Annotated in this window: 7 protein-coding genes and 2 pseudogenes (1 of these 9 running past the window's edge); 1 reads left to right on the top strand and 8 read right to left on the bottom strand. The window is 62.3% G+C overall.

Annotated elements, in window-relative coordinates; translation table 11 throughout:
* The 3 genes in view from KBY08_RS22205 to KBY08_RS22195 are tightly spaced (each overlapping or abutting the next) and all read right to left on the bottom strand, a layout consistent with a single transcriptional unit that may run on beyond the window.
* On the bottom strand, nt 1-1,798 hold the 5' portion of the coding sequence (locus KBY08_RS22205; RefSeq protein WP_032655790.1) for an efflux RND transporter permease subunit. 1,232 nt of this gene lie to the left of the window's left edge; only the first 1,798 of its 3,030 coding nucleotides appear in the window; its start codon is at nt 1,796-1,798; its stop codon lies beyond the left edge, outside the window.
* Nucleotides 1,795-2,898: an efflux RND transporter periplasmic adaptor subunit gene (locus tag KBY08_RS22200; RefSeq protein WP_011267830.1), complete on the bottom strand. Its 1,104-nt coding sequence runs from the start codon at nt 2,896-2,898 to the stop codon at nt 1,795-1,797. Before KBY08_RS22200 ends, KBY08_RS22205 begins: the two co-directional genes overlap by 4 nt.
* Entirely contained in the window at nt 2,895-4,325 is a 1,431-nt protein-coding gene (locus KBY08_RS22195; protein ID WP_110393047.1) for an efflux transporter outer membrane subunit, read from the bottom strand. The genes KBY08_RS22200 and KBY08_RS22195 overlap by 4 nt, the downstream gene beginning before the upstream one ends.
* A gap of 276 nt (nt 4,326-4,601) precedes the next feature.
* Here KBY08_RS22195 and KBY08_RS22190 point away from each other — a divergent pair, with 276 nt between their 5' ends.
* Nucleotides 4,602-5,936: a diaminobutyrate--2-oxoglutarate transaminase family protein gene (locus KBY08_RS22190; RefSeq protein WP_011267828.1), complete on the top strand. Its 1,335-nt coding sequence runs from the start codon at nt 4,602-4,604 to the stop codon at nt 5,934-5,936.
* Between the two features lie 214 nt (nt 5,937-6,150).
* Here KBY08_RS22190 and KBY08_RS22185 read toward each other — a convergent pair whose 3' ends face one another.
* The 5 genes and pseudogenes from KBY08_RS22185 to sypB form a co-directional block, all read right to left on the bottom strand.
* Complete coding sequence (locus KBY08_RS22185) at nt 6,151-8,112, bottom strand: MacB family efflux pump subunit (RefSeq protein ID WP_225651260.1); 1,962 nt, start codon at nt 8,110-8,112, stop codon at nt 6,151-6,153.
* Nucleotides 8,113-8,114: 2 nt separating this feature from the next.
* A complete protein-coding gene (gene macA / locus KBY08_RS22180) occupies nt 8,115-9,272 on the bottom strand; it encodes a macrolide transporter subunit MacA (RefSeq protein WP_011267826.1) in 1,158 nt (385 codons plus the stop codon).
* A 63-nt stretch (nt 9,273-9,335) separates the two neighbouring features.
* Nucleotides 9,336-21,847, bottom strand: a pseudogene (gene sypC / locus KBY08_RS22175) (syringopeptin non-ribosomal peptide synthetase SypC); the annotation flags it as partial.
* 1 nt (nt 21,848) lies between these two features.
* Nucleotides 21,849-49,847: syringopeptin non-ribosomal peptide synthetase SypC (sypC, locus tag KBY08_RS22170; protein ID WP_225651259.1), on the bottom strand; the 27,999-nt coding region annotated here is incomplete at its 3' end.
* Between the two features lie 425 nt (nt 49,848-50,272).
* A pseudogene (gene sypB / locus KBY08_RS22165) lies at nt 50,273-57,671 on the bottom strand (syringopeptin non-ribosomal peptide synthetase SypB); the annotation flags it as partial.

The raw sequence follows: 57,671 nt of genomic DNA, 5'->3' as shown, positions 1-57,671 counted from the left end.
CGCGATCACCTGCACCGCCCGTTTCGCCGCTGCCGGCCGCGATGAACACGTGGGCCACTTCAGGAATCGCGCGTAAACGCTTTTCAGCCTGCAAGGCAACCTCACCGGTCTGAGCCAGACTGCTGCCGGGCGGCAGTTCCAGGCTGACGGTGCTGCTGGCAATGTCCTGGGCAGGCAGAAAGCTGGTCGGCAGCAACGGGATCAGCGCCAGCGAGCCGATAAACAAAGCACCAACAATGGCCATGGTGGTCTTGCGGCGGCTCAGGCTGGTGTGAATCCAGCCCAGGTAACGTCTCATCAAACCGCTGTCATGCTCGCCATGCGGACGTGGCTTGAGTAAATACGCCGCCATCATCGGCGTCAGAAGACGGGCGACCAGCAACGAAAACATCAACGCAGCGCTGGCCGTCACACCGAACTGGCGAAACAGTTTGCCGGAAATCCCGCCCATGAAAGCGGTCGGCAGGAATACCGCGACCAGGGTCACGGTGGTTGCCAATACCGCAAGGCCGATCTCGTCGGACGCCTCAATCGCGGCCTGTCGCGGGGTTTTGCCCATGCGCAGGTGGCGCGCAATGTTTTCGACCTCAACAATGGCATCGTCGACCAGAATGCCGATTACCAGCGCCAGCGCCAGCAGCGAAACGGTATTGAGGCTAAAGCCGGCAAAATACATCACGCCGAAGGTCGGGATGATCGACAAAGGCAGTGCCGTGGCCACGATAATCGTCGCCCGCCAGTCACGCAGGAACCACCAGACCACCAAAACCGCCAGTAACATCCCTTCGTAGAGCAGCGCCATGGAGCCGCGATAGTTTTCCATCACCGGCTCGACGGCATTACTCGCCTCTTCGATACGCACATCAGGGTGTTGTATGGCGAACTCATTGACTGCCTGACGCAAATCCCTGGTCACGCCGACGTCGGAAAAACCCAGGGAGCGGATGACCTGAAAGCCAATCACCGGTTTGCCGTCGCGATACGCCAGGGTGTTGCGCTCGGCATGGGTGTCACGCACGGTTGCCAGTTGCTGCACTGCGAGCATTCGTCCATCGCTGACGGGAATGCGGATGGCGCCCAGCGCCGCCGGGTCGTCAATGCCGCCCAGGACACGCAGCGCCTGTTGACCGCTGCCCAGATCGCCCTGGCCGCCGGAATTGTCTTTCTGCATCGCCCGCAAACGATCCGCGATGTCGGTCACACTCAGCCCCAGGCCGGCCATTAACGCCGGATCAAGGTCAACCTGGACTTCGCGGTCCACACCGCCCACGCGGCTGATCTTTGCGACACCACGTACGGTCAGCAACTGCTTGCTCAACTCATTGTCGACAAACCATGACAACGCTTCTTCGTCCATCCGTGGCGCATCGACCACATAGGTCAGCAACGCCGTGGTATTGGTGGTCAGGCGGGTTACCGATGGCGTGTCGAGGCTGGCGGGCAATTCAGCCGCAGCGCTGTCCACCGCATTGCGTACTTCGTTGAGGGCTTCGTTGCCATCCTTGTCGATGTCGAAGATGACATTGATGAGGACGCTACCTTCGGTAACTTGCGTGGTGACATGCTTGAGCAGGCGCAACGAGGTCAGCTTGTCTTCGAGCTTGCGCGCGACTTCGGTTTCCAGTTGTTCGGGGGCGGCCCCTTCCAGCGAGGCACTGATGACCACTGCAGGCAGATCGGTATCGGGAAAGTCCTGAATACCGAGGCGCTCGAACCCGAGGAAACCAAACAGGGTCAGCAGTAAAAACAGCATGACCGCCGGGACCGGGTAACGAATCGACAGCGCGGAGATATTCATTGCACACGGGCCTCGGCGTTGACCAGTGTCACGCTGGCCCCGTCATTGAGGAAGGCCCCACCGCTGCGGACGATCTGTGCCTGCTCTGGCAGGCCGCCGAGGATTTCCAGCGCCGATCCACGACGCCTTCCGACCTCGACCACCTGTTGGCTGACGCGCATGTCCTTGCCCAGCACAAACACATAAGAGCGCCCATCGCGCAGGATCACGCTGGTGTCTGGAACCGTCAGCGCCGGGCTGGACGGCAGTTCGATGCGACCGCTGGCGTACATGCCGGCGCGCGCCACAGACCCCACCGGCAGGGAGACATAGACCAGCGCCCTGCTGGTCTTGCTGTCGAGCATTGGCGAGACCAGCCGCACGCGCCCTTGCACCGCAATACCACCGGGCAGCGTCACACGGGCGAGCTGACCGGCCTTGACGCCTGGCAGTTGCTGGGCATCCAGTTCCGCCTGCCACTCGATGCGGCCATCGCGGATCATCCTGAACATTTCACTGCCCGCCGATACCACATCGCCAAGCAAGGCCTTGCGCCCGGAGATAATCCCGTCATCCACCGCGACGATGCGCGTCTGCGCAAGCTTGATCCGGATGCTGCGCAGATCGGCATTCGCCGAGGCCAGGTCAGCTTCGGCGGTCTGCACCTTGACCCGGTACTCTTCCAGTTTCTGCTCGGACAGGGCGCCGCTCTGACCTACCGAGGCCGCCCGCCTGGCATTGGAGCGGGCTTCCTGCAGTTGCGCAGTGGCCTGGGCGGCCGCCGACTTCTGCTTGTTTTCCTCAGCCAGCACGCTGTCATCGGCCAGGGTCGCCAAAACCTGGCCCTTCTTCACCTGATCGCCGATATCAGCCTTCAGGCTGGCGATACGCAAGCTTCCGGTCTCTGCACTGATCACGGCTTCCTGCCACGGCGCAAGCGCACCACTGGCCACCCGTTCCTGCGGCCAGTCTTCGCGGCGCGGTTGCACTGCCTCTACCGTCAGGCTGGTGGCCGGCGGCGCCGCAGCGGCCGGGGGCGGCTCTGCGCGGCCAGACAATAGCCAGCCCGAAACGCCCAACACCGCCAGCGTCAGCAGCCCATAAACGTGTATCTTCCTCATACGCCGCCCCGCTTCGGTGTTTCACCGGCCAAACCTTCGCGACTGTCCTGCCATCCACCGCCCAGGGCCTTGTACAGGGCAATCCAGTAGCGAACCTGATTTTGTTGCACGGTGATCAATTCGATTTCTGCCGACAGCGCCGAGCGTCGAGCCTCTTCGCGGTCCAGCAGGCTGGCATTGCCGGCCTGCCAGTTGCGGTCTGTGGCCTGGAACGACGCTTCATAACCCTCACTGGCCCGTTGCGTACTGGCTTGCGAACGCCGCGCCGCGTCCAGGCGCACCAGCGCCTGCTCGACCTCCATTACCGCTGTGCGCAGGGTTTGCCGGTAGGTCGCCAGCGCCGAGTCATAATCTGCCCGCGCCGAGTCCACTGCCGCCCGGCGCTTGCCTGCGTCGAACAGCGGAACAGTCAGTTGCGGGCCGAGGCTCCATTCGCGGCTGAATACTCCGGTGGTGGTCCCCACCTCGAACGAGCCAACCAGGCTCAGGCTGGGCAGACGATCAGCCTGGGCAGCGCCGATCTTCGCATTCGCGGCGGCCAGTTCGCGTTCGCTGGACGCCAGGTCCGGGCGCTGGCGCAACAGGTTGGCAGGTATTTCCCGAACATCCAGCAACGCAGGCTGCGGCAGTCTCGCCGGATTATGGCTGAGCACTTCTCGTACCTGATCCTCGTTGCTGCCGGTCAGCTCCACTAGGCTCTTGAGCAGCACATCGCACTCGCCTTGCTGTTTGATGAGGGTCGCATTACTGGATGCCGCACTGGCGTCGCTCAACGATGAATCAGCGGCGGCGGTAAACCCGGCCTGAAACGACACGCGAGTCAGGCGTGCGGTCTGTTCCTGGGATTGCGCCTGATCACGGTAAGCGTTCACCAGCATCTGGCAGCCGCGGTACTGCACAAAGTCATCACCGACCTCGGCGGCCAGCGATACACGAGCGTCATGCCAGTCATTGACACGTGCTTCGAGCAGATTGCGCGACGCCTCGTCGGTGCGTCGCAGTTTGCCGAACAGGTCCAGTTCCCAGGATGCATCGAGGGTTGCCCCGGAGGTCTTACCGCTCTGGCGCACCCCGCTCTGCCTGATGCCGGCGCGTGACTTGCTCACGCCGCCGCTCACTTGCGGCAGCCGGTCGGCAACGCTGCCGTCCAGCGTCGCGCGTGCCTGGGCAATGCGTGCCAGAGCCTTATCGAGAGACGGGCTGTCTGCCTGTGCCATACGCAGCAGGGTTGCCAGTGCCGGGTCATTGAACTGTTGCCACCAATCCTGCAGTCCGACCATCGACGCGCCATGGGGCAGCGGCGCATGCCACTGGCTGGCAACCTTCACCGCAGGCAATTGGTAGTCCGGGCCTAACGTACAGCCACTCAGCAATGAGACCAGAAGCGTCGACAACAGGAAGTGGCCAGCAGGTTTGCCAATAGACATAAAGCTCTCGAAGATTCCGGAACAGTGGCGTCTTGAGAAAGGAAGCAACGGGGCAAGAATCCGGACGATCAGGAGCGTTGTCGCAAGGTTTCTTACAGCGCCATAAATCCCTTTCGTAGCATGCATTTAACGCCTGAGACCGCAGGAAGTCTGTCGTGGAATACGGGGACAGTCCCACGGCGATAAGTTGGCGATCACCCTGAGGTTCTTACAGAATCGGGCTCCGCTCGAAGCGAGTATCAATGAATCCGTACCTGTGCCACCAAGGGATCGACTATGGAAGAGTTAAGCAATCTCAAGAAACTGGAGTCGAATGCGCGCACCTACGCAGCGACCTTCCAGCAGCTGTTTGTCAGCGGCAGAGGCATGCGAGTCAAGGACGCCAACGGCCAGGAATACCTTGACTGCCTGTCCAACGCTGGCACGCTTGCATTGGGTCATAACCCACCGGTGGTCCGTGAAGCGGTGATCGAATTTCTGAACAGTGATCATCTGCAGCAGGCCCTTGACCTGGCCACACCGGCCAAGCACGCCTTCGTCGAAGAACTGTTCGCAACGTTGCCTGCCAGCATGCGTGACAACAGCAAAATCCTGTTCTGCGGCCCCAGCGGCTCAGACGCGGTCGAAGCCGCAATCAAACTGGCCCGTCATTACACCCAGCGCTCGCCGCTGATGTCTTTCCACGGGGGTTATCACGGCATGACCGCTGGTGCGTTGTCGGCCATGGGCAACCTCAACCCCAAGGCCGGCCTGCTGGCCCAGGGCACCCACTTCCTGCCCTTCCCCTATCGCTTCCGCTGCCCGTTCGGCACCGATGGTGAACATACTGACCGCCTCTCCATCGAGTACATCCGCACTGTACTCAGTGACCCGGAAAGCGGTGTGCCCAAACCGGCTGCGGTGGTGGTCGAAGTGATCCAGGGCGAAGGCGGCTGCATCGCAGCATCGGCAGAGTGGCTGCGCGCCGTGCGGGAGATCACCCATGAGCTCGGGATCTTGCTGATTATCGACGAAGTGCAAACCGGCCTCGGACGTACCGGCAACCTGTTTGCCATCGAACACTCCGGGATAACGCCGGATATTCTGGTGCTGTCCAAGGCCATCGGTGGCGGTTACCCGATATCAGTGATCGTCTATGCCGAGCACCTGGATACATGGGGCCCTGGCATGCACGCAGGTACCTTCCGTGGCAACCAGGTGGCAATGGTGGCCGGGGCTGCGACCATGCGTCATATCAAGGAGCACGATCTGGTCGGCAATGCCACGCGCCGGGGTGAGCAGTTGCACAGCGGGCTGGAGGACATCGCCCGGCAGTTTCCGTTTATCGGCGATGTTCGTGGTCGTGGCCTGATGCTCGGTGTGGAAATCGTCAAGCCGACCAACGGGTCACGTCCGGGGGCTGGCGATGGCGCGCGGGCGCGGGCGATCAAGCTGGAGTGCTTCAACAACGGCATGATCATCGAGACCGGTGGACGCAACAGTGCAGTCCTGCGCTTCCTGCCACCGTTGAACATTACCGAGTCGGAAGTGGGCATGATCCTCGACCGCTTCGAACAGTCCCTCAAGAGCAGTAGCGCGGCTCGGGTTTCCAGTGTCAGCGCGGTAGGCTGAGTCCTCGCAACAGCTTGCCAGAGAGGCTGGCGCAGACGACAGCTACCCGTCGACTGCGCCAGTCTCGCGAGCAGCATTCCCCCCTTTGGCTTCCTGCCTGGATGTAATAAGCCGATCTTTGTGACTCCACCGGCAGCAAGCGCTTGTCAGTGCGCGGTCGCACGCACGCGCCCTTCTCCACTGGGCAGGACATCCTTGTCCTGCAATCCCCCTGTCAATCCCGTGCCAGTGCCTCGATCGGATCGAGCTGTGCCGCGTTACGTGCCGGTACGAAGCCGAACACGATGCCGATCAATGTCGAGCAGATGAACGCAGTGACAATCGAGCCCAGGGAGAACACCATCTGCCACTCCTTGACCAGCAGTGAAAACACATAGCCGATCACGAACGACAGGCTGATGCCGATGACCCCGCCAATCAGGCAGACCATCACCGCCTCCACCAGAAACTGCTGACGGATATCCGACTGGCGTGCCCCGACGGCCATGCGAATGCCGATCTCGCGCGTCCGTTCCGTGACCGACACCAGCATGATGTTCATCACCCCGATGCCGCCGACCGCCAGCGAGATCACCGCGATCAACGACAGCAACAGGGCCAGCGACTGACTGGTCTTCTGCACCGTTTGCATCACGCTGTCGAGGTTGTAGGTGAAGAAGTCCTTGGTCCCGTGCCGCTTTTGCAACAGCTTGTTTACGTTGTCCTCGACCACCTTGCTTGGCTGTCCGTCCTTGACCCGCACGGTGATGCCGTCCAGGTAGGTCTGACCCAGCAGGCGTCCGGAGGCGGTTTCGTAGGGCATCCAGATATTCAGGTTCTTGCTGGTGTCGAAGATGTTTTTCTTGTTCTCGGTCACGCCGATCACCGTACACGGCAGGTTACCCACCAGGATCACCTGGCCCAGCGGGTCGACCTTGGGACCGAACAGGCGAATCCGCGTGTTGTGATCGATCACCACCACCTGTGCCTGCCGCCGGGCGTCATACTTGTTGAAACCCACCCCCAGGCCCATCTTCGTGCCACGCACCTGGAAGTAGCTCGGGCTGACCCCGCTCACCGTCGCCGATACGTCGATATTGCGGTAGCGCACCAGCAGGTTGCGGCCGATATTCGGTGTGGCGCTGTCGATGTAGTACTCACTGCTCAACGCCGCCACATCGGACAGCGCCAGGGTCTGGATATCCATGGACTTGGTGTCGCCAAAGTCACTGCCTGGGAACACCTCGATGGTATTGCTGCCGATGGCCTGGATGTCCTTGAGCACATAGCGCTTGGCCCCTTCGCCGATCGCTACGATCGACACCACCGAGGTGATGCCGATGATGATCCCGAGCATGGTCAGCAGCGTGCGCATGCGATGCGAGATCAGCGCCACCCACGCCATGACGAAAGCTTCCTGGAACAGGCCGATGTTAGCCATCAGCCGGTTGCCCTGCCTGGGTTTGGTCGGCAGGCGCTCGGTGGTTTTTTCGTTGATGATCGGGCGATCGGTGTTGACCCGGTCGGCGATGATCTCGCCGTCACGCATCTCGATGATGCGCTCGGCGTGCGCTGCCACCTTCTCGTCGTGAGTCACCAAAATCACGGTGTGTCCGGCGCTGTTGAGCTCCAGGAGGATATTCATCACCTCCTTGCCGCTCACGCTGTCGAGGGCGCCAGTGGGTTCGTCGGCCAGAATGATCTCGCCGCCGTTCATCAAGGCCCGGGCGATACTCACCCGCTGCTGCTGGCCGCCTGACAACTGGCTTGGCCGATGCTCCAGATGCCCGGACAGGCCCAGACGCTCGAGCAGCTTCTGCGCGCGCTCCACGCGCATGCCCTTGCCGGTGCCTGCGTAGATAGCTGGCATTTCGACATTCTGGATCGCCGCCAGGTGCGGCAACAGGTGATAACGTTGGAAAATGAAACCGAAGTGATCGCGACGCAGCTCTGCCAGCTCATCATCGGTAAGCGTACCGGTTTCACGCCCGTCGACCTTGTAACTGCCGCTGTTGGGGTGGTCCAGACAGCCCAGCACGTTCATCAGCGTTGACTTGCCGGAACCCGAGGCCCCGGTAATGGCAACCAGTTCGCCGGCATTGATCGTGAGGTTGATGTCATTAAGCGCGATGAAGTCCTTTTCGCCGGCGACGAAACGACGGGTGACACCGTTGAGTTCCAGAAGAGCTCGACTCATGGTCAGGCCCCCGCTGCTGCTGGTGTAGCCGACGGTTCACCGATCACCACCTGGTCACCCTCGGCAAGGCCACTCTTGATCTCGACCCGCACGTTGTTGTTGATGCCGGTCTGCACATTGCGGCTCTGGGCCTGGCCCTGCGCGTCCACCACACGCACCGGGAAGCTGCCGTCGCCATTCTTGTCGCCCAGGGCCGCAACAGGGACAGTCAACACGTCCTTGGCCTTTTCACGCACGATATGCACTTGGGCGGTCATCGAAATACGCAGGCGGTGATCAGGGTTGGGGACGTCGAACAATGCGTTGTAGAACACCGCACTGTTCGGTTTGCTGGCGGTGCTGGATTGCGCATCAAGGAAGTTTTGCGGCGCTGGCTCCGTGCCTTTCAGCTTGGCGTAATAGCGTTTTTCGGCATCGCCGAGGATGGTGAAATACACCTCTTGCCCGGGGGTGATATGAATCACGTCGGCCTCGGAGACCTGAGCCTTGACGGTCATGGTGTCCAGATCCGCCAATTTGAGAATCACCGGTGTCAGTTGGCTGGCGATCACAGTCTGACCTTCCTGCGTCACGATACCCACCACATCACCACTGATCGGCGCGACGATACGGGTGTAGCCCAGGTTGATCCTGGCGGTCTCGATCTGGATTCTTGCGTCGCGCACCTGGGCTTCCAGCGACCGCAGGTTGGCACTCCGGACCTCGAAGTCCGATTGCGCCGTATCGAAGTCCTTTTGCGAGATCGCATCATCCGCACGCAGTTGCTTGTAGCGCTGGTAAATGGCTTTGGCGTCCTTGAGCTGTGCGACAGCCGCATCCTTCTGGGCGATCAGGTTCTGTTCGTTGACCTGCGACTGGCGCAGAGTGTTCTGCAGCACCACGGGATCGATTTCCGCCAGCCACTGACCCTGTTTGACCTTGTCGCCCAGATTGACCTTCAAAGACTTGAGCTGGCCCGAGACCTGCGCGCCGACGTCAACCTGCTTGATGCCCTGCAGCACCCCGCTGGCCAGCACCGAGTTTTCGATATCGGTGCGTTCGACCTTGGCAGTCAGGTACTCCGGAGCTTTTTCCGGGGACTGGACGCTGTAGGCAATACCCGCTGCCAGAACCAACAGCACGACAACGATGAGCACTTTGCGAAACTTCAACTTTTTCATAGAAAGCCACGAATGTGTTGAGGATTGACCCGGCGATCAGCCGCCGGGCTTGAAGAAACGACGTTATTCATGGGGTAGCCACCAGTTCGCCAGATGCCGTACATGCTGCGCCTTGAGAATGGTGAAATGGTTGCCCGGTCCACGCCAGACAGTGAGATCCGGGGCACACTGGCGCCAGCCGCTGACCATCGCCTGTTGTTCGCGCTGATTGCCCGCCGCATCCAGCACCGGGTCATCGGCCAGCACCAGACGCACCGGCCCGGTGTAGATCTGCGCAGGCTGATAACGTGTGCGTAACGCCGTACCGAAGGCTCGCGCAGGCCCGCGCATCGCATCCGGCGATGAACGCTGCGGCAACATCCCTGCGCGCACCATCCCGGCATGCAACAAGCGCATCTGGCCGACATCGTCCTGGGCCCGGAAGGCCGCACGATCAATGCCCAGCGACTTGCCCGCAGCCAGTTCCATGGTCTCGATCAAACGTTCCAGTACGCCTATCGCGGTGTAAGGTTTGCCCACCACCCCGTTGCCGCCCGGCGACTCGCTGTCGATCAGTGTCAGCGAAGCCACTTCGCGGCCGCGTGCCGTCAGGCGCTGGGCCATTTCAAAGGCTACCCAGCCGCCGAACGAATGACCGAGCAGATGCACCGGCCCTTCGGGGTGAGTGCTGTCGAGTGCTTGCAGATACGCCTCGGCGGCGGTTTCCACCAGGCTGTAAGGCACCGTGCGGCCATCCAGCCCGCGCGGTTGCAGCCCGTGAATCGGCCAGTGCGGGCCTAATGCCTCGGCCAGACCGATGAAGCCGGTCACACTGTCCCCTGCCCCCGGTACGCAGAACACTGGCGCGTGGTCGCGACGTCCGCCCTGAATCGTCAGCAACGGCCGGTGGGCGCGGTCAGCCTCCCGTGGCCGATCGGGCAGATCAGCCAGCGCCTGGCTGATCGCCTGACCCAGGCCCTCGATATGCGGCGGCTTCATCATGCTCATGTGATCGCCCGCGACCTTGATACTGCGCAACTGACTGACGGGCAGGACGCTGTCCCAACCCAGGTAACCGCTGTGTTTCTGCGAGTTGGGTTGCCACTCGCTGGCAGTGAACAGGTGCAGCGGCACGCTGTTGGGGTAAACCGTGTAATTAGCCTGCGCATGACCGTGAGCCACCTCTCGGTCGAGGTACTGGCAAAGACCCTCGTTCGTGTAGATGTCCAGCTCCGGCGGCAGTGCACCCTGCTCACGGCAGTGCTGCAGGAGCCCGGCGAAATCAAAGTCCTGGCGGTTTGCACGCACTCGCTCCAGGGCCTCCAGAGCCTGCGCGCATTCGCCGCGGGCTTTCCAGAACTGCTCGCAGTGTTCCAGCAGGTGCTGACGGTGGGCGGTCTTCAGGTCCCAGCGCTCGCGACCCTGATCCACCAGGCGCGGCATGTAGGTGTCGAGCATGCCGATAAACTCTACCTGCTCGTCCATGCCCTCCAGCTGAATGGCGATTTCGTAGGCCAGAAGCCCACCGAACGACCAGCCCGCCAGGCGATAAGGTCCGTGCGGCTGAACACTGCGCATCGCCCCCAGCAAGCGCGTTGCCAAGCACTCCATGGTCAGCAACTGTTCCTGACCGAGCGGGATGCCGCTCAGCCCATAGACCGGAATATCGCTGTCGATGTGTACCGCCAGCGCCGCGAAGTGCACATCCTGACCGGTAAACTCGTGAACCAGGAACAATGGACGCTGGTTGCCGGTGGTGCGCACCGGCACCAGTTGCTCATGAAGCTGCGCTGCAACCTCTTCGCTGCGGCTGCCCAGCAGGCTGGCCAGGGCGGCCACGCTGGCGTGCTGGAAAACGTCGGCCAGGGACACCGCCAAGCCACTCTGCACCAGTTGGTTGACCAGTCGCACGGCCATCAGCGAGTGACCGCCGAGATCGAAGAAGCTGTCATGACGTCCCACCTGCTGTAATTCGAGTACCTCCGCCCAGGCTTTCGCCAGACGAATCTCCAACTCCCCTGCCGGGGCTTCAAACGCATGGCTCGCGAACTGATCCGCTGTCGGCGCTGGCAATGCCTGGACGTCCACCTTGCCATTGAGCGTCAGCGGCAAGTCTGGCAGGCAGATGAAGACGCTCGGGACCATGTATTCCGGCAAGCTGGCGCTCAGTTGCGCACGCAGGGCCTCCGGCTCGGGTGCTTCAACGTCAGCGTGCACGGTGTAATACGCCACCAGACGCGTGTCGCCCGGGCTGTCTTCGCGCGCCACCACCACGGAGTTACGCACGCCATCGCACCCATGCAGGCTGCTTTCGACTTCCCCAAGCTCGACGCGGAAGCCGCGGACCTTCACCTGGCCATCGTTACGCGCCAGGTATTCGAGGTTGCCGTCCGGCAGCCAGCGCGCCAGGTCGCCGGTGCGATAGAGCCGCGCGCCTGCCTGCTGACTGAACGGGTCGTCGCTGAAGCGTTCGGCGCTCAGTTCCGGGCGATTCAGGTAGCCAAGCGCGACCCCGACACCGCCGATGTAGATCTCGCCGACGCTGCCCATCGGCACCGGCTCGCCGCAAGCGTCGAGCAGATAGACGCGCACGTTGGCGTTGGGTTTGCCGATCGGCAGGCTCAGGGTACCCGGCTGCACATCAAACACTTCGTAACGAGTGGCGCACGTAGTGGCCTCGGTTGGGCCATAGCCGTTGAACAGGCGCACTTGGGACGAGTGCTCACGCACCCGGCGGAACGACGCCGGATCCGCCCGTTCGCCACCGCACTCCAGCATGCGCAAGCCGGCCAGGGCTTCGGGAATCAACCCGGCATACAGGTTGAACAAGGCGGTCGAGCTGAACATCACCGTGACTGCGTGGCGTTTGAGCAGGGCGGCAAAGGCAGCCGGCTCAAGCAACACGGAAGGCTCGACGATTATCGACTGGCCGCCATTGAGCAACGCACCCCAGATCTCCGGGCTGCTGGCGTCGAACGCCGGGTTGGAAGAAAACGCCACGCGGTCATCGGCACGGAAGTCGTAGTTATCCCGCACCAGTCGCACGATGCCGTTGTGGGTCACGATCACGCCTTTGGGTATGCCGGTGGAGCCGGAGGTGTAGATGATGCACGCCGGGGTCTCGCCTGCGACTTCATCTGCAAGCGCGACTGGCCCTTGGCCGGCCACTGATAGATCCAGGGTGTCCAGATCGAGTCGCGGCGTCGTTTCAGGTGCTGTCAGCTCGCTGCGGGTCAGCAACATGAGTGCTTCGCTGTCCTCGAGCATGAAGCGCACACGTTCTTCGGGGGCCAGGCGATCCAGCGCCAGGTACGCCGCGCCGCACTTGAGCGTGGCCAGCATACTGGTCAGCAGCTCCACCGAACGATCCAGCAGGATCGCCACTCGGGCTCCCGCTTTCACGCCGTGCTGGCGCAAGTGCTGAGCCAGGGCGTTGGCGCGGCTGTCGAGTTCGGCGTAGGTCAGCGTCTGCTCGCCCTGGCGGGCCGCAATCGCTTGAGGTCGAGACGCTGCATGCGCCTCGAAAAGGCGATGCATCAACGGACCCTGAGGGTAAGCGCGGTCGGTTGCATTGAGACCGCTCAACAGGTGCTCGCGCTCGACCGCATCCACCAATGGCACGTGTTCCAGTATGCGGTGCTCATTGGCGACCATGGCTTCCAGCAGTCGCTGGAAATAGCCCAGGTAACGGTCCATGGTGCTTTCGTCGAACAGCGCCGTGGCGTATTCCAGCGTGCCGATCAATTGATCGCCAACCTCGGTCATGTCCAGCACCAGATCGAACTTGGCCGTGTGGTCGTTTACCGCCACGCCTTGCAGGTTCATGGCGCCGAGCGACAGGTCGGACGTTTCGTTGTTCTGCCAGGACAACATCGCCTGGAAGATCGGGCTGTGGGACATGCTGCGTTGCGGACGAACCACCTCGACCACCTGTTCGAACGGCAGGTCCTGATGGCTCTGCGCTGCCAGCGTCTGACGCTTGACCTGCTGCATCAACGCTTCGACGCTCGGTGCGCCGGAGAGATCGACGCGTATCGCCAGGGTGTTGACGAAGAACCCGATCAGGTCCTCCACTTCGGCCCGCAGGCGGTTGGCCACCGGTGTACCGATCACCACATCATCCTGACCGGCCAGACGCCCCAGCAGCGAGGCCCATGCGACCATCACGGTCATGAACAGCGTGCTGCCATGCCGCTGGCTCAGGGCCTTGAGGCCGCTGGTCAGCTCGGCATCGAGCACCAGGCCGCGAATATTGCCGCTGTAGTCCTGTTGTGCCGGGCGCGGCCGGTCGGTCGGCAAGGTCAGCAAGGCTGGTGCACCGCCCAGGGTCTGCTGCCAGTATTGACGCTGTTGCTGCAGCACGTCGCCGCTCAGCCAGTTGCGCTGCCACACGGCATAGTCGGCGTATTGCACCGGCAAGGTGGGCAACGGATCCTCGGCACCGGCACTGAACGCGGCATAGAGCGCACTCAGCTCACGAGTCAATACATCCGCGGACCAGCCATCGGAGACGATATGGTGCATGGTCACCAGCAACACGTGATCGTCCTCGGCCATGCGCACCAGACGTCCGCGTACCAGCGGACCGTTGAGCAGATCGAAGCCTTCGTTGGCTTCTTCAGCGGTGATGGCGAGCAGTTGCTGTTCAGCATCCGCCTGCCCGGTCAGCACCTGCAGTTGCAGGCTGAAACCGATATCGGCCGAGGCTATGTGTTGTGCAACGTCCTCGCCATGCACTTGCACGAAGGTCGTACGCAGCACTTCGTGGCGGGCGACGATACGGTCCAGCGCGCGTTTCAGCGCAGGGTTATCCAGAGTGCCACGTAGACGCAGCCCTGCCGGAATATGGTAAGCCGCGCTGCCGCCCTCCAGCTGTGCGAGGAACCACAGACGCTGCTGGGCAAACGACAGCGGCAAGGTCTGGTCGCGGGACACCGGCACGATAGGCGGCTGGCTGCTGCCTTTGGCGTCGGCGAGTATGCGTGCCATGGCGGCCAGTTCAGGCTGGGCGAAGATATCCGCCAGGCCCAGCTCGACACCCAAGTGCTGGCGCACCTGGGAAATCAGGCGCATCGCCAGCAGCGAGTGCCCGCCGAGCTCGAAGAACTGGTCATGACGGCCCACCTGTTCAAGGTTGAGCAGGTTCTGCCAGATCTGCGCCAGCGCCATCTCGGTGTCGCCTTGCGGTTCCACATGTTCACGGCTGGCAAAGGCCTCGGCTTGCGGAGCCGGCAGCGCCTTGCGATCGAGCTTGCGGTTCGGCGTCAATGGCAAGGCGTCGAGGATCACGAACGCACTCGGCAGCATGTACTCGGCCAGCTGCGGCGCCAGCTCAGCGCGCAGGCTGGCGGCATCCAGGCTCGCTTGTGGCTGACCGACCACATAAGCCACCAGGCGTTTGTCTCCCGGAGTGTCTTCCCGGGCGATCACCACCGCCTCCTTGACCCCGGTGCAATTGCCGAGACAGGCTTCGATTTCACCCAGCTCGATACGGAAACCGCGCACCTTGACCTGGAAGTCGTTACGACCCAGGTACTCGATCCGACCGTCGGCCATGTAGCGTGCCAAATCGCCGGTTTTGTACATCCTGGCCTCAGGGCTGTTGCTGAACGGGTCCGCGAGGAAGCGTTCGGCGTTGACCTCTTCAAGATTCAGGTAACCCCGTGCCACGCCGTCGCCACCGATGAAGATCTCACCGGCCACGCCATACGGCACCGGTTGTTGATGGGCATCAAGCAGGTAGATACGCGTGTTGGCCATCGGCTTGCCGATGGTCGCGTTACCGCTGCCTTCGCTGCCAGCTACAGCATCGTGGCTGACGTAGGCCGCGGTGCAGGACACCGTCGCCTCGGTCGGGCCATAGGTGTTGATCAGACGGGTATGCGCCGGGCGCACCTCGTCCCAGAGCTTGAGCTTCTGTGCCGACAATGCGTCGCCGGTGACGTTGATCAAACGGACCTCGGCCAGGCGTTGCGCGGCAGCCTGCGGCTGGTTGTGCCATTCGGCCACCAGCGTGTGCCAGTGCGCAGCAGTCAAGTGCAGGACAGTCGGGTAAATACCGTGATTTTCAGTCCCCTCACTGCCGAAGATCTCGCGGCTTGGCGCCAGAGTGGCGCCGGCCAGCAGCGCCGGGAAGATCTCTTCTACCGACAGGTCGAAGTTCAGGGTGTTCTGTTGCAGCACGGTGTCTGTCGGGGCCAGGCCAAACAGGCGCGCCGCATCGGTGCTGTAGTTGACCAGACCGCGATGCTCGATCATCACCCCTTTCGGATTGCCAGTGGAGCCCGAGGTATAGATCACATACGCCAGGTTGCGCACGCCGAGGGCTTCCACCACCGGGTTATCGTTTCGCTCGGTAAAGGTGCTGCGCTGATCGTCGTCGAGCAACACCAGTGGCAAGGTCAGGGTTGGCAAGCGCTTCTGCAGATCACGCTGGGTCAGCAACGCCGCTGGCTGGCTGTCGGTGATCATGTACGCCAGGCGCTCGGCCGGATAGGCGGGGTCAAGTGGTACATAAGCCGCCCCTGCCTTGAGCACACCGAGCAGGCCGATCATCATTTCCACGCCGCGCTCGACGCAGATCGCCACCCGATCGTCAGGGCCAATGCCCAGGCCGATCAGGTGATGAGCCAGACGGTTGGCCTGACGGTTCAGTTCGGCATAGCTCAAGCGCTGCGCCTGGAAGGCCACGGCGATGGCGTCGGGCTGTGCCTGAACCTTTGCTTCGAACAGCTGATGAATCGTGCAGTCGTGCGGGTAAGGTACGTCGGTAGCATTGAGGTCGACCAGCAGATGCTGGCGTTCCACCGCATCGAGCAACGGCACCTGTTCCAGCAACTGGCGGTCGTCGGCGACCATGGCTTCCAGCAAGCGCTGGAAGTAGCCCATGTAGCGCTGCAGGGTGCTTTCGTCGAACAGTGCCGTAGCGTATTCCAGTGTGCCGATCAGTTGATCGCCGACCTCGGTCATGTCCAGCGTCAGGTCGAACTTGGCGGTATGGCCTGCCACTGCGACGCCCTGCAGGCTCATGTCGCCAAGTGCCAGGTCGGACGCTTCATTGTTCTGCCACGACAACATGGCCTGGAAAATCGGGCTGTGGGACAGGCTGCGTTGTGGGCGCACCACCTCAACCACCTGTTCGAACGGCAGGTCCTGATTCGCCTGGGCGGCCAGGGTCTGCTGTTTGACCTGCTGCAACAGGCTTTGCACGCTCGGTGTACCCGAGAGGTCGACGCGCACGGCCAAAGTGTTGACGAAGAACCCGATCAGGTCCTCCACCTCGGCGCGCATGCGGTTGGCCACCGGCGTACCGATCACCACGTCGTCCTGACCAGCCAGACGTCCGAGCAGCGCAGCCCATGCGGCCATGACCGTCATGAACAGGCTGCTGCCATGCCGCTGGCTCAACGCCTTGAGGCCACGGGTCAGGTCGGCGTCGAGTACCAGCCCGAGCAACTGACCACTGTAGTCCTGTTGCGCCGGGCGTGGCCGGTCGGTCGGCAAGGTCAGCAAGGCCGGCGCGCCGGCCAGAGTCTGCTGCCAGTACTGGCGCTGTTGCTGCAGCACGTCGCCGCTGAGCCAGTTGCGCTGCCACAGCGCATAATCGGCGTATTGCACCGGCAACGCTGGCAACGGATCCTCGGCGCCTTCGCTGAACGCTGCATAGAGCACGCCCAGTTCTCGGGTCAACACACCAGCGGACCAGCCGTCCGAGACGATGTGGTGCATGGTCACCAGCAACACATGGTCGTCTTCGGCCATGCGCACCAGGCGTCCGCGCACCAGCGGCCCGTTCACCAGATCAAAGCCCTCTTCGGCCTCTTCGGCGGCGATGGCGAGCAGTTGTTGTTCCGCATCCGCCTGCCCGGTCAGCACCTGCAGTTGCAGGCTGAAGCCGATATCGGCCGGGGCGATGCACTGCAGCGGATCCTGGTCCTGCTCCTGGACAAAGGTCGTACGCAATGCCTCGTGGCGCGCAACGATACGGTCCAGCGCCCGCTTCAGGGCGACTTGATCGAGGCTGCCGCGCAGACGCAGACCGGCTGGAATGTGATAAGCCGCACTGCCGCCGTCCAGCTGCGCGAGGAACCACAGGCGTTGCTGGGCAAACGACAGCGGCAAGGACTGATCGCGGGACACCGGCACGATGGGCTGCTGGCTGCTGCCGGCAGCGTGCGCCACTACCTGAGCCAGCGCCGCCAGTTCCGGTTGGGCGAAGATGTCCGCCAGACTCAGCTCGACGCCCATGCGCTGACGCACCTGGGAAATCAGGCGCATTGCCAGCAGCGAGTGCCCGCCCAGTTCGAAGAAGTGGTCATGACGCCCTACTGCTTCCAGGTTGAGCAGGTTCTGCCAGATCTGCGCCAGGGCTTTTTCGCTGGTGCCTTGCGGGGCGACATGTTCACGACTGGCAAAGGCATCGTCCGCCGGGGCCGGCAGGGCCTTGCGATCGAGCTTGCGATTCGGCGTCAGCGGCAGTGCATCAAGCAGCACGAACGCACTTGGCAGCATGTACTCGGCCAGTTGCGGCGCCAGTTCGGCGCGCAGTCTGGCGGCGTCCAGGTTTGTTTGTGGCTGGGCGATCACGTAGGCCACGAGGCGTTTTTCGCCGGGATTGTCTTCCCGGGCGATCACCACCGCTTCCTTGACCCCGGTGCAATTGCCCAGACGGGCTTCGATTTCGCCCAGTTCGATACGGAAACCACGCACTTTGACCTGGAAGTCGTTACGCCCCAGGTACTCGATACGACCGTCGGCCATGTAGCGTGCCAGGTCACCGGTTTTGTACATTCTGGCATCAGGGCTTTCGCTGAACGGATCCGCGAGGAAGCGCTCGGCGTTGACCTTTTCAAGGTTCAGGTAACCGCGTGCCACACCGTCGCCACCGATGAAAATCTCACCGGCCACGCCGTATGGCACTGGCTGCTGGTGTTCGTCGAGCAGGTAGATGCGGGTGTTGGCCATCGGCTTGCCGATGGTCGCGTTACCACTGCCTTCGCTGCCGGCCGCAGCGTCATGGCTGACGTAGGCCGCAGTGCAGGACACCGTCGCTTCGGTCGGCCCGTAAGTGTTGATCAGGCGCGTGTGTGCCGGGCGCACCTCATCCCAGAGCTTGAGTTTCTGTGCCGACAATGCGTCACCGGTGACGTTGATCAGGCGCACCTCGGCCAGGCGTTGTTCAGCAGCCTGCGGCTGGTTGTGCCATTCGGCCACCAACGTGTGCCAGTGCGCAGCGGTCAAGTGCAGAACGGTCGGGTAAATGCCGTGATTTTCAGTGCCTTCACTGCCGAATATCTCGCGGCTTGGCGCCAGGGTGGCACCGGCCAGAAGTGCCGGGAAGATCTCCTCCACCGACAGGTCGAAGTTAAGGGTGTTTTGTTGCAGCACCGTGTCGCTCTGGGACAGGCCGAACAGGCGTGCAGCATCGACGCTGTAGTTGACCAGGCCGCGGTGTTCGATCATCACGCCCTTCGGGTTGCCGGTGGAACCGGAGGTGTAGATCACATACGCCAGGTTGCGCACGCCGAGGGTCGGTACGACCGGGTTGTCATCACACTCGGTGAAGCCCTGGCAATGCTCGTCGTCGAGCAATACCAGCGGCATGGACAGTGCGGGCAACCGCTCCTGCAAGCCGCGCTGGGTGAGCAATGCTGCTGGCTGACTGTCGTTGATCATGTAGGCCAAGCGCTCGGCGGGGTAAGCCGGGTCAAGCGGCACATAGGCAGCACCGGCTTTGAGCACGCCGAGCAGGCCGACTATCATTTTCACCCCACGTTCGACGCAGATCGCCACCCGATCATCAGGGCCGATGCCGAGGCTGATCAGGTGATGAGCCAGACGGTTGGCCTGACGGTTCAAGTCGGCATAGCTCAAGCGCTGCGCCTGGAAAGCCACGGCTATGGCCTCGGGCTGTGCCCGGACCTTTTCTTCGAACAGCTGATGAATCGTGGCGTCTTGCGGGTAAGGCACGTTGGTAGCGTTAAGGTCGATCAGCAGATGCTTACGCTCCACCGCATCAAGCAGTGGCACATGTTCCAGCACCTGGCGGTCATCGGCGACCATGGCGTGCAGCAAGCGCTTCAGGTAGCCCAGATAACGGGCGATGGTGCTTTCATCGAACAACGCGGTGGCGTATTCCAGCGAACCAAGCAGCTGACCCTGCGCTTCGCCGATGTCCAGCGAGAGATCGAACTTGGACAGTGTATGGCCTGCGCTCAGGCTTTCCAGTTGCAGATCGCCGAGGACCAAATCCCCGCCGCTCATGTCCTGCCAGCTGAGCATGGCCTGGAACACCGGGCTGTGTGACAGGCTGCGCACCGGCTTGATCACTTCCACCACTTGTTCGAACGGCAGGTCCTGATGGTCCTGGGCGCCTAAGGTGTTGGTCTTGACCTGCGCCAGCAGAGTCTCTGCCGTGGGCTTGTCGCTGAGGTCGACGCGGATCGCCAGGGTATTGACGAACAGGCCCACCAGCCCTTCGGCTTCACTGCGTGTGCGGTTGGCCACTGGCGTGCCGATGACCACGTCGTCCTGACCGGACAGACGCCCCAGCAGCGCAGCCCAGGCGGCCATGATGGTCATGAACAGGGTGCTGCCGTGACGTTGGCTCAAGGCCTTGAGGCCGCGAGTCAGATCCTCGTCGAAAACGATGGGCAGCACCGCGCCGGCGTAGTCCTGCTGCGCCGGACGTACCCGGTCGGTGGGCAACATCAGCAGCGCCGGAGCGTCTGCCAGGGTTTGCTGCCAGTAGTCGCTTTGTTGCTGCAGCAGATCGCCGCTCAGCCAGCGACGCTGCCACACTGCGTAGTCCAGGTATTGCAGCGTCAGTGGCGCCAGCGGGTCGTCCTGGCCCTGGCTGAATGCCGCATAGAGCGCGGCCAGTTCACGGGTCAGCACGCCAATCGACCAGCCGTCGGAAACGATGTGGTGCATGGTCAGCAACAGGACGTGATGGTCCTCGGCCATACGGATCAGGCGGCCACGGATCAACGGGCCCTGTTCCAGATCGAAGCCTTGCAGCGACTCTTCGCTGGCCAGTGCCTGAAGCTTCTCCTTGGCATCCACCAGCCCTTGCAGATCATGCAGTTGCAGGTTGAAGCCGGCATCCGCCGGGCTGATCCGTTGCAATGGCTGTTCGTCATCGCCCTGAATGAAGGTGGTGCGCAAGCCCTCATGGCGCGCCACGATGCGCTCCAGCGCCCGTTGCATCGCCGCGCGATCCAGCTCGCCACGCAGGCCCAGACCGACAGGCATGTGGTAGGCCGCGCTGGCGCCTTCCATCTTGGCGAGGAACCACAGACGTTGCTGGCCGAACGACAATGGCCAGGCCTGATCGCGTGCCACCGGCACGATATCCGGCAGGATGCTGCGTCCTGCCTGGGCGATGGCCAGCGCCAGTGCACTCAGTTCGGGGTGGGCAAACAACGCGGCCAGGCTCAGTTCGACGCCCAACTGCTGGCGAATCTGCGAAATCAGGCGCATCGCCAGCAATGAATGGCCGCCCAGCTCGAAGAACTGGTCGTGACGGCTGACGCGTTCAAGCTGGAGCAAGTCGCTCCAGATTTGCGCCAGCAGGGTTTCGGTTTCGCCCTGTGGGGCTTCGTAACCACGACGGATCAGTGCATCGGCGTCCGGTGCCGGCAAGGCTTTGCGGTCCAGCTTGCCATTCGGGGTCAGTGGCAGTGCATCGAGCAGTACATAGGCCACCGGGATCATGTAGGCCGGCAATTGCTCCTGCAGCCAGCCGCGCAGGCTGTCGATGTCTACCGAAGCATGGCCTGCGCTCAGGGTGTAATAAGCCACCAGACGCTTGTCGCCCGGTACATCTTCGCGTGCAGCCACCACGGCTTCATGAATGGCCGGGTGTTTGGCCAGGCGTGCATCGATCTCGCCCAGTTCGATGCGGAAGCCGCGGATTTTGACCTGATCGTCGTTACGACCGAGGTATTCGATATTGCCGTCTGGCAGGTAGCGCCCCAGGTCGCCGGTGCGGTACATGCGTGCCGCTGGCTGCGAGCTGAACGGATCTTTGACAAAGCGCTCGGCAGTGAGGTCGTCGCGGTTCAGATAACCCCGCGCCACACCGGCGCCGCCGATGTAGATCTCGCCCGCGACGCCCAGCGGAACAGGCTGTTGCTGTTCATCCAGCAGGTAGAACTGTGTATTGCCGACGGGCTTGCCGATGTGCGGAGCGAAGCCGTCGTCGCGATCCATCGCCACCCAGCTTGAGTAGGTGGTGGTTTCAGATGGGCCGTAGAGATTGCACAGGCGCTGCACGCCGGTTTTCTCGAACAGCGATTCAACCAGGCTTCGTTTCAGCGCTTCACCGGCCACGTTCACGGTGTGCACCGATTCCGGCAGGCCGTTGACTTCCAGCAGCGCTTTCAGCGCCGACGGTACGGTGTTGATCAGGCCGATATCGTGCTCGCCGTGCTGCAGTTCCAGCACGTTCTTGACGACTTCGATGCTGCCGCCCGAGGTCAGCGGCGCGAAGCACTCGTAGACGGCGAGGTCGAAGTTCAGCGAGGTGGAGAACAGCGTTTTATCCAGTGCAGCAGCGTCGAAAGCACTGTGCGCCCAGGTCAGGAAGTTAACGGNATTCTGGACGGATTCGTCCTGCCAATTGCTCAGATCAAGATTGATCACAGGTACCGAAATGTCGGCCAGCAGGCCCTGAGTCGCGGTTTGAACCAGTACTGCAGCCGGAGCGCTGTCCTGTAACATGTAAGCGATGCGTTCTACCGGATACGCTGGATCCAGCGGCACATAGCCGCCACCCGCCTTGAGAATCGCCAGCAAGCCGACGACCATCTCCGCACCGCGCTCTACGCAGATCCCGACGCGGGAATCCGGCTGCACACCCTGCTTGCGCAAGGCGTGGGCCAGGCGGTTGGCCTGCTCGTTAAGCTCGCGATACGTCAGACGCTGCTCGCCGTGGACCACTGCCAGCGCCTGAGGCGTGCGTTCTACCTGTGCTTCGAACATCCCATGGATGGTCTGCTGTTGCGAGTAATCCAGCGCGGTAGCGTTCAGGCCATACACCAGATGCTCACGCTCCGCCGCCGACAGAACCGACAAGCCTGCCAGCGGCACCTCGCCGGACTGCTCCAGTGCGCTGACCACGTTCTCCAGAGTGGTCTGCACATACGCGCAGATGCGTTGCGCATCGATGCAGGCACTGGCTTGAATCGTCAAACTGAAGCCCGTTCCCTCATCGTTTACTGAAAGGGTCAGCGGATAGTTGGTGCGTTCTTCGCCACGCAGGCTTTCAATGCCTTGCCAGGCGTCCAGTGTCTGCTGGTTGGCCTGACCGGCGACATGCCGGTAGTTGAGCAAGGCGCTGAACAGCGGCGTTGAAGCGGACACGCCACTGCAACGCTGTGCCAGTACCAGCGAGGCGTGTTCATGGGCAAGCAGCCCGCTGAGCCTGGCGTGGGTAGCCTTAAGACCGCTGCGCACGCCCTGCTCGCCCAGCGTGACACGCAGCGGCAAGGTATTGATGAACATTCCCAGTGCACGGTCGGACCCGGCGCCGCCCTGCAGGCGACCGAGCAACACGGTGCCGAACACCACCTCCTCTTTGCCTGACACAGCGCCCAGAACACGGGCCCACGCCAGGTGATACAGGCTGGCGGAGCTGACCCCGAACTGACGGGCCTGCAAGCGCAAGCGGCGGCTCAGGTCCATGTCGACCTGTAGGCGCGCTTCCTCGATACCGCGCCCGTCGCCCTGCACGTCCAGCAGGCCGAACGGCAGCGTCGGCTCATCGATGTCACCGAGCATGTCGCGGAAAAACGCTTCGTGCTCCTCGCGGCTCACGCCGAGCATGGCTTGCGCCACGTAATTGCGGTAAGGCACGGACGGTGGCAGAGAGGCCTGCTGCCCGAGCATGTACGACTCGATTTCGCTGCTGAGAGTGCGCAGCGACGTGGCATCGTCCACCAGGTGATGGAACAGCAGCATGCCCAGCCAGCGGTCGTTTTCCGCGTCATGTGCATAGCCGATGCGTAACATCGGCGCCTGACGAATGTCCAGACGCGTGTGACGAGGGTCCAGACGCTTGAGCAGTTGTTCGGCGATGTCGCCATCGGCCGGGTTCAGTACCCACTCATCCATACCCAGAGGCGCTTCACGCCAGATCACTTGCACCGCTGCATCGAGACGCTCCCAAAGCACAGCGGTGCGCAGGATATCGTGCCGGTCGATCACGCCTTGCAGTGCCTGGGCGAAACTGTGCAGACGTTCGAGGCTGTCAAAGGCAAACAGTGCGTATTGCAGATACGGGTCACCCTCGGTCGCGGCAAGGTGGTGATACAAAATCCCTTCCTGCAGCGGCGCCAGGGCGTAGATATCCTGCACGTTGGCCAGACCGCCAGGCACGCTGGACACCACGCGGTCGATATCATCCTGGCTCAGCGCTGCCAGAGGCAGCATGCCCGGGGTGATGCGCTCGCAGTTGGCGGGAATGAGGTTGACGGGTACTTCTACGGCACCCTTGCCGCCCACCGCCGCCGCCAGGGCGGACAGGGTCGGCTGACTGAACAGCACGCGCACATCGGCAACCAGATCGATCTGGCGCATGCGCTCGATCAGTTTAACGGCCAGCAGTGAGTGACCGCCCAGTTCGAAGAAGTTGTCATGCCGACCGACCTGCTCCAGTTGCAGCAGGTCTTGCCAGATCCGCGCAATGGCCATCTCGGTGTCGTTTTCAGGTGCTGCGTAGCCACGACTGGCCAGCGCCGAGCGGTCGGGCACCGGCAACGCCCTGCGATCGAGCTTGCCGTTGGCCGTCAGTGGCAACTCATCGAGTTGCACGTAGGCTGCGGGCACCATGTGCTCCGGCAATGTACTCTGCAGATGCTCGCGCAGGCTTTCGATGTCCAGCAGGCTCTCCGGCTGCTGCGCCGTGACATAGGCCACCAGACGCTTGTCGCCGGGCACATCCTCACGACACAACACAACGGCATCGCGGACGTCAGGACATTCAGCCAGACGCGCTTCGATCTCGCCCAGTTCGATACGGAAACCACGAATCTTCACCTGCTCATCGTTGCGCCCCAGGTATTCAAGGCTACCGTCGGCCAGCCAGCGTCCCAGGTCGCCGGTACGGTACATCCGCGCATCCGCTGCGTGGCTGAACGGGTTGTCGAGGAAACGTTCGGCCGTCAGTGCTTCACGGTTCAGGTAGCCCCGAGCCACACCGGCGCCGCCGACATACAGTTCGCCGACCACACCCACCGGCACCGGCTCGCCGCGGGCATCGAGAACATACAGCTGCAAGTCGGGAATGCGCCTGCCGATCGGGCTGGCGCCAAGACGCTGGGCGTCTTCGGGCTGCAACGGGTAATAAGTCACATGCACCGTGGTTTCGGTGATGCCGTACATATTTACCAGTTGTGTACCGGCGTTCGCTTGCCGGGCGTACCACGGCTTGAGCATCGCCGTTTCCAGCGCTTCACCACCGAAAATAACCTGACGCAGCGAATGTGCCTGAGTGTTCTCAGCCTGGGCAGCAATCAGCTGACGGAACGCACTTGGCGTCTGGTTGAGCACCGTCACCCCGGCACTGCACAAAAGGTTATAGAAGTCTTCGGGCGAACGGCTGACCAGTTGCGGGACGATCAACAGACGGCCGCCGTGCAGCAATGCGCCCCAGATTTCCCAGACCGAGAAGTCGAAGGCGAACGAATGGAACAGCGCCCAGACATCCTGCTGGTTGAAACCGAACCACTCTTCGGTGGCCGAGAACAGCCGCGCAACGTTGCGATGCTCGACCATCACACCTTTGGGCAGACCGGTGGAGCCGGAGGTGTAGATCACATAGGCCAGGTTGGTGGGCATTACCGGCACCTGCGGATTGCAGACGGATTCGCCCTGCAAGTCATCGTCGAGACTGATCACCGGCACTTCCGAGGCTGGCAAGGTGCTCTGCACTGACCGCTGACTCAACAACGCCACTGGTGCGCTGTCACCGAGGGTGTAGGCCAGCCGTTCAAGGGGGTATGCAGGGTCCAGTGGCACGTATCCAGCACCGGATTTGAGAATGCCCAGCAAGCCGATGATCATCGCCGGGCCGCGTTCGACGCAGATCGCCACCCGATCATCCGGACGAACGCCGTGAGCCAGCAGGCGATGGGCAACCTGGTTGGCGCGGGCGTTGAGTTCGCCGTAGCTCAGGGTCTGCTCTTCGAACACCAGCGCCACGGCGTCTGGCTGTTGCGCGGCGCGGGCTTCGAATTGCAGATGAATCGGTGTCTCGCTCGTATAGGCAGTGCCGGGCTGCTTCCACTGTTCAAGCAACTGCTCGCGCTCGCTGTCCGGCAGTATCGCAATGGCGTGCAACGGGGTCTGCGGTGCCTGCTCCAGCGCGTTGACCAGATTGCTCAAGGTTTGCTGCATGTAGGCGCAGATACGTGCGCCGTCGATCAGCGGTACGGTCTGTACGGTCAACAGGAAGTCTTCGCCCCGGTCATCGACGTTGAGGGTCAATGGATAGTTGGTGCGTTCTTCATCGCCCAGCGCCAGGGCGTGCATGCCATTCCAGGCCGTCAGCGTCTCATCGGTCACAGCAACGCTGGTGTGGCGATAGTTGAGCAGCGCGCTGAACAACGGAGCCGGTGCGACCACGCCGCTGCAACGCTGGGCCAGCGCCAGAGACGCGTGTTCATGCCCGAGCAATGCGGTCAGCCGTCGGTGCGTGGCCTTGACCCCGTCACGCACGCCTTGGTCGCCCAGACTCACACGCAGCGGCAAGGTGTTGATAAACACGCCCAGCGCCCGTTCTGAGCCTTCACCACCTTGCATCCGGCCCAGCAGCACGGTGCCGAACACTACGTCGTCACGCCCCGAGGCCTTGCTCAACAGCTGCGCCCAGGCCAGGTGGACCAGGCTCGCGGCACTTACGCCCAGTTGACGGGCCTGAGCGCGCAAACGACGGCTGAGCTCCAGATCCACCGCCAGACAGCCTTCTTCGATGTCATGACCGTCACCTTGCACCTCTTGCAAACCAAACGGCAGCGTCGCCTCGTCAACGTCACTCAACATGTCGCGGAAGAACGCCTCATGTTCCTCCTGACTCATGCCCAGGCGAACCTGAGCGATGTAATTGCGATATGGCACCGTCAAGCCCAGTTGAGCACCCTGCCCCAGCAGGCAGGCCTGCATCTCATGGCGCACTACTTCCAGCGTGGTATGGTCCATGACCAGATGATGGAACTGCAGCCAGCCCAGCCAGCGCTGGTTTGGCTCATCCCAGGCATGTACAAGACGCATCATCGGCGCCCGACGAATGTCCAGACGCTGGTGGCGGGAGTCGAAACGCTGGTGCAACTGTGTCGCGACGTCGCCGCCTTGCGGGTCCGGGTCAAAGCTTTCACGCATCAGCAACGCCTGACGCCAGACCACTTGCATCGGTTCGTCCAGCCCCTCCCAGACCAGTGCGGTGCGCAAAATGTCATGGCGCTGGATAACGAACTGCAAGGCGCGGGCAAAGTCGTCGACATGCTCCTGGCTGTCGAAGGCGAACAGCGATTGCAGCAAATACGGATCTCCGCGCTCAGCGCTGAGGTGGTGATAGAGGATGCCTTCCTGCAACGGCGACAGCGGGTAGATGTCCTGCACATTCGCCACGCCGCCCGGCACGCTGGCGACCACCTGATCGATCTGCGCCTGGGTCAGGTCGGCCAGCGGCAGCAGGTCCGGGGTGATGTGTTCGCAGTGCTCGGTAATCAGATTGGCGGGCACCACGATTTCCGTGCCGCCGCCAACTGCTGCTGCCAGCGCCGCCAGCGTCGGCTGACCGAACAGCACGCGTACGTCCGAGCTCAAGCCCGACTGACGCATACGCCCGATCAGGCTGACGGCCAGCAGCGAATGACCGCCCAGCTCGAAGAAGTTGTCGTGACGACCGACCTGAGCAACGCCCAGCAGGTCTTGCCAGATAGCCGCGATCTGCGTTTCGGTTTCGCCTTGTGGGGCTTCATAACCACGGCTGATCAGTGCATCGGCTTCCGGTGCCGGCAAGGCCTTGCGGTCCAGCTTGCCGTTTGGCGTCAGTGGCAGTGCATCGAGCAGCACATAGGCCACCGGGATCATGTAGGCCGGCAATTGCTCCTGCAGCCAGCCGCGCAGGCTGTCGATGTCCGCCGAGGTGTGCCCGGACGCCAAGGTGTAATAAGCCACCAGACGCTTGTCGCCGGGAATGTCTTCGCGGGCAGTGACCACCGCTTCGTGGACCGCCGGGTGTTTGGCCAGGCGTGCATCGATCTCGCCGAGCTCGATGCGGAAGCCGCGGATTTTCACTTGATCGTCGTTACGGCCCAGATATTCGATATTGCCGTCTGGCAGGTAGCGGCCAAGATCGCCGGTGCGGTACATGCGTGCAGCCGGGTTTTGGCTGAACGGGTCTTTGAGGAAGCGCTCGGCGGTCAGGTCGTCGCGGTTCAGATAACCGCGCGTCACACCTGCACCGCCGATGTAGATTTCACCCGCGACACCCAGTGGCACAGGCTGTTGCTGTTCATCCAGCAGGTAGAACTGCGTATTGCCCACTGGTTTGCCGATGTGCGCAGCGAAACCGTGTTCGCGGTCCATCGCCACCCAGCTTGAGTAGGTAGTGGTTTCAGACGGGCCATAGAGGTTGCACAGGCGCTGCACGCCGGTGTTCTCGAACAGCGACTCAACCAGACTGCGCTTCAGCGCTTCACCGGCCACGTTCACGGTGTGCACCGATTCCGGCAGCCCATCCACGTCCAGCAGTGCCTTAAGCGCTGACGGCACGGTGTTGATCAGGCCGATATCGTGTTCGCCGTATTGCAGTTCAAGGACGTTTTTCACCACGTTGATGCTGCCGCCCGACGTCAGCGGCGCAAAGCACTCGTAGACCGCGAGGTCGAAGTTCAGCGAAGTGGAGAACAGGGTTTTTTCCAGTGCAGAGCCGTCAAAAGCCGTGTGTGCCCAGCTCAGGAAGTTGACGGTGTTGCGGTGTTCGATCATCACGCCTTTCGGCAGGCCGGTGGAGCCGGATGTGTAGATCAGGTACGCCAGATGCGCTGAAGTCAGCCCTGGCACCTGCGGATTCTGGACGGATTCGTCCTGCCAATTGCTCAGATCAAGATTGATCACAGGCACCGAAACGTCGGCCAACAGGCCCTGAGTCGCGGTTTGAGCCAGCACGGCCGCCGGAGCGCTGTCCTGCAACATGTAGGCAATACGTTCCGCTGGATAAGCCGGGTCGAGCGGCACGTAACCGCCGCCCGCCTTGAGGACCGCCAGCAAACCCACGACCATCGCGGCGCCACGTTCAACACAGATTCCGACGCGAGAATCCGGCTGCACGCCCTGCTTAATCAACGCATGAGCCAGGCGGTTGGCCTGCTGGTTGAGCTCGCGATACGTCAGGCGCTGTTCGCCGTGAACCACTGCCACCCCTTCCGGCGTGCGCTCGACCTGGGCTTCGAACATCCCGTGAATGGTCTGCTGCTGCGGGTAATCCAGTGCGGTGTCGTTGAACGCCACCAGCAACTGCTCGCGCTCGACAACTGGCAGGATCGACAAACCTTGCAATGACGTTTCTGGCGTCTGCTCCAGCGCCATCAACAGGTTTTCCAGCGCCGTGTGCATGTAGCCGCACACCCGTTGCGCGCCGATTGACGAAACCACCAACGCCGTCAGGCTGAACCCTTCGCCCAGATCGTCGACGTTCAAGGTCAGTGGGTAGTTGGTGCGTTCTTCACCGCTGAGGACCGCGATGCCCTGCCAGGCCTGCATGGCCTGGTCGGACACACTGCCGACCCCACTGTGGCGATAGTTGAGCAGTGCGCTGAACAAGGGCGCCGGCGCGGCAACACCGCTGCAACGCTGGGCCAACGCCAGTGAGGCATGTTCGTGACCGAGCAATGCAGTCAGGCGCTTATGAGTGGCCTTGACCCCGTCACGCACACCCTGCTCACCCACTGAAACCCGCAGCGGCAAGGTGTTGATGAACATCCCCAAGGCTCGCTCGGCACCTTCGCCACCCTGCATCCGGCCCATCAGTACAGTGCCGAACACCACATCCTGCCTGTTTGACACCTTGCCCAGCACCTGAGCCCAGGCCAGATGCACCAGGCTCGCGGCACTCACCCCTTGCTGGCGGGCTTGAGCACGCAGGCGCAGGTTGAGTTGAGGGTCAAGCGCCAGGCTGGCTTCCTCGATGTCACGCCCTTCACCCTGCACATCCTGCAAACCGAACGGCAGCGTCGGCTCGTCGATGTCGCCGAGCATGTCGCGGAAAAACGCTTCGTGATCGGCCTGGCTGACACCCAGGCGTGCCTGGGCCACATAGTTGCGATACGGCACGGGTACCGACGCCGCCAAAGTGTCGGCCTCGCCTGCCAGCCATGCCTGCATTTCATGCTTCACCACTTCCAGCGCGACGTGGTCCAGCGCCATGTGATGGAACAGCAGCATCGCGCAGATGCGCTGGTTGAGCGGGTCTTCGGCATAGGCCACACGCATCAAAGGTGCCTGGCCGATGTTCAGGCGGTAGTGACGCGGGTCAAAGCGGCTGTGCAGTTGCGCACCGATATCGCCGTCAGCCGGATCAAGCTCAAGTGCATCAAGGTGCAACTGTGCCTGACGCCAGACCACTTGCACCGGTGACTCCAGACCGTCCCATACCACGCTGGTGCGCAGAATGTCGTGACGGTCGATGACCATTTGCAACGCTTGAACGAAGGCGTTCAGGCGCTCGCGGTTATCAAAGGCGAACTGCGTCTGTAACACATAGGGGTCACCGATTTCGGCGGCCAGATGGTGATAAAGAATGCCTGCCTGCAACGGCGCCAGCGGGTAGATGTCCTGCACATTGGTCACGCCACCCGGCACGGTTGCGACGACTTGATCGATCTGCGCCTGGGTCAGGTTGGCCAATGGCAGCAGCTCAGGCGTAATGCGTTGGCAGTCCTCGCTGATCAGGTTGGCGGGCACCACGATCTCGGTGCCACCGCCCACGGCTGCGGCCAGTGCAGCCAGGGTCGGCTGGCTGAACAGTACGCGTACATCGGCGCTGAGGCCCAACTGGCGCATACGCCCGGTCAGGCTGACCGCCAGCAGCGAGTGACCGCCGAGTTCGAAGAAGTGGTCATGACGCCCGACCTCCTCGACGCCCAGTAGGTCTTGCCAGATAAGCGCGATCTGCTCCTCGATTTCGCCTTGGGGAGCTTCGTAGCCGCGGCTGATCAGCGCATCACCGTCCGGGGCTGGCAGCGCCTTGCGATCCAGCTTGCCGTTCGAGGTCAGTGGCATCGCTTCAAGCAGCACATAAATGGCCGGAACCATGTATTCAGGCAACACTTGCTGCAGGTGACTGCGCAGGGTTTCGATATCGACAGCAGCGTGCTCGGCAGACTGCGTGTAGTAAGCCACCAGACGTTTGTCGCCGGGTATGTCTTCGCGAGCAGTGACCACCGCTTCATGGACCGCCGGGTGTTTAGCCAGGGCGGCCTCGATTTCGCCGATTTCGATACGCAAGCCGCGGATCTTCACCTGAAAGTCATTACGGCCCAGGTATTCCAGCGCGCCATTGGTCAGCCAGCGACCGACGTCGCCGGTTTTGTACAGGCGTGCCTGCGGGGCGTCGGAAAACGGGTCGGCGATGAAACGCTCGGCACTCAGCTCCGGCTGGTTCAGGTAACCCCGCGCCACGCCGATGCCGCCAATGTGCAGCTCACCGGCCACGCCCATTGGTTGCAGCTGGCCCAAGGCATCGAGTACGTGCATCTGAATGTTCGCAATCGGACGGCCGATGGGCACGCTGTCGCCCGGATCCGTCGGACGGCATTCCCAGGCAGTAACGTCGATGGCCGCTTCGGTCGGGCCATACAGGTTGTGCAGTTCAACGCCCTTGAGCTGTTGCTCGAAACGGCGCTGCAGCGCACGAGGCAAGGCCTCGCCACTGCACAGCACGCGGCGCAGTTGCGGGAAGTCGCGGGTTGAGCGGTGTTCCAGAAACACATCGAGCATCGAGGGCACGAAGTGCAGCAGGGTAATGCCTGCGTCACTCATCACCTGCGCCAGATAGTCCGGATCCTGATGGCCACCGGGACGGGCCATGACCAGTTCGGCACCGGTCAGCAGTGGCAGGAAAAACTCCCACACCGACACGTCGAAGCCGAACGGGGTCTTTTGCAGTATGCGATCCTGACTGTTCACCTGATAGGCGTCGCGGGCCCAAAGCAGGCGGTTGACCACGCCCAGGTGTTCGTTCATCACGCCTTTGGGCGTGCCGGTGGAACCGGAGGTGTAGAGCACGTAGGCCAGGTGATTCGGCTGCAGGCCCAGGGCCTTGGCATCCGGGTTGACGCTCGGCTGCCTGGCCAGTTGCGCACGGTCATCGTGGCCATCGAGCACCAGCACCGGAAGATCCGAGGCCGGCAGGTTGTCGCTCAGGTCCCGAGTGGTCAGCACTGCCTGCGGTGAGCTGTCCTCGAGCATATACGCCTGGCGGGCGCTGGGCAGGTCAGGGTCGATCGGTACATAGGCGCCACCGGCCTTGAGAATACCCAACAGCGCCACGACCATTTCCGGGCCGCGACGCAGGCTGACCGCGACCCGCGTATCAGGCTCCACGCCCAGCTCGATCAGGCGATGGGCGAGCTGGTTCGCCTGCTGGTTGAGTTCGGCGTAAGTGAGCAACGGCCCGCTGTCGCCACGTACGGCGCAGGCATCCGGACGCTGGGCGGCCTGTTGTTCGATCAGTTGGTGGATCAGTACATCACGCGGATAAGGGTGGGCTGTGTCGTTGAAGCCCGTCAGCAACAGCTCGCGCTCATCGTCCGGCAGTATCGACAGGCTGTTCAGCGCTGCCTGCGGCGTGTGTTCCAGTGCGTCCACCAGGCTGCGCAGTGCAACCTGCATGTACTCGCCGATGCGCGTGGCACTGATTTGCTGGACGGCCTGAATGGTGAGCATGAAGTCATCGCCCAGGTCATCGACGTTCAGGCACAACGGATAGTTGGTGCGTTCCTCCATACTCAGGGTCTGAATGCCCTGCCAGGCTGACAATGTTTCGCTCGAGGCCGCACCACCGTTGCTGTGGCGGTAGTTGAGCAAGGTGCTGAACAGCGGCAGCGAACTCGGCACGCCGCTGCAGCTCTGGGCCAGCGACAGTGAGGCATGCTCATGCCCCAGCAGCGCCGACAGGCGCTGGTGAGTGACCTTGACCGCCGCCAGAGCGCTCTGGCTGCCGACGCTGATGCGCAGCGGCAAGGTGTTGATGAACATGCCCAGCGCCCGGTCGGCACCATTGCCGCCCTGCATCCGGCCCATCAGTACGGTACCGAATACCACTTCTTCACGGCCCGAAACCCGACCTGCCACCTGAGCCCATGCCAGGTGCGCCAGACTGGCAGCGCTAACCCCCAACTGCCGCGCAATACTGCGTATACGGCTGCTCAGCTGGCTGTCGAGCACCTGATGCACTTCCTCGATACCACTGCCATCGCCCTGCACGTCCTGTATGCCGTAAGCCAGGGTCGGTTCGTCGATGTCGCCGAGCATGTCGCGGAAAAACGCTTCGTGCTCGGCCTGGCTGATACCCAGACGCGCCTGGGCCACATGGTTGCGATAAGGCACCGGGGCCGGCAATTGCTCGATCTGCCCCTGCAGGCTGGCCTGCATTTCCTCCACCACCACTTCCAGCGAGGTGTGATCCAGCGCCAGATGGTGGAACAGCAACATGCCGACCAAACGCTGGTGGGTGTTGTCCTCGGCGTAGGCGATGCGCATCAGCGGCGCCTGGCCGATGTCCAGGCGATAGTGACGCGGGTCAAAACGCTCGCGCAGTCGTGTCAGCACGTCACCGTCGAGTGGATCGATGGTCACTTCTTCCAGGCTCAGTTTCGCGTTGCGCCATACCACCTGTACCGGCTGTTCAAGCCCTTCCCAGACCACACTGGTGCGCAGGATATCGTGGCGTTCGACCACGCTCTGCAAGGCCGCGGCGAAACCGGCCAGGCACTCGCGATCATCGAAGGCGAAGAGCATCTGCAAGACGTAGGGGTCACCTTCATCCGCGGCCAGGTGGTGATAGAGAATGCCTTCCTGCAAGGGGGCCAGAGCGTAGATGTCCTGGATGTTGGCCAGGCCGCCCGGCACGCTCGCCACAACGCGATCAATCCCTGCCTGATCCAGATCAGCCAGCGGCAGCATGTCCGGGGTAATACGCTCGCAGCCCTGTACGATCAGGTTATCCGGCACCTGTACTTCTGTGTACCCGCCCACCGCCGCGGCGAGTGCGGCCAGGGTCGGCTGGCTGAACAGCACGCGCACGTCAGCCGAGAGGTCGATCTGGCGCATGCGCTCGATCAGTTTGACGGCCAGCAAGGAATGCCCGCCCAGCTCGAAGAAATGATCGTGGCGGCCAACCTGTGGCACTTGCAGCAGAGACTGCCAGATCTGTGCGATGGCGATCTCGACGTCGCCCTCTGGCGGCGCGTATTCGCGCATTGCCAGCGCCTGAGCATCCGGTGCAGGCAACGCCTTTTGGTCGAGCTTGCCGTTGGCGGTCAGCGGGAAGCTGTCCAGGGCTACAAAAGCACTGGGCACCATGTAGTCGGCCAGGGACAGCAGCAACTGCGCACGCAAGTCAGCCGCCACGATTTCGTGGCCGGGCGCAGCGATCACATAGGCCACCAGGCGCTTGTCGCCCGGTTGATCTTCGCGGACCAGCACCAGCGCTTCGCGGACCGTGTTGCAGGCGGCCAGCACGGCTTGAATTTCGCCCAGCTCGATACGGAAACCACGGATCTTCACCTGGTCGTCGTTGCGGCCCAGGTAGTCGAGACTGCCATCGGCCATCCAGCGACCCAGGTCGCCGGTTCGGTACAGGCGCGCCTGAGGCTCCTTGCTGAACGGATTCGCCAGGAAACGCTCGGCCGTCAGCGCTTCACGGTTCAAGTAGCCCCGCGCAACGCCGGCGCCGCCGACATACAGCTCGCCGACCACACCCACCGGCACCGGCTCGCGGCGTGCATCAAGTACATACAACTGCAAATCGGGAATGCGCACACCAATAGGGCTCACGCCTGAACGCTGAGCATCTGCCGCCACCAGAGGGTGATAGGTCACATGCACCGTGGTTTCGGTGATGCCATACATGTTCACCAACTGCGTACCCGCGTTGATCACCCTGGCGTACCACGGCTTGAGCATCCCGGTGTCCAGCGCTTCGCCACCAAAAATCACCTGGCGCAAGGAGTGCCGCTGATCGCTCTCGCCCTGGGCATTGAGCAACTGGCGGAATGCACTCGGGGTCTGGTTGAGCACCGTCACTCCGGCGTTGCACAACAATGCGTAGCAGTCTTGCGGGGAGCGGCTGACCAGTTGCGGCACTATCAACAAACGCCCGCCGTGCAACAGCGCGCCCCAGATTTCCCAGACCGAGAAGTCGAAAGCGAATGAATGGAACAAGGCCCAGACATCCTGCTCGTTGAAGCCAAACCAGCTCTGGGTGGCCGAGAACAGCCGGGCCACGTTGCGGTGCTCGACCATTACGCCCTTGGGCAGGCCGGTCGAACCGGAGGTGTAGATAACGTAAGCCAGGTGGCGCGGGCTGAGCCCGGTCAGTTGTGGATTGTGACCCGGTTGTGCCTGCAACGCCGGACTGTGCAGATCTACGCGTGGGCCATCGAACGAGCCTAGCAATGCCAGCCCCGCAGCATCGGCCAGCACCGCCATCGGCGCGCTGTCCTGCAACTGATAGGCGATACGCTCGGCCGGATAGGCCGGGTCAATCGGCACGTAACCCGCACCGGCCTTGAGCACCCCGAGCAGGCCGACAATCATTTCCAGGCTGCGCTCGACACAGATCGCCACCCGGTCATCCGGCTGCACGCCAAGGCCCAGCAGGTAGTGGGCTACCTGGTTGGCGCGGGTGTTCAGCTCGGCATAGGTCAGGGTGCGCTCTTCATAGTCCAGGGCCACGGCATTCGGCTGCGCCACCACCCAGGCTTCGAAGGTACGGTGAATCAAGGCGTCGTCGGCCTGCAGCGCATGCGGGGTGTTCCAGCTTTCGAGCAGTTGCTGGCGCTCGCTAGCAGGCAGGATATTCAGTGCTCCCAGCGCTGCGTCCGGGGTCTGCTCCAGTGCTTGCACCAGATTTTCCAGCACACAGTGCATGTAGGTACACACACGCTTGGCACCGATCTGCCCTTCGGCCATGACGGTCAGGTTGAAACCTTCGCCCAGGTCATCCACGCATAAGGTCAGCGGGTAGTTGGTGCGTTCTTCGCCATGCAGCGCCTGAATACCTTCCCAGGCGGCCAGCGCCTGGTCGCTCGCGTCGAGATCACCGGTATGGCGGAAGTTGAGCAGCGAGCTGAACAATGGTGTCGAAGCAGGTACGCCACTGCAACGCTGGGCCAGTACCAGCGAGGCGTGTTCATGGGCCAGCAGCCCGCTGAGTCGTGCGTGAGTGGCTTTCAGACCGCTGCGCACACCCTGCTCGCCCAGCGTGACACGCAGCGGCAAGGTATTGATGAACATTCCCAGCGCCCGGTCGGACCCGGCGCCGCCTTGCAGGCGACCGAGCAACACGGTGCCGAACACCACGTCCTCTTTGCCTGATACAGCGCCCAGCACACGGGCCCAGGCCAGGTGATACAGGCTGGCTGAGCTGACTCCGAGTTGGCGGGCCTGCACGCGCAGGCGTCGGCTCAGGTCGACGTCGACCAACTGGCGCACTTCTTCGATACCACGTCCGTCGCCCTGCACGTCCTGCAGACCGAACGGCAGCGTCGGTTCATCGATGTCACCCAGCATGTCGCGGAAAAACGCCTCGTGCTCCTCGCGGCTGACGCCGAGCATGGCCTGGGCCACGTAGTTGCGATAAGGCACGGACGGCGGCAGCGAGGCTTGCTGACCGAGCATGTGCGCCTCGATTTCGCTGCTCAGTATGCGCAATGACGTGGCATCGTCGACCAGGTGGTGGAACAACAGCATGCCCAGCCAGCGGTTGTTCGCCGCGTCCTGTGCGTAGCCGATGCGCAGCATCGGCGCCTGACGGATGTCCAGGCGCGTGTTACGCGGGTCCAGGCGCTTGAGCAATTGTTCGGTGATATCGCCATCGGCCGGGTCCAGCACCTGTTCATCCAGACCCAGAGTCGCTTCACGCCAGACCACTTGCACAGGGGAATCGAGACGCTCCCAAAGCACCGCGGTGCGCAGGATATCGTGCCGGGCGATCACGCCTTGCAGGGCCTCGGCGAAGCTGTACAGACGCTCGATATTGTCAAAGGCAAACAGTGCGTATTGAAGGTATGGATCACCTTCGGCCGCAGCAAGGTGGTGATACAAAATCCCCTCCTGCAATGGCGCCAGCGCGTAGATGTCCTGCACGTTGGCCAGACCGCCGGGCACGCTGGCTACTACACGATCTATGTCGTCCTGGCTCAGTGACACCAATGGCAGCATGTCGGGGGTGATGCGCTCGCAGTTGGCGGGAATAAGGTTGCCGGGCACTTCTACTGCACTTTTGCCACCCACCGCTGCCGCCAGGGCAGACAGGGTCGGCTGGCTGAACAGTACGCGTACATCGGCAACCAGATCGATCTGGCGCATGCGCTCGATCAATTTCACGGCCAGCAGCGAGTGACCGCCCAGTTCGAAGAAATGGTCATGCCGGCCGACCTGCTCCAGCTGGAGCAGGTCTTGCCAGATCCGTGCAATGGCCATCTCGGTGTCGCCTTCGGGCGCTTCATAGCCACGACTGGCCACCGCCGAACGGTCGGGCGCTGGCAGGGCTTTGCGGTCGAGTTTGCCGTTGGCCGTCAGTGGAAAAGCTTCAAGGCTGACAAAGGCGCTCGGCAGCATGTACTCGGCCAGCGACAGGCGCAGTTGCTCGCGCAAGTGGGTGGCGTCCAGTTCGGCGCCCGCGGTACCGATGACATAGGCCACCAGACGCTTGTCGCCCGGTTCGTCCTCACGGACCAGCACCATGGCATCCTGTACACCGTCACACGCGACGAGTTGTGCTTCTATTTCGCCCAACTCGATGCGGAAGCCGCGAATCTTGACCTGTTCGTCGTTCCGTCCCAGGTACTCAAGGCTGCCATCGGCCAGCCAGCGGCCCAGGTCACCGGTGCGGTACAGGCGCGCACCCGGCGCCGTGTTGAACGGGTTATCGATGAAACGCTCGGCCGTCAGTGCTTCACGGTTCAGGTAGCCACGTGCCACACCGGCACCGCCGACGTACAACTCGCCGACCACGCCGACCGGCACCGGCTCGCCGCGGGCATCAAGAACATACAGCTGCAAGTCGGGGATGCGCCTGCCGATGGGGCTGGCGCCAAGACGCTGGGCGTCTTCGGGCTGCAACGGGTAATAGGTCACATGCACCGTGGTTTCGGTGATGCCGTACATATTTACCAGTTGTGTACCGGCGTTCGCTTGCCGGGCATACCACGGCTTGAGCATCGCCGTTTCCAGCGCTTCTCCACCGAAAATCACCTGGCGCAGCGAATGCGCCTGCTCGTTCTCGCCCTGTGCGGCAATCAGCTGGCGGAACGCACTCGGTGTCTGGTTGAGCACCGTGACCCCGGCACTGCACAGCAGGTCGTGGAAGTCTCGAGGTGAACGGCTGACCAGTTGCGGCACGATCAGCAGACGTCCGCCGTGCAGCAGCGCGCCCCAGATTTCCCAGACCGAGAAGTCGAAGGCGAACGAGTGGAACAGCGCCCACACATCCTGCTCGCCGAATCCGAACCAGTCTTGAGTGGCCGAGAACAGCCGCGCAACGTTGCGATGCTCGACCATCACGCCTTTGGGCAGACCGGTCGAGCCGGAGGTGTAGATGACGTAGGCCAGGCTCGCAGCCGTCAGCCCCGACACCTCTGGATTGCAGACGGATTCGTCCTGCAAGTCGGCATCGTCAAGGCTAATGATGGGGACTTCCGTCACTGGCAAGGCTTGCTGCACTGACTGTTGACTCAGCAACGCCACCGGCGTGCTGTCGCCGAGGGTATAGGCCAGACGCTCAAGCGGGTAAGCCGGGTCCAGTGGCACGTAACCAGCGCCGGACTTGAGGATACCCAGCAAGCCGATGATCATCGCCGGGCCACGTTCTACGCAGATCGCCACGCGATCATCCGGGCGCACACCCAATGCCAGCAAGCGATGCGCGACCTGGTTGGCACGCGCGTTGAGTTCGCCGTAGCTCAGGGTCTGCTCTTCGAACATCAGCGCGACGGCGTCTGGCCGTTCTGCAGCGCGGGCTTCGAATTGCTGGTGGATAGGCACGTCATTTGCGTAGTGCTTGCCAGACTCGTTCCACTGCTCGAGCAACTGTTTCCGTTCGCTGGGCGGCAGTATCGAAATGGCGTGCAGTGGAGTTTGCGGCGCCTGTTCCAGCGCATCGACCAGCCCTTCTGCTGCCAACTGCAGATAGTCGCAAAGACGCTGCGCGCCTATGCTCGCCGCCACCAGCGCAGTGAACAGGAAGCCTTCGCCCATATCGTCGACATTGACGGTCAATGGGTAGTTGGTGCGTTCTTCATCGTCCAGCGCCAGCGATTGCATGCCATTCCAGGCGGTGAGCGCTTCATCGGTCACGGCAACACTGCTGTGACGATAGTTGAGCAAGGCGCTGAACAACGGCGCCGGTGCAACTACGCCGCTGCAACGCTGGGCCAGCGCCAGCGACGCGTGCTCATGCCCGAGTAGCCCGGTCAACCGCCGATGCGTGGCCTTGACCCCGTCACGCACGGCCTGTTCGCCCAGGTCCACCCGCAGCGGCAAGGTGTTAATGAACATGCCAAGGGCTCGTTCGGCGCCCTCGCCGCTCTGCATCCGGCCCATCAATACGGTGCCGAACACTACGTGTTCACGTCCGCTGAGGCGACCCAGCATTTGCGCGAACGCCAGATGGAGCAGGCTCGCCGCGCTGACCCCAAGCTGCCGCGCCTGAACTCTCAGGCGCTGGCTCAAACCGCTGTCCAGCATCAGACGGGCCTGATCGATAGCGTTACCGTCGCCTTGTACATCGTGCAGGTCGAACGGCAGCGTCGGCTCGTCGATGTCGCCAAGCATGTCCTTGAAGAACAGCTCGTGGTCGCGTTCGTTAAGGCCCAGTCGGGCCTGAGCGACATAGTTGCGGTAAGGAATGGAGTCGCCAAGCTGATCGGCCTGACCGAGCAGGCAGACCTGCATCTCATAGCGCACCTGATCCAGCGCGGTGTGGTCAAGGATCATGTGGTGAAACATCAAGGTCGCCAGCCAGCGCTGGTTGACGGTGTCCAACGCACACACCAGACGCATCAAGGGGGCCTGACGGATGTCCAGGCGTATCTGGCGTGGGTCCAGACGCTCTTGCAACTGACGGGATATATCACCAAGGCCAGGGTTGAGCTGAACTTCTTCTACGCTGATCTCGACATGGCGCCAGACCACCTGCAACGGCTCGTCGAGGCTTTCCCAGTGCATGGAGGTGCGCAGGATGTCATGGCGGTTGATGACCGTTTGCAGCGTTTGAGCAAAGGTATCCAGGTGAGTGCGGCTGTCAAAGGCGAACTGCGCCTGCAATACATAGGGGTCGCCCTGCTCGGCGCTGATGTGGTGATAGAGAATGCCCGCCTGCAAGGGGGCCAGCGGGTAGATGTCCTGTACGTTCGCCGCGCCGCCAGGCACGCCAGCGACCACTTGATCGATCTGCACCTGGGTCAGGTTGATCAGCGGCAGCATGTCCGGGGTGATTTTCTGGCAGTCGGCTGGAATGCGGTTGGCCGGGATCACCAGCTCGTCGACCGCGCCTGCCGCCGCAGCCAGTGCCGCGAGGGTCGGCTGGCTGAACAGCGTACGCACGTTGGTACTCAGGCCAGCCTGGCGCATACGTTCAATCAGGCTCACCGCCAGCAGCGAATGGCCGCCCAGTTCAAAGAAGTGGTCGTGGCGACCGACACGCTCGATGTTGAGCAAGTCGCTCCAGATCTTCGCCAGAGTGATTTCGGCTGTGCCTTGTGGCGCCTCGTAGCCGCCACGGATCAGTGCATCACCGTCCGGTGCGGGCAGGGCCTTGCGGTCGAGTTTGCCGTTCGGGGTCAGCGGCATTGCATCGAGCAGCACATAGGCCGCCGGGATCATGTGGGCCGGCAGTTGTTCCTGCAGCCAGCCGCGCAGGCTGTCGATGTCCACTGAAGCATGCCCTGCGCTCAGGGTGTAATAAGCCACCAGACGCTTGTCGCCGGGAATGTCTTCACGGGCAGTGACCACCGCTTCGTGGACCGCCGGGTGCTTGGTCAGACGCGCATCGATCTCGCCCAGTTCGATGCGGAAGCCACGGATTTTCACCTGATCGTCGTTACGACCCAGGTATTCAATATTGCCGTCTGGCAAATAACGGCCAAGGTCGCCGGTGCGGTACATACGTGCTGCTGGCTGCTGACTGAACGGATCCGTAAGGAAGCGCTCGGCAGTGAGTTCGTCACGGTTCAGATAACCGCGCGCCACACCGGCACCGCCAATGTAGATTTCACCCGCGACGCCCAGCGGAACAGGCTGTTGCTGTTCATCCAGCAGGTAGAACTGCGTATTGCCGACCGGTTTGCCGATGTGCGCAGCGAAGCCGTCTTCGCGATCCATCGCGACCCAGCTTGAATAGGTGGTGGTTTCCGAAGGCCCGTAGAGGTTGCACAGGCGCCGGACGCCGGTTTTCTCGAACAGCGATTCCACCAGGCTGCGTTTCAGCGCTTCACCCGCCACGTTCACGGTATGGACCGACGTCGGCAAGCCATCGACTTCTAGCAAGGCCTTGAGCGCTGACGGTACGGTGTTGATCAGGCCGATATCGTGCTCGCCGTTTTGCAGTTCCAGCACGATCTTGACGACTTCGATACTGCCGCCCGAGGTCAGCGGCGCAAAACACTCGTAGACCGCCAGGTCGAAGTTCAATGAGGTGGAGAACAGCGTTTTTTCCAGTGCCGAAGTGGCGGTCCCGGCGTCGAAAGCGCTATGCGCCCAGGTCAGGAAGTTCACGGTGTTGCGGTGTTCGATCATCACGCCTTTCGGCAGCCCGGTCGAACCCGAGGTGTAGATCAGGTACGCCAGATGCGCAGAAGTCAGCCCCGGCACCTGCGGATTCTGGACGGATTGGTCCTGCCAGTTGCCCAAATCAAGGTTGATGACTGGCACCGAAACGTCGGCCAGCAGCGCCTCGGTTGCCGACTGCGCCAGCACGGCTGCCGGCGCACTGTCCTGCAGCATGTAGGCAATACGTTCCGCTGGATAAGCCGGATCCAGCGGCACGTAACCACCGCCCGCCTTGAGGATCGCCAGCAAACCGACGACCATCTCGGCACTGCGTTCAACACAGATACCGACGCGGGAATCCGGCTGCACGCCCTGCTTGCGCAAGGCATGGGCCAGGCGGTTGGCCTGCTCGTTGAGTTCGCGATACGTCAGGCGCTGTTCGCCGTGAACCACTGCGAGCGCCTGCGGGGTGCGCTCGACCTGTGCTTCGAACAAGCCATGAATGGTCTGCTGCTGCGGGTAAGCCATTGCTGTGTCGTTGAACGCCACCAGCAATTGCGCACGTTCGCCAGCAGGCAGGATCGACAGGCTGTCGAGGGCCGCAGACGGTGACTGCTCAAGCGCATCCACCAGATGTTCCAGCACGGTCTGCATGTAAGCGCAGACCCGTTTGGCACCCACGGCGCCGGTGACCAGTACGTTCAGGTTGAAGCCTTCACCGGAGTCATCGACGTTCAAGGTCAATGGATAGTTGGTGCGTTCTTCGCTGTTCAGCGTATGAATACCCTGCCAGGCCTGGGTCGCCCGCTCGGATACGCTGCCAGGCGCACTATGGCGATAGTTGAGCAGCGAACTGAACAGTGGCGTTGGCGCGGGAATGCCGCTGCAACGCTGAGCCAGCGCCAGTGAAGCATGCTCATGACCCAGCAAGGCAGTCAGACGTTTATGAGTGGCCTTGACCCCGTCCCGCACGCTTTTCCCGCTCACCGAAACCCGCAGCGGCAAGGTGTTGATGAACATCCCCAATGCACGCTCGGCGCCTTCCCCGGCCTGCATCCGGCCCATCAGCACGGTGCCGAACACCACGTCCTGCCTGTTTGAAACCGAGCTCAATACCTGAGCCCAGGCCAGGTGCAGCAGACTGGCGGTGCTCACCCCCTGTTGTCGGGCCTGAGCGCGCAGTCTCAGGTTCAACCGAGGGGCCAGCGCAAGGTTGGCTTCCTCGATATCAAGGCCATCGCCCTGCACATTGATCAGACCGAACGGCAGCGTCGGCTCGTCTACATCACCGAGCATGTCGCGGAAAAACGCTTCGTGATCGGCCTGGCTGACGCCCAGGCGTGCCTGGGCCACATAATTGCGGTATGGCACCGGTGTCGACAGATTTTGAGCTTCGCCCAGCAACCAGGCCTGCATTTCATGCTGTACCACGGCCATCGCCATGTTATCGAGGACCATGTGATGGAACAGCAACATCGCGCAGATCCGCTGATTCAGCGGGTCTTCGGCATAGGCCAGGCGCATCAGCGGTGCCTGAGTGACATCAAGGCGGTGGTGACGCGGGTCGAAGCGGTCGTGCAGTTGCGCGCTGACATCACCGGCTGCCGGGTCGAGTTGCAACATCTCAAGAGGCAATTGTGCGTGGCGCCAGACCACCTGCACGGGTGAGTCCAGACCTTTCCAGACGACACCGGTGCGCAGAATGTCGTGACGATCGATAACCGTCTGCAAAGCCTGGACGAAGGCGTCCAGGCACGCGCGGTCATCAAAGGCGAAATGCGCCTGCAGCACATAGGGATCGCCCTGCTCGGCGGCGATGTGGTGATAGAGAATGCCTTCCTGCAACGGTGCCAGTGGGTAGATGTCCTGCACATTCGCCACGCCGCCCGGTACTGTGGCGACCACCTGATCGATCTGCGTTTGGGTCAGGCTGGCCAGTGGCAGCAGATCGGGCGTAATACGTTGGCAATCCTCGGTGATCAGATTGGCCGGCACCACGATGTCCGTGCTACCGCCAACTGCAGCAGCCAGTGCGGCCAGGGTTGGCTGGCTGAACAGCACGCGCACATCGGCGCTCAGGCCCAATTGGCGCATACGCCCGATCAGGCTCACCGCCAGCAGCGAGTGACCGCCCAGTTCGAAGAAGTTGTCGTGACGACCGATCCGGGCCACGCCCAGCAAGTCTTGCCAGATGGCAGCAAGCTGCGTTTCGGTCTCACCTTGTGGCGCTTCATAGCCACGACTGCTCAGTGCCTCAACGTCCGGCGCCGGCAGGGCCTTGCGGTCGAGCTTGCCATTCGGTGTCAGAGGCATGGCCTCCAGCAGCACGTAAATGGCCGGAACCATGTACTCGGGCAGCTTTTCCTGCAAATGGCTGCGCAGGTTGTCGATGTCCACCGAGGTGTGCCCGGACACCAGGGTGTAATAAGCCACCAGACGCTTGTCGCCGGGAATGTCTTCGCGGGCAGTGACCACGGCTTCGTGGACCGCCGGGTGTTTGGCCAGACGCGCATCGATCTCGCCGAGCTCGATACGGAAGCCGCGGATTTTCACCTGATCGTCGTTACGGCCGAGGTATTCGATATTGCCGTCTGGCAGGTAGCGGCCCAGGTCGCCGGTGCGGTACATGCGTGCCGCCGGCTGCTGGCTGAACGGGTCCAGCAGGAAGCGTTCGGCGGTCAGGTCGTCACGGTTCAGGTAGCCACGGGCCACACCGGCACCGCCAATGTAGATTTCACCCGCAACACCCAGTGGCACGGGCTGTTGCTGCTCATCCAGCAAGTAGAACCGGGTGTTGCCGACCGGTTTGCCGATGTGCGCAGCAAAACCGTCTTCGCGATCCATCGCCACCCAGCTCGAGTAGGTGGTGGTTTCCGAAGGACCGTAGAGGTTGCACAGGCGCTGCACGCCGGTTCTTTCGAATAGATCTTCCACCAGGCTGCGCTTGAGCGCTTCACCGGCCACGTTCACGGTGTGCACCGATTCCGGCAGGCCGTTGACTTCCAGCAGCGCTTTAAGCGCCGACGGTACGGTGTTGATCAGGCCGATATCGTGTTCGCCGTGCTGCAGTTCAAGAACGTTTTTGACGACTTCGATGCTGCCGCCCGAGGTCAGCGGCGCGAAGCACTCGTAGACCGCAAGGTCAAAGTTCAGCGAGGTGGAGAACAGCGTTTTTTCCAGCGCCGAGGCGTCGAAAGCGGTGTGCGCCCAGGTCAGGAAGTTCACGGTGTTGCGGTGTTCGATCATCACGCCTTTCGGCAGACCGGTCGAACCTGAGGTGTAGATCAGGTACGCCAGATTCGCTGAAGTCAGCCCTGGCACCTGCGGATTCTGGACGGATTCGTCCTGCCAATTGCTCAGATCCAGATTGATGACAGGTACCGAAACGTCGGCCAGCAGGCCTTGAGTAGCGGTTTGAGCCAGTACTGCGGCCGGAGCGCTATCCTGCAACATGTAGGCAATACGTTCCGCTGGATAAGCCGGGTCGAGCGGCACGTAACCGCCGCCCGCCTTGAGGATCGCCAGCAAGCCGACGACCATATCCGCACCGCGCTCAACGCAGATGCCGACGCGGGAATCCGGCTGCACGCCCTGCTTGATCAACGCATGCGCCAGACGGTTGGCCTGCTGGTCAAGCTCGCGATACGTCAGACGCTGCTCGCCGTGGACTACTGCCAGCGCCTGAGGCGTGCGCTCGACCTGCGCTTCGAACATACCGTGAATGGTCTGTTCATGCGGGTAATCCAGCGCGGTGTCGTTGAAACCCACCAGCAACTGCTCACGTTCGACAGCCGGCAGGATCGACAAGCCTTGTAACGACGCTTGTGGCATTAGCTCAAGCGCGTCCACCAGATGCTCCAGAGCCGTGTGCATGTAGCCACACACGCGCTGCGCACCGATCGCGTTCGTCGCCAGCGCAGCCAGTTTGAAGCCGTCACCCAAATCATCGACGTTCAACGTCAATGGATAGTTGGTGCGCTCTTCACTGCTCAGGGCATGAATACCCTGCCAGGCCTGTACGGCACGTTCTGACACGCTGCCAACCGCACTGTGGCGGTAGTTGAGCAGTGCGCTGAACAGTGGCGTCGGTGCGGCAACCCCGCTGCAACGCTGAGCCAGCGCCAGCGATGCATGTTCGTGAGCGAGCAACGCAGTGAGTTGCGCGTGTGTCGCCTTGACCCCGGCGCGTACACCCTGCCCGCCCACGGCGACCCGCAGCGGCAAGGTGTTGATGAACATCCCCAGTGCCCGGTCGGCGCCTTCGCCGGCCTGCATACGGCCCAGCAGTACGGTGCCGAACACCACATCGCGACGATCGGAAACCTTGCCCAGCACCTGGGCCCAGGCCAGGTGCACCAGACTCGCGGCACTCACCCCTTGTTGTCGGGCCTGAGCACGCAGGCGCAGGTTCAGCTGGCTATCCACGGCAAGGACGGCTTCTTCTATATCACGCCCGTCGCCCTGCACATCCTGCAGGCCGAACGGCAGCGTCGGCTCGTCGATATCACCCAGCATGTCGCGGAAAAACACTTCATGATCAGCCTGGCTGACACCCAGCCGCGCCTGAGCCACGTAGTTGCGGTATGGCACTGGCGCCGACAGGGTTTCGCTCTCGCCGAGCAGCCAGGCTTGCATTTCATGCTGCACCACCTCCATGGCCATATGATCCAGGGCCATATGATGGAACAGCAGCATCGCGGTGATTCGCTGATTGAGCGGATCCTCGGCGTAGACCAGGCGCATCAGTGGCGCCTGAGTCATATCGAGGCAGTAGTGACGCGGGTCGAAGCGGCTATGCAGTTGCGCGCCGATCTCACCGTCTGCCGGGTCAAGCTCAAGCCCTTCAAGGTGCAACTGCGCTTCGCGCCAGACCACTTGCACAGGTGAGTCCAGACCACCCCAGACCACCCCGGTACGCAGAATGTCATGACGGTCGATAACCATCTGCAAAGCCTGAACGAAGGCGTCCAGGCGCTCGCGGTTATCAAAGGCGAACTGGCTCTGCAACACATAGGGGTCGCCGACCTCGGCTGCCATGTGGTGATAAAGAATGCCTTCCTGCAACGGCGCCAGCGCGTAGATATCCTGAACATTCGCCACGCCACCGGGCACGCTGGCCACCACCTGGTCGATCTGCACCTGGGTCAGACTTGCCAGCGGCAACAGCTCTGGAGTGATGCGCTCGCAGCCTTGGCCAATCAGGTTGGCCGGTACATTGATTTCACGGCCTGCGCCGACGGCGGCGGCCAGTGCGGCCAACGTGGGCTGGCTGAACAGCACGCGTACATCGGCGCTCAGCCCCGCCAGGCGCATACGCTCGATCAGGCTGACGGCCAGCAGCGAGTGCCCGCCCAGCTCAAAGAAGTGATCGTGACGACCGACGCGCTCAACGTTGAGCAATTCGGACCACAAGCGCGCCAGGGTGATTTCCACTTCACCCTCGGGTGCCTCGAATTCGCGGCTGGCGTAGGCGTCGGCGTCCGGTACCGGCAAGGCCCGGCGATCAAGCTTGCCGTTGGCGGTCAGCGGGAAAGAGTCCAGCACCATAAAGGCGCTTGGCACCATGTATTCGGCCAGAGACGCCGCCAGTTCGCGGCGCAGTTCGACCGCTGACAAGGCGCTGTTTTCTTCGCCGACCACGTACGCCACCAGGCGTTTGTGTGCAGATTCGTCCTGGCGGGCCAGCACCACGGCTTCTCTGACGCCGGGGCACTCGACCAGACGCGCTTCGATTTCACCCAGTTCGATACGGAAACCACGGATTTTCACCTGGTCGTCGTTACGGCCCAGATACTCGACAATCCCGTCTGCGTTCCAGCGACCAAGGTCGCCAGTGCGGTACAGCAGGGCTCCAGCGTCGTCGCTGAAAGGGTTGGCGACAAACTGTGTGGCGTTCAGCTCCGGACGGTTCAAGTAACCCTTGGCCACGCCCTGTCCGCCGATATACAGCTCCCCCGCCACTCCGACCGCTACCGGTTGGCGCAAGGTATCGAGCACATAGACCTGACTGTTGCCAATCGGCCGGCCGATGGGTATACCGCCGCTGCCGACCGAGGTGATCTCATGGGTCGTGGAAAAGGTCGTCGCTTCGGTCGGGCCGTAGCCGTTGAGCAGGTGTTGCGGTGCGCCTTCTGCCAGTACCCGGGCGATTACTGCCGGGTCCAGCACGTCCCCCCCGACGATCAGGTAGCGCAACCTGGCGAAGGCCTCCATCAGGCCGCTGGCATATTGATGAAACAGGCCCGCGGTCATCCACAGCACGCTGACCGACTGAGACAGCAGCAGCGCGCGGAACTCGTCAAGTGACAGCAGCACCGACTGCTCGACCACCACCACGCAGCCGCCATTGAGCAGCGGCGCCCAGACATCCAGGGTGCTGGCGTCGAATGCCGGGTTGGAGGCGAACGCTACACGATCCCCGGCATTGAAATCGGCATAACCGTTATTGAGCACCAGACGGCTGACAGCACGGTGCGGCACCAACACGCCTTTGGGCATGCCAGTGGAACCGGAGGTGTACATGATGTAGGCCACCGACTCGGCGGACGCCGAATGTACCGGGTTGGGTGCATCGCTTTGCAGTTCCAGCAAGTCAAGGTCAATCCGCTGAATGCCGTCGGGCAGGTCATGGCGAGACAGCGTCAACACCTGCCGTGCACCACAGTCTTGCAGCATGAACGTTTGACGCTCGGCGGGGGCGTTGATGTCCAGCGGTACATACGCCGCACCGCATTTGATAATCGCCAACTGACCGGCCAGCAGATCAAGGGAGCGCTCCAGCAGCAATGCCACTCGCTCGCCCGGTTGCACACCGAGGTTGACCAGGTGGCGGGCCAGCGCGTTGGCGCGACCGTTCAGCTCCCGGTAGGTCAGGCACTGGTCGTTCTGCACAGCAGCCAGTGCATCAGGCTGCGTCGCCACTTGTTGTTCGAATAGTTCCTGCAGGCTGCTGTTGCGTGGGTAATCGCGTGCCGTGTCATTGAAGTCGTGCAGCACTTGCTGGCGTTCGGCTGCAGAGAGGACTTGCAGACGCTGCAACGGGGTTTGCGGCTGCTGCTCCAGCGCCTCTACCAGCGCGCCGAGTGCCGTCAACATGTACTCGCCGATACGCTGTGCACCGATCTGCGCCAGGGCTTGAACCGTCAGGCTGAAGCCCTGGCCCAGGTCATCCACCGACAGCGTGATCGGATAAGTGCTCTGCTCCTCGCTGCCCAGACTCTGCAAGCCGTTCCAGGCCTGGAGCGCTTCGGCTGAAGCCACCGCTTCGCTGGCACTGTGACGGTAATTGAGCAGCGAATTGAACAACGGCGCCGGTGCGGCAACGCCGCTGCAACGCTGGGCCTGGGCCAGCGACGCATGTTCATGACCGAGCAAGGCAGTCAGCCGTGCATGGGTGGTTCTGACCCCTTCACGCACCGCATGCCCTTCGAGCCTGACCCGCAACGGCAAGGTGTTGATGAACATGCCCAACGCCCGGTCAGCGCCGTCGCCGCCCTGCATCCGGCCCATCAGCACCGTGCCGAAAACCACATCCGATTTACCCGACAGTGCACCCACCACCCGCGCCCAGGCGAGGTGATGCAGACTCGCGGCGCTGACCCCAAGCTGTCGGGCCTGTGTCCGCAGGCGCGCGCTCAATGCGTCATCGACGGGCAGGTGCACATCTTCGATCAGTGAGTCGCCGCCCGGCGTTTCGAGCACGCCGAACGGCAGCGTCGGCTCATCGATGTCGGCCAGCATCTCGCGGAAAAAACCTTCATGAGCATCAGCCCCGACACCCAGTCGGACCTGTGCCACGTAGTTACGATAAGGCACTGCTTCGGGCAAGGCATGGCCTTCGCCGAGCAGAAACGCCTGCATCTCGTGCTTCACCAGGTCCAGCGCAGCGTGGTCAATGGCAATGTGGTGGAACAGCAGGATAGCGACCCAGCGCGCGTTGGCCGGATCTTCAGCGCACACCATGCGCATCAACGGGGCCTGGCGCAGATCGAGGCGGAAATGCCGGGGATCATAGCGTTCGTGCAACTGGGTTTCGATGTCGCCGCCAGCCGCGTCCAGCGTCAGCTCATCCACGCCAAGCGTTGCTTCGCGCAACACCACTTGCACCGGTTCTTCGAGGCCTTCCCAGACCATCGCCGTGCGCAGGATGTCATGGCGTTCGATCACCGCCTGCAGTGCCTGGGCGAAGTCGTCGAGACGTTCGCGGCTTTCGGCCCCGAACAACGCCCGCAACACATAGGGGTCGCCCTGCCCGGCCGTCAGGTGATGATAGAGAATGCCTTCCTGCAGGGGCGCCAGCGGGTAGATGTCCTGCACATTGCCAGCCCCACCCGGTATCGCGTCGACGATTCTGTCAATCGCTTCCTGGCTCAGATTGGCCAGCGGCAGCATGTCGGCAGTAATGCGAAAGGCCGGGCTGAGCCAGTCACCGCCCATTCGAGCCACCAGCGTAAGCAGTTCCGCCTTGTGCACGCTCAGGCTTTCAAGAGTGGCACTGTCCAGCCCCTCGTCGTCACCGAGAATCACCAGATCGTCTTCTTCCTGTTGAAGACGGATAGCGTGCGTGGAAAGAACTGCCATCAATTCGCTGAAGTGCATCGAGTAACCTGCTGTTTATCATTTCGGAGAGGGTCGACGACTCTGGAGCACGGAGTCGCAAACAGTGTTTCGCACGATAAAAACGGAGGGGCTTCGAAACTCGAAGACAGAGCGGGGTCCGGGCGCAGGTATGATGAGAGCCGCAGCAACAAAGGGCTGCGGTCCTTCGATACACACACGAAACTTCCCGTTCGCCGTGCTTCCCACACGCCGCAAAAATTAGAGCATCCATGGGCGACTGTCTGTCGTGGGAAGCTGGGACAAGACTTGAGCGTGACGTCGACGCAGCGATACAGGGGCGTTCAGTCAAACGGATACGGACTGGAAGGTTGCGAACCGACCTTGAGAGGAGGTCTTGAGAAGGGCTTCAAGGTAAAAGGCAACCGTCCGACCGATTACCGATCGGCCGGGCGGTTGCCGTGGTTTCAGATACGGCGTTTGCGATTGAGCATCGGGATTTTCGTCTGTGGCACCTCCACCCGCTTGACCTGCCCCACCGAGGCCGCCACCTGAAGAAGCGTCGGATGACCGAACAGCACTCGCACGTCAGCTTCCAGATCCGCCTGACGCATGCGTTCGATCAGGGTCACCGCCAACAATGAATGCCCGCCCAGTTCGAAGAAATGGTCATGACGCCCGACCTTTTCGACATTGAGCAGCTCCGCCCATAGCGCTGCCAGCTTGATCTCCACCTCACCCACCGGGGCTTCGTAGGCTCGCGAGGCAAATGCGCTGCTGTCCGGTACTGGCAGGGCATTGCGGTCGAGCTTGCCGTTCGGCGTCAACGGCAACGCATCAAGCGGCATATACGCGGCCGGCAGCATGTAGTCCGGCAGCAGCCCTTGCAAGTGCGTGCGCAGACTTCCGCTATCCGTTATCACTGCCGGGTCGGTCGGTGTGAAATACGCCACCAGACGGATTTCGCCCGGCACGTCTTCACGAGCCATGACCACCGCTTCGTGTACCGCTGGGTGTTTGGCCAGACACGCATCGATCTCGCCCAGTTCGATACGAAAACCTCGGATCTTCACCTGATCGTCGTTGCGCCCCAGGTATTCGATATTGCCATCCGGCAAGTAGCGCCCCAGGTCGCCGGTGCGGTACATCCGCGCCCCCGGTGTGAGGCTGAACGGGTCCGTGAGGAAGCGTTCGGCGGTCAGATCATCGCGGTTCAGATAACCGCGGGCTACACCGGCCCCGCCAATATAGATTTCACCTGGCACGCCGCGTGGAACGAGCTGTTGCTGCTCGTCCAGCAGGTAGAACCGGGTGTTGCCCACCGGCCTGCCGATATGCGCAGCGAAGCCGTCTTCGCGATCCATGGCGACCCAGCTTGAGTAGGTGGTGGTTTCAGACGGTCCGTAAAGGTTGCACAGCCGCTGCACGCCGGTTTTTTCGAACAGGTTTTCCACCAGGCTGCGCTTGAGCGCTTCGCCGGCGACGTTTACGGTGTGGACCGACTCTGGCAAACCGTCGATTTCCAGCAGCGCTTTCAGCGCTGACGGCACGGTGTTGACCAGGCCGATATCGTGTTCGCCGTGTTGCAGTTCAAGGACGTTTTTCACCACGTTGATGCTGCCACCCGACGTCAGCGGCGCGAAGCATTCGTAGACTGCGAGGTCGAAGTTCAGCGAGGTGGAGAACAACGTCCTTTCCAGTGCCGAACCGTTGAAAGCATGGTGGGCCCAGGTCAGAAAGTTAACAGTGTTACGGTGCTCGATCATCACGCCTTTCGGCAAGCCGGTCGAACCGGAGGTGTAGATCAGGTACGCCAGATGTGCCGAGCTCAGGCCCTCGACGTCTGGATTCTGTACCGGCTCGTCTTGCCAGGCGCTCTGATCATCAAGGTCGATGGCCTGCACCGAAACGCCTGCCAGCAAATGCCGGGTCGCCGCCTGGACCAGCACCGCCGCTGGCGCGCTGTCCTGCAGGATGTACGAAATCCGCTCCGCCGGATAGGCCGGATCCAGCGGTACATAACCACCCCCCGCCTTGAGAATCGCCAGCAAGCCGACGACCATTTGCGCGCCGCGTTCAACGCAGATCCCGACGCGAGAATCCGGCTGAACGCCCTGCTTGCGCAAGGCATTCGCCAAGCGGTTGGCCTGCTCGTTAAGCTCGCGATACGTAATGCGCTGCTCGCCGTGGATCACTGCCAGCGCTTGCGGAGTACGCTGCACCTGCGCTTCGAACAGCCCATGGATGGTCTGCTCATGCGGATAATCCAGCTCGGTAGCGTTCAGGCCATGCACCAGATGCTCATGCTCTGTTGCCGGCAGAACCGACAAACCGGCCAACGGCACTTCGCCGGACTGTTCCAGCGCGCTGACTAGATTTTCCAGCGCAGTCTGCACATAGGCGCAGACGCGTTGTGCGTCGATGCAGGCAATGGCCTGGACCGTCAGGCTGAAGCCGACACTGTCATCGTTTACTGAAAGGGTCAGCGGATAGTTGGTGCGTTCCTCGCCGTGCAGGTTGTCGATGCCCTGCCAGGCATCGAACGTCTGCTGATTGACCTCGGCGGCGACATGCCGGTAGTTGAGCAAGGCACTGAAAAGTGGCGTCGAAGCGGGTACACCACTGCAACGTTGGGCCAGTACCAGCGAGGCGTGTTCATGGGCCAGCAGCCCGCTGAGTCGTGCGTGAGTGGCTTTCAGACCACTGCGCACGCCCTGCTCGCCCAGCGTGACCCGCAGCGGCAAGGTATTGATGAACATTCCCAGCGCCCGGTCGGACCCGGCGCCGCCTTGCAGGCGACCGAGCAACACGGTGCCGAACACAACGTCCTCTTTGCCCGATACCGCACCCAGCACACGGGCCCAGGCCAGGTGATACAGGCTGGCGGAGCTGACCCCGAGTTGGCGGGCCTGCACGCGCAGGCGTCGGCTCAGGTCGATATCGAGCGACTGGCGCGCTTCCTCGATACCGCGACCATCGCCCTGCACGTCCTGCAGACCGAACGGCAGCGTCGGTTCATGGATGTCACCCAGCATGTCGCGGAAAAATGCTTCGTGTTCCTCGCGGCTGACACCAAGCATGGCCTGGGCCACGTAGTTGCGATAAGGCACGGACGGCGGCAGCGAGGCTTGCTGACCGAGCATGTGCGCCTCGATTTCACTGCTCAGAATGCGCAGCGAGGTGGCATCGTCGACCAGGTGATGGAACAGCAGCATGCCCAGCCAGCGATTGTTCGCCGCGTCCTGTGCATAGCCGATGCGCAGCATCGGCGCCTGACGGATGTCCAGCCGCGTGTTACGCGGGTCCAGGCGCTTGAGCAACTGTTCGGCGATGTCGCCATCGGCCGGGTCCAGCAGCTGTTCATCCAGGCACAGTGGGGCTTCACGCCAGACCACTTGCACCGCTGCATCGAGGCGCTCCCAAAGCACCGCGGTGCGCAGGATATCGTGCCGCGCTATGACACCTTGCAGCGCCTGGGCGAAACTGTGCAGACGCTCGAGGCTGTCAAAGGCAAACAGTGCGTATTGCAGGTATGGATCACCCTCGGCCGCGGCAAGGTGGTGATACAAAATCCCCTCCTGCAACGGCGCCAGCGCGTAGATGTCCTGCACGTTGGCCAGACCGCCGGGCACGCTGGACACCACACGGTCGATGTCTTCCTGGCTCAGTGAGACCAGTGGCAGCATGTCGGGGGTGATGCGCTCGCAGTTGGCGGGAATAAGGTTGGCGGGTACCTCGACGGCCTCCTTGCCGCCCACCGCTGCCGCCAGGGCAGACAGGGTCGGCTGGCTGAACAGCACGCGCACGTCGGCAACCAGATCGATCTGGCGCATGCGCTCGATCAATTTCACGGCCAGCAGCGAGTGACCGCCCAGTTCAAAGAAGTGATCATGCCGACCGACCTGCTCCAGTTGCAGCAGGTCTTGCCAGATCCGCGCAATGGCCATCTCGGTGTCGCCCTCGGGCGCTTCGTAGCCACGACTGGCCAGCGCCGAGCGGTCGGGCGCTGGCAGGGCTTTGCGGTCGAGTTTGCCGTTGGTGGTCAGCGGTAGTGCATTGAGCTGCACGTAGGCTGCCGGCACCATGTACTGCGGCAATGTCTCTTGCAAATGCTCGCGCAGGGTTTCGATGTCCAGCAGGCTTTCCGGGTGCAGCGTCGTGACATAGGCCACCAGACGCTTGTCTCCGGGCACGTCCTCACGACACAACACAACGGCATCGCGGACGTCAGGATATTCAGCCAGACGCGCTTCGATTTCACCCAGCTCGATGCGGAAGCCGCGAATCTTGACCTGTTCGTCGTTACGCCCCAGGTACTCCAGGGTGCCGTCGGCCAGCCAGCGCCCCAGGTCGCCGGTGCGATACAGGCGCGTGCCCGGCACCGTACTGAACGGGTTATCTAGAAAACGCTCGGCCGTCAGTGCCTCACGGTTCAGGTAGCCGCGCGCCACACCGGCCCCGCCCACGTACAGCTCGCCGACTACGCCGACCGGTACCGGTTCGCCACAGGTATCGAGCAGATAAAGCTGCAGGTCCGGGATACGCGTGCCGATCGGGCTGGCGCCGACGCGCTGGGCATCTTCAGGCTGCAATGGGTAATAGGTCACATGCACGGTCGTTTCGGTGATGCCGTACATGTTTACCAACTGTGTAGCAGCATTCACGTTGCGGGCGTACCACGGCTTGAGCATCGCTGTTTCCAGCGCTTCACCGCCGAAAATCACCTGGCGCAGCGAATGCGCCTGCTCGTTCTCGCCCTGGGCAGTAATCAGTTGACGGAACGCACTCGGCGTCTGGTTGAGCACCGTCACTGCGGTGCTGCACAGCAGGGTGTAGAAGTCTTCGGGTGAACGGCTGACCAGCTGCGGCACAATCAGCAGACGTCCGCCATGCAGCAACGCGCCCCAGATTTCCCAGACCGAAAAGTCGAAGGCGAACGAGTGGAACAGCGCCCACACGTCCTGTTCATTGAAACCGAACCAGTCTTCGGTGGCCGAGAACAGCCTTGCAACGTTGCGATGCTCGACCATCACGCCTTTGGGCAGGCCAGTGGAGCCGGAGGTGTAGATCACGTAGGCCAGGTCGTCGGGCTTGACCGAAATCTGCGGATTGTCGACGGATTCGTCCTGCAAACCGGCATCGTCGAGATAGATCACCGGCACTTGCGACACCGGCAACGCTTGCTGCACTGACTGCTGGCTCAATAATGCCACCGGTGTGCTGTCACCGAGGGTGTAGGCCAGGCGCTCAGGGGGATAAGCCGGGTCCAGTGGCACGTAACCAGCGCCGGATTTGAGGATGCCCAGCAAGCCGATAATCATCGCCGGGTCACGTTCCACGCAGATCGCCACGCGATCATCCGGGCGCACACCCAACGCCAGCAAGCGATGAGCGACCTGGTTGGCACGTGCGTTGAGCTCGCCGTAGCTCAGGGTCTGCGCTTCGAACACCAGTGCTACGGCGTCCGGCCGTTCTGCGGCATGGGCTTCGAACTGCTGGTGGATCGGTGTGTCATTCGCGTAGTGCTGGCCAGGCTCGTTCCACTGTTCGAGCAACTGGGTACGCTCTTTGCGCGGCAGTATCGAAATGGCGTGCAGTGGAGTTTGCGGCGCCTGTTCCAGTGCATCGACCAGACTGTTCAGGGTTTGCTGCATATAGGCGCAGATCCGTGCGGCCTCGATCAGAGGCACAGTCTGGACCGTCAACAGGAAGTCTTCGCTCTGGTCATCGACGTTCAGGGTCAGCGGATAGTTGGTGCGTTCTTCATCGCCCAGCGATTGCATGCCATTCCAGGCCGTCAGCGCCTCATCGGTCACGGCAACGCTGCTGTGGCGATAGTTGAGCAAGGCGCTGAACAACGGCGCCGGTGCGACCACGCCGCTGCAACGCTGGGCCAGTGCCAGCGAGGCGTGCTCATGGCCGAGTAACGCGGTCAGTTTGTCATGCACCTCCCTGACACTTTCACAGACACTGCGACTGCCCAGCGTCACACGCAGCGGCAAGGTGTTGATAAACATCCCCAGCGCCCGATCGGCGCCGTCGCCGCCTTGCATCCGGCCCAGCAGCACGGTGCCGAACACTACGTCGTCACGGCCCGAGACCTGACCCAGCAATCGCGCCCAGGCCAGGTGGACCAGGCTCGCGGCACTCACTCCCAGTTGACGGGCCTGGACCCGCAAGCGGCGGCTGAGGTCTGCACCTACCGCCAGTTGGTCCTCTTCGATGCCATGGCCGTCACCGTGCACCTGCTGCAAACCGAACGGCAGCGTCGGCTCGTCGACGTCGCCCAGCATGTCGCTGAAGAATACTTCATGCTCGTCCTGGCTCACGCCCAGTCGTGCCTGGGCGACATAGTTGCGATACGGAACCGCCGCGCCCAGTTGCGCCTCCTGCCCCAGCAGGCTGGCCTGCATCTCGTAGCGCACCACGTCCAGCGTGGTGTGGTCCATGACCAGGTGATGGAACTGCAGCAACGCCAGCCAGCGCTGGTTTGGCTCGTCCCAGGCATGAATCAAACGCATCATCGGCGCCTGACGAATGTCCAGGCGATGGTGCCTGGCGTCGAAACGCTGGTGCAACTGTGCCGCCATGTCGCTACCGTGCGGGTCGGCATCGAAGCTTTCGCGCGTCAGCAACGCCTGACGCCAGACCACTTGCATCGGTTCGTCCAGGCCCTCCCAGACCAGTGCGGTGCGCAGGATGTCATGACGCTGGATCACGAACTGCAAGGCGCGGGCAAAATCGTCGACATGTTCCTGGCTGTCGAAGCTGAACAGCGATTGCAGTAAATACGGATCACCGCGTTCAGCGCTGAGGTGGTGATAGAGGATACCTTCCTGCAGCGGCGCCAGCGGGTAGATGTCCTGCACGTTGGCGACGCCACCGGGTACCGTGGCAACGATCCGGTCGATGGCGACCTGATCGAGGTTTGCCAGCGGCACCATGTCCGGTGTAATCCGCTGACAGTCCGCTGTAATGCCATTGGCCGGGACGTGAATTTCACGACCGCTACCCACCGCCGCCGCCAGTGCGGCCAGGGTCGGCTGACTGAACAGCGCACGCACGTCGGCACTCAGGCCGACCTGACGCATACGCTCGATGAGCATCACCGCCAGCAGCGAATGGCCGCCCAGTTCGAAGAAGTGATCATACCGACCGACCCGTTCGACCGTCAGTACGTCCGCCCAGATCGCTGCCAGCAGGGTCTCGACTTCGCCTTGCGGGGCTTCATAACCACGATTGATCAGCGATTGCGCATCCGGCGCCGGCAGCGCCTTGCGATCGAGCTTGCCGTTGGCAGTCAGCGGCAGCGCATCGAGCTGCACGTAGGCTGCCGGCACCATGTAGTCCGGCAACGTGCCTTGCAGGTGGTTGCGCAGGTGTTCGATGTCGACAGGCTGCTGCGCTGTGACATAAGCCACCAGACGCTTGTCGCCGGGCACATCCTGACGGCACAGCACCACGGCTTCACGAACAGCGGCGTGTTCGGCCAGGCGCGCTTCGATTTCACCCAGTTCAACGCGGAAACCGCGGATTTTGACCTGATCGTCGTTGCGACCCAGGTACTCCAGATTGCCGTCGGCGCGCCAGCGAACCAGGTCGCCCGTGCGGTACATCAGCGCATCGATCTGTTCACTGAACGGATCGACGACAAACTGCGTAGCGCTCAACTCATCCCGATTCAAATAGCCCTTGGCAACGCCCTGCCCGCCGATATACAGCTCGCCGGGTACGCCCAACGGCACTGGCTGGCCTTGGCTGTCGAGCACATACAGACGAGTGTTGCCCACCGGTTTGCCGATAGGGATCGAGCCATTGTCGACCGACACAATCTCGTAGGTGGCGGAGAATGTCGTGGCTTCTGTC

This window comes from Pseudomonas sp. P135, assembly GCF_020312125.1.
GTDB classification, from domain to species: domain Bacteria; phylum Pseudomonadota; class Gammaproteobacteria; order Pseudomonadales; family Pseudomonadaceae; genus Aquipseudomonas; species Aquipseudomonas fragariae.
This window is presented reverse-complemented; position numbering and strand designations above follow the sequence as displayed.

Bases quoted from the DNA above. Each gene is read 5' to 3' on its own strand.
- KBY08_RS22190 (WP_011267828.1), top strand. From the start codon at position 4,602: ATGGAAGAGTTAAGCAATCTCAAGAAACTGGAGTCGAATGCGCGCACC.
- KBY08_RS22195 (WP_110393047.1), bottom strand. From the start codon at position 4,325: ATGTCTATTGGCAAACCTGCTGGCCACTTCCTGTTGTCGACGCTTCTG.
- KBY08_RS22200 (WP_011267830.1), bottom strand. From the start codon at position 2,898: ATGAGGAAGATACACGTTTATGGGCTGCTGACGCTGGCGGTGTTGGGC.
- KBY08_RS22185 (WP_225651260.1), bottom strand. From the start codon at position 8,112: ATGAGTCGAGCTCTTCTGGAACTCAACGGTGTCACCCGTCGTTTCGTC.
- macA (WP_011267826.1), bottom strand. From the start codon at position 9,272: ATGAAAAAGTTGAAGTTTCGCAAAGTGCTCATCGTTGTCGTGCTGTTG.